The 55432-nt window shown below is 67.9% G+C and carries 59 protein-coding genes and 3 tRNA genes (2 of these 62 running past the window's edge); 22 read left to right on the top strand and 40 right to left on the bottom strand.

The genetic code is table 11. The features are described 5' to 3' along the window. The 5 genes in view from ACZ3HV_RS30610 to ACZ3HV_RS30590 are tightly spaced (at most 5 nt apart) and all read right to left on the bottom strand, a layout consistent with a single transcriptional unit that may run on beyond the window. Positions 1 to 193, bottom strand: partial view of an alpha-amylase family protein gene (locus ACZ3HV_RS30610; RefSeq protein ID WP_465689210.1) — the 5' end (the start) only. 1850 nt of this gene lie to the left of the window's left edge; 193 of the gene's 2043 nt are visible here — the first part of the coding sequence; its start codon is at positions 191 to 193; its stop codon lies beyond the left edge, outside the window. Next, positions 190 to 1653 (bottom strand): hypothetical protein, encoded by a 1464-nt coding sequence (locus ACZ3HV_RS30605; RefSeq protein ID WP_465689208.1) that lies wholly within the window; start codon positions 1651 to 1653, stop codon positions 190 to 192. The genes ACZ3HV_RS30610 and ACZ3HV_RS30605 overlap by 4 nt, the downstream gene beginning before the upstream one ends. Continuing rightward, positions 1650 to 2465, bottom strand: a complete 816-nt coding sequence (locus ACZ3HV_RS30600; protein WP_465689206.1) for a carbohydrate ABC transporter permease — start codon at positions 2463 to 2465, stop codon at positions 1650 to 1652. Before ACZ3HV_RS30600 ends, ACZ3HV_RS30605 begins: the two co-directional genes overlap by 4 nt. After that, positions 2462 to 3409 (bottom strand): carbohydrate ABC transporter permease, encoded by a 948-nt coding sequence (locus tag ACZ3HV_RS30595; protein WP_465689204.1) that lies wholly within the window; start codon positions 3407 to 3409, stop codon positions 2462 to 2464. The genes ACZ3HV_RS30600 and ACZ3HV_RS30595 overlap by 4 nt, the downstream gene beginning before the upstream one ends. 5 nt (positions 3410 to 3414) lie before the next feature. Beyond that, positions 3415 to 4731 carry an ABC transporter substrate-binding protein gene (locus ACZ3HV_RS30590; protein ID WP_465689202.1) on the bottom strand — a complete coding sequence of 439 codons (1317 nt, stop codon included), beginning with the start codon at positions 4729 to 4731 and terminating at the stop codon, positions 3415 to 3417. A 134-nt stretch (positions 4732 to 4865) separates the two neighbouring features. Between ACZ3HV_RS30590 and ACZ3HV_RS30585 the strand changes: the two genes are divergently transcribed. Further along, on the top strand, positions 4866 to 5870 hold the full coding sequence (locus ACZ3HV_RS30585) for a LacI family DNA-binding transcriptional regulator (RefSeq protein ID WP_465689200.1): 1005 nt from the start codon (positions 4866 to 4868) through the stop codon (positions 5868 to 5870). A gap of 39 nt (positions 5871 to 5909) precedes the next feature. On the opposite strand, the gene ACZ3HV_RS30580 is transcribed toward ACZ3HV_RS30585, so the two are convergent. Continuing rightward, positions 5910 to 6767, bottom strand: a complete 858-nt coding sequence (locus ACZ3HV_RS30580) for an LLM class F420-dependent oxidoreductase (RefSeq protein ID WP_465689198.1) — start codon at positions 6765 to 6767, stop codon at positions 5910 to 5912. After that, complete coding sequence (locus tag ACZ3HV_RS30575; RefSeq protein ID WP_465689196.1) at positions 6764 to 7327, bottom strand: TetR/AcrR family transcriptional regulator; 564 nt, start codon at positions 7325 to 7327, stop codon at positions 6764 to 6766. Before ACZ3HV_RS30575 ends, ACZ3HV_RS30580 begins: the two co-directional genes overlap by 4 nt. A gap of 166 nt (positions 7328 to 7493) precedes the next feature. Here ACZ3HV_RS30575 and ACZ3HV_RS30570 point away from each other — a divergent pair, with 166 nt between their 5' ends. Then, positions 7494 to 8567, top strand: a complete 1074-nt coding sequence (locus ACZ3HV_RS30570; protein ID WP_465689194.1) for a glycosyltransferase family 2 protein — start codon at positions 7494 to 7496, stop codon at positions 8565 to 8567. After that, positions 8485 to 9708, top strand: coding sequence for a hypothetical protein (locus ACZ3HV_RS30565; RefSeq protein ID WP_465689192.1), 1224 nt, complete (start codon positions 8485 to 8487; stop codon positions 9706 to 9708). The genes ACZ3HV_RS30570 and ACZ3HV_RS30565 overlap by 83 nt, the downstream gene beginning before the upstream one ends. Here the strand turns inward: ACZ3HV_RS30565 and ACZ3HV_RS30560 are convergent. Next, positions 9705 to 10274, bottom strand: coding sequence for a TIGR03086 family metal-binding protein (locus ACZ3HV_RS30560; RefSeq protein WP_465689190.1), 570 nt, complete (start codon positions 10272 to 10274; stop codon positions 9705 to 9707). The genes ACZ3HV_RS30565 and ACZ3HV_RS30560 overlap by 4 nt on opposite strands. 149 nt (positions 10275 to 10423) lie before the next feature. Between ACZ3HV_RS30560 and ACZ3HV_RS30555 the strand changes: the two genes are divergently transcribed. Further along, the gene (locus ACZ3HV_RS30555) at positions 10424 to 11377 is read left to right on the top strand and encodes an aldo/keto reductase (RefSeq protein ID WP_465689188.1); all 954 of its coding nucleotides are present in this window, start codon (positions 10424 to 10426) and stop codon (positions 11375 to 11377) included. Then, positions 11374 to 11718: a YciI family protein gene (locus tag ACZ3HV_RS30550; protein ID WP_465689186.1), complete on the top strand. Its 345-nt coding sequence runs from the start codon at positions 11374 to 11376 to the stop codon at positions 11716 to 11718. The genes ACZ3HV_RS30555 and ACZ3HV_RS30550 overlap by 4 nt, the downstream gene beginning before the upstream one ends. Here ACZ3HV_RS30550 and ACZ3HV_RS30545 read toward each other — a convergent pair. The 9 genes from ACZ3HV_RS30545 to ACZ3HV_RS30505 form a co-directional block, all read right to left on the bottom strand. Continuing rightward, positions 11715 to 12146 carry a GNAT family N-acetyltransferase gene (locus tag ACZ3HV_RS30545; RefSeq protein WP_465689184.1) on the bottom strand — a complete coding sequence of 144 codons (432 nt, stop codon included), beginning with the start codon at positions 12144 to 12146 and terminating at the stop codon, positions 11715 to 11717. The two genes, ACZ3HV_RS30550 and ACZ3HV_RS30545, sit on opposite strands and share 4 nt — an antisense overlap. A 41-nt stretch (positions 12147 to 12187) precedes the next feature. Then, positions 12188 to 12475: an antibiotic biosynthesis monooxygenase family protein gene (locus ACZ3HV_RS30540; RefSeq protein WP_465689182.1), complete on the bottom strand. Its 288-nt coding sequence runs from the start codon at positions 12473 to 12475 to the stop codon at positions 12188 to 12190. Between the two features lie 10 nt (positions 12476 to 12485). Further along, a complete protein-coding gene (locus ACZ3HV_RS30535) occupies positions 12486 to 13634 on the bottom strand; it encodes a VWA domain-containing protein (RefSeq protein WP_465689180.1) in 1149 nt (382 codons plus the stop codon). Position 13635: 1 nt separating this feature from the next. Beyond that, on the bottom strand, positions 13636 to 15813 hold the full coding sequence (locus ACZ3HV_RS30530) for a DUF5682 family protein (RefSeq protein ID WP_465689178.1): 2178 nt from the start codon (positions 15811 to 15813) through the stop codon (positions 13636 to 13638). Further along, positions 15810 to 16892 carry an ATP-binding protein gene (locus tag ACZ3HV_RS30525; protein ID WP_360374739.1) on the bottom strand — a complete coding sequence of 361 codons (1083 nt, stop codon included), beginning with the start codon at positions 16890 to 16892 and terminating at the stop codon, positions 15810 to 15812. The genes ACZ3HV_RS30530 and ACZ3HV_RS30525 overlap by 4 nt, the downstream gene beginning before the upstream one ends. Beyond that, complete coding sequence (locus ACZ3HV_RS30520) at positions 16889 to 18307, bottom strand: DUF5691 domain-containing protein (protein ID WP_465689176.1); 1419 nt, start codon at positions 18305 to 18307, stop codon at positions 16889 to 16891. The genes ACZ3HV_RS30525 and ACZ3HV_RS30520 overlap by 4 nt, the downstream gene beginning before the upstream one ends. Continuing rightward, positions 18304 to 19602 (bottom strand): SWIM zinc finger family protein, encoded by a 1299-nt coding sequence (locus ACZ3HV_RS30515; RefSeq protein ID WP_465689174.1) that lies wholly within the window; start codon positions 19600 to 19602, stop codon positions 18304 to 18306. The genes ACZ3HV_RS30520 and ACZ3HV_RS30515 overlap by 4 nt, the downstream gene beginning before the upstream one ends. 256 nt (positions 19603 to 19858) lie before the next feature. Beyond that, entirely contained in the window at positions 19859 to 22006 is a 2148-nt protein-coding gene (locus ACZ3HV_RS30510; RefSeq protein ID WP_465689172.1) for an MDR family MFS transporter, read from the bottom strand. A gap of 277 nt (positions 22007 to 22283) precedes the next feature. Further along, the gene (locus ACZ3HV_RS30505) at positions 22284 to 23135 is read right to left on the bottom strand and encodes a LysR family transcriptional regulator (protein WP_465689170.1); all 852 of its coding nucleotides are present in this window, start codon (positions 23133 to 23135) and stop codon (positions 22284 to 22286) included. A gap of 88 nt (positions 23136 to 23223) precedes the next feature. Between ACZ3HV_RS30505 and ACZ3HV_RS30500 the strand changes: the two genes are divergently transcribed. Continuing rightward, positions 23224 to 24132 carry a TIGR03564 family F420-dependent LLM class oxidoreductase gene (locus ACZ3HV_RS30500; RefSeq protein ID WP_465689168.1) on the top strand — a complete coding sequence of 303 codons (909 nt, stop codon included), beginning with the start codon at positions 23224 to 23226 and terminating at the stop codon, positions 24130 to 24132. Here ACZ3HV_RS30500 and ACZ3HV_RS30495 read toward each other — a convergent pair. The 4 genes from ACZ3HV_RS30495 to ACZ3HV_RS30480 all read right to left on the bottom strand — a co-directional run bounded on the left by ACZ3HV_RS30495 (position 24114) and on the right by ACZ3HV_RS30480 (position 27620). Further along, positions 24114 to 24878: an amidohydrolase family protein gene (locus tag ACZ3HV_RS30495; protein ID WP_465689166.1), complete on the bottom strand. Its 765-nt coding sequence runs from the start codon at positions 24876 to 24878 to the stop codon at positions 24114 to 24116. The two genes, ACZ3HV_RS30500 and ACZ3HV_RS30495, sit on opposite strands and share 19 nt — an antisense overlap. Beyond that, positions 24875 to 25768, bottom strand: a complete 894-nt coding sequence (locus ACZ3HV_RS30490; RefSeq protein ID WP_465689164.1) for an SDR family oxidoreductase — start codon at positions 25766 to 25768, stop codon at positions 24875 to 24877. Before ACZ3HV_RS30490 ends, ACZ3HV_RS30495 begins: the two co-directional genes overlap by 4 nt. Positions 25769 to 25815: 47 nt before the next feature. Next, on the bottom strand, positions 25816 to 26562 hold the full coding sequence (locus tag ACZ3HV_RS30485) for an SDR family oxidoreductase (RefSeq protein WP_465689162.1): 747 nt from the start codon (positions 26560 to 26562) through the stop codon (positions 25816 to 25818). 125 nt (positions 26563 to 26687) lie between these two features. Further along, a complete protein-coding gene (locus tag ACZ3HV_RS30480) occupies positions 26688 to 27620 on the bottom strand; it encodes a LysR family transcriptional regulator (protein ID WP_465689160.1) in 933 nt (310 codons plus the stop codon). 91 nt (positions 27621 to 27711) lie between these two features. Between ACZ3HV_RS30480 and ACZ3HV_RS30475 the strand changes: the two genes are divergently transcribed. Continuing rightward, positions 27712 to 28782, top strand: coding sequence for a serine hydrolase domain-containing protein (locus ACZ3HV_RS30475; protein WP_465689158.1), 1071 nt, complete (start codon positions 27712 to 27714; stop codon positions 28780 to 28782). 31 nt (positions 28783 to 28813) lie between these two features. Here the strand turns inward: ACZ3HV_RS30475 and ACZ3HV_RS30470 are convergent, their stop codons facing one another. After that, positions 28814 to 28990 (bottom strand): hypothetical protein, encoded by a 177-nt coding sequence (locus tag ACZ3HV_RS30470; RefSeq protein ID WP_465689156.1) that lies wholly within the window; start codon positions 28988 to 28990, stop codon positions 28814 to 28816. 310 nt (positions 28991 to 29300) lie between these two features. Here ACZ3HV_RS30470 and ACZ3HV_RS30465 point away from each other — a divergent pair, with 310 nt between their 5' ends. Then, on the top strand, positions 29301 to 30116 hold the full coding sequence (locus ACZ3HV_RS30465) for a SigB/SigF/SigG family RNA polymerase sigma factor (RefSeq protein ID WP_465689154.1): 816 nt from the start codon (positions 29301 to 29303) through the stop codon (positions 30114 to 30116). Positions 30117 to 30139: 23 nt separating this feature from the next. Further along, a complete protein-coding gene (locus tag ACZ3HV_RS30460; RefSeq protein WP_465689152.1) occupies positions 30140 to 30610 on the top strand; it encodes a DNA polymerase ligase N-terminal domain-containing protein in 471 nt (156 codons plus the stop codon). Between the two features lies 1 nt (position 30611). Here the strand turns inward: ACZ3HV_RS30460 and ACZ3HV_RS30455 are convergent, their stop codons facing one another. The 5 genes from ACZ3HV_RS30455 to ACZ3HV_RS30435 form a co-directional block, all read right to left on the bottom strand. Continuing rightward, positions 30612 to 31256, bottom strand: coding sequence for a nitroreductase family protein (locus ACZ3HV_RS30455; RefSeq protein ID WP_465689150.1), 645 nt, complete (start codon positions 31254 to 31256; stop codon positions 30612 to 30614). Positions 31257 to 31269: 13 nt separating this feature from the next. Next, positions 31270 to 32229 (bottom strand): penicillin-insensitive murein endopeptidase, encoded by a 960-nt coding sequence (locus ACZ3HV_RS30450; RefSeq protein WP_465689148.1) that lies wholly within the window; start codon positions 32227 to 32229, stop codon positions 31270 to 31272. Between the two features lie 83 nt (positions 32230 to 32312). Continuing rightward, positions 32313 to 32930 (bottom strand): L-threonylcarbamoyladenylate synthase, encoded by a 618-nt coding sequence (locus ACZ3HV_RS30445; RefSeq protein ID WP_465689146.1) that lies wholly within the window; start codon positions 32928 to 32930, stop codon positions 32313 to 32315. Between the two features lie 11 nt (positions 32931 to 32941). Further along, positions 32942 to 33550 (bottom strand): class F sortase, encoded by a 609-nt coding sequence (locus ACZ3HV_RS30440; RefSeq protein ID WP_465689144.1) that lies wholly within the window; start codon positions 33548 to 33550, stop codon positions 32942 to 32944. Positions 33551 to 33621: 71 nt separating this feature from the next. Next, positions 33622 to 34446, bottom strand: a complete 825-nt coding sequence (locus ACZ3HV_RS30435) for a DUF4397 domain-containing protein (protein WP_465689142.1) — start codon at positions 34444 to 34446, stop codon at positions 33622 to 33624. Positions 34447 to 34726: 280 nt separating this feature from the next. Between ACZ3HV_RS30435 and ACZ3HV_RS30430 the strand changes: the two genes are divergently transcribed. After that, positions 34727 to 35458: a hypothetical protein gene (locus ACZ3HV_RS30430; RefSeq protein ID WP_465689140.1), complete on the top strand. Its 732-nt coding sequence runs from the start codon at positions 34727 to 34729 to the stop codon at positions 35456 to 35458. A gap of 28 nt (positions 35459 to 35486) precedes the next feature. Then, positions 35487 to 36980: an MFS transporter gene (locus ACZ3HV_RS30425; protein WP_465689138.1), complete on the top strand. Its 1494-nt coding sequence runs from the start codon at positions 35487 to 35489 to the stop codon at positions 36978 to 36980. An 18-nt stretch (positions 36981 to 36998) separates the two neighbouring features. Here ACZ3HV_RS30425 and ACZ3HV_RS30420 read toward each other — a convergent pair whose 3' ends face one another. After that, positions 36999 to 37712, bottom strand: coding sequence for a DNA alkylation repair protein (locus ACZ3HV_RS30420; protein WP_465689136.1), 714 nt, complete (start codon positions 37710 to 37712; stop codon positions 36999 to 37001). A gap of 11 nt (positions 37713 to 37723) precedes the next feature. Continuing rightward, the gene (locus ACZ3HV_RS30415; RefSeq protein WP_465689134.1) at positions 37724 to 38467 is read right to left on the bottom strand and encodes an SDR family oxidoreductase; all 744 of its coding nucleotides are present in this window, start codon (positions 38465 to 38467) and stop codon (positions 37724 to 37726) included. 211 nt (positions 38468 to 38678) lie between these two features. Between ACZ3HV_RS30415 and ACZ3HV_RS30410 the strand changes: the two genes are divergently transcribed. Beyond that, on the top strand, positions 38679 to 39059 hold the full coding sequence (locus ACZ3HV_RS30410) for an STAS domain-containing protein (protein ID WP_465689132.1): 381 nt from the start codon (positions 38679 to 38681) through the stop codon (positions 39057 to 39059). Between the two features lie 152 nt (positions 39060 to 39211). After that, positions 39212 to 39940, top strand: coding sequence for a polyprenol monophosphomannose synthase (locus tag ACZ3HV_RS30405; RefSeq protein WP_465689130.1), 729 nt, complete (start codon positions 39212 to 39214; stop codon positions 39938 to 39940). Here ACZ3HV_RS30405 and ACZ3HV_RS30400 read toward each other — a convergent pair. The 4 genes from ACZ3HV_RS30400 to ACZ3HV_RS30385 form a co-directional block, all read right to left on the bottom strand. Then, positions 39937 to 40647: a hypothetical protein gene (locus ACZ3HV_RS30400; protein WP_465689128.1), complete on the bottom strand. Its 711-nt coding sequence runs from the start codon at positions 40645 to 40647 to the stop codon at positions 39937 to 39939. The genes ACZ3HV_RS30405 and ACZ3HV_RS30400 overlap by 4 nt on opposite strands. Beyond that, positions 40647 to 41615, bottom strand: a complete 969-nt coding sequence (locus tag ACZ3HV_RS30395) for a hypothetical protein (protein ID WP_465689126.1) — start codon at positions 41613 to 41615, stop codon at positions 40647 to 40649. The genes ACZ3HV_RS30400 and ACZ3HV_RS30395 overlap by 1 nt, the downstream gene beginning before the upstream one ends. A gap of 114 nt (positions 41616 to 41729) precedes the next feature. Continuing rightward, the gene (locus tag ACZ3HV_RS30390) at positions 41730 to 42080 is read right to left on the bottom strand and encodes a metallopeptidase family protein (protein WP_465689124.1); all 351 of its coding nucleotides are present in this window, start codon (positions 42078 to 42080) and stop codon (positions 41730 to 41732) included. Positions 42081 to 42097: 17 nt separating this feature from the next. Beyond that, a complete protein-coding gene (locus tag ACZ3HV_RS30385; protein ID WP_465689122.1) occupies positions 42098 to 43048 on the bottom strand; it encodes a hypothetical protein in 951 nt (316 codons plus the stop codon). Positions 43049 to 43176: 128 nt separating this feature from the next. On the opposite strand from ACZ3HV_RS30385, the gene ACZ3HV_RS30380 reads away from it, so the two are divergent. The 6 genes from ACZ3HV_RS30380 (at position 43177) to ACZ3HV_RS30355 (ending at position 46154) form a co-directional block, all read left to right on the top strand. Continuing rightward, on the top strand, positions 43177 to 44349 hold the full coding sequence (locus tag ACZ3HV_RS30380; RefSeq protein ID WP_465689121.1) for a hypothetical protein: 1173 nt from the start codon (positions 43177 to 43179) through the stop codon (positions 44347 to 44349). Positions 44350 to 44473: 124 nt separating this feature from the next. Continuing rightward, positions 44474 to 44546, top strand: a tRNA-Glu gene (locus ACZ3HV_RS30375). 59 nt (positions 44547 to 44605) lie between these two features. Next, positions 44606 to 44682, top strand: a tRNA-Asp gene (locus ACZ3HV_RS30370). Between the two features lie 46 nt (positions 44683 to 44728). Continuing rightward, a tRNA-Phe gene (locus ACZ3HV_RS30365) sits at positions 44729 to 44801 on the top strand. 152 nt (positions 44802 to 44953) lie between these two features. Further along, on the top strand, positions 44954 to 45649 hold the full coding sequence (locus tag ACZ3HV_RS30360; protein ID WP_465689120.1) for a DUF433 domain-containing protein: 696 nt from the start codon (positions 44954 to 44956) through the stop codon (positions 45647 to 45649). A gap of 1 nt (position 45650) precedes the next feature. Then, positions 45651 to 46154 (top strand): hypothetical protein, encoded by a 504-nt coding sequence (locus ACZ3HV_RS30355; protein WP_465689118.1) that lies wholly within the window; start codon positions 45651 to 45653, stop codon positions 46152 to 46154. Positions 46155 to 46676: 522 nt separating this feature from the next. On the opposite strand, the gene ACZ3HV_RS30350 is transcribed toward ACZ3HV_RS30355, so the two are convergent. Next, positions 46677 to 46964 carry a hypothetical protein gene (locus ACZ3HV_RS30350; RefSeq protein ID WP_465689116.1) on the bottom strand — a complete coding sequence of 96 codons (288 nt, stop codon included), beginning with the start codon at positions 46962 to 46964 and terminating at the stop codon, positions 46677 to 46679. After that, positions 46948 to 47433: a hypothetical protein gene (locus ACZ3HV_RS30345; protein ID WP_465689114.1), complete on the bottom strand. Its 486-nt coding sequence runs from the start codon at positions 47431 to 47433 to the stop codon at positions 46948 to 46950. Before ACZ3HV_RS30345 ends, ACZ3HV_RS30350 begins: the two co-directional genes overlap by 17 nt. 566 nt (positions 47434 to 47999) lie before the next feature. Here ACZ3HV_RS30345 and ACZ3HV_RS30340 point away from each other — a divergent pair. Next, the gene (locus ACZ3HV_RS30340) at positions 48000 to 49373 is read left to right on the top strand and encodes an alpha/beta hydrolase (RefSeq protein WP_465689112.1); all 1374 of its coding nucleotides are present in this window, start codon (positions 48000 to 48002) and stop codon (positions 49371 to 49373) included. 86 nt (positions 49374 to 49459) lie between these two features. Here ACZ3HV_RS30340 and ACZ3HV_RS30335 read toward each other — a convergent pair whose 3' ends face one another. The 3 genes from ACZ3HV_RS30335 to ACZ3HV_RS30325 are packed head-to-tail and all read right to left on the bottom strand — an operon-like array spanning position 49460 to position 51353. Beyond that, positions 49460 to 50467 (bottom strand): restriction endonuclease, encoded by a 1008-nt coding sequence (locus tag ACZ3HV_RS30335; protein ID WP_465689110.1) that lies wholly within the window; start codon positions 50465 to 50467, stop codon positions 49460 to 49462. After that, positions 50464 to 51150 (bottom strand): GNAT family N-acetyltransferase, encoded by a 687-nt coding sequence (locus ACZ3HV_RS30330; RefSeq protein WP_465689108.1) that lies wholly within the window; start codon positions 51148 to 51150, stop codon positions 50464 to 50466. The genes ACZ3HV_RS30335 and ACZ3HV_RS30330 overlap by 4 nt, the downstream gene beginning before the upstream one ends. Then, positions 51147 to 51353: a UTRA domain-containing protein gene (locus ACZ3HV_RS30325; protein WP_465689291.1), complete on the bottom strand. Its 207-nt coding sequence runs from the start codon at positions 51351 to 51353 to the stop codon at positions 51147 to 51149. The genes ACZ3HV_RS30330 and ACZ3HV_RS30325 overlap by 4 nt, the downstream gene beginning before the upstream one ends. Before the next feature lie 549 nt (positions 51354 to 51902). On the opposite strand from ACZ3HV_RS30325, the gene ACZ3HV_RS30320 reads away from it, so the two are divergent. Next, positions 51903 to 52622, top strand: coding sequence for a hypothetical protein (locus ACZ3HV_RS30320; RefSeq protein WP_465689106.1), 720 nt, complete (start codon positions 51903 to 51905; stop codon positions 52620 to 52622). Between the two features lie 63 nt (positions 52623 to 52685). Here ACZ3HV_RS30320 and ACZ3HV_RS30315 read toward each other — a convergent pair whose 3' ends face one another. Beyond that, positions 52686 to 53345: a class I SAM-dependent methyltransferase gene (locus ACZ3HV_RS30315; protein WP_465689104.1), complete on the bottom strand. Its 660-nt coding sequence runs from the start codon at positions 53343 to 53345 to the stop codon at positions 52686 to 52688. 196 nt (positions 53346 to 53541) lie between these two features. On the opposite strand from ACZ3HV_RS30315, the gene ACZ3HV_RS30310 reads away from it, so the two are divergent. Further along, positions 53542 to 54273 (top strand): MerR family transcriptional regulator, encoded by a 732-nt coding sequence (locus ACZ3HV_RS30310; RefSeq protein ID WP_465689102.1) that lies wholly within the window; start codon positions 53542 to 53544, stop codon positions 54271 to 54273. Here the strand turns inward: ACZ3HV_RS30310 and ACZ3HV_RS30305 are convergent. Further along, positions 54270 to 55432: the final stretch of a VIT domain-containing protein gene (locus tag ACZ3HV_RS30305; RefSeq protein WP_465689100.1), read on the bottom strand. The gene runs 1225 nt beyond the window's last position; 1163 of the gene's 2388 nt are visible here — the last part of the coding sequence; its start codon lies beyond the right edge, outside the window; its stop codon occupies positions 54270 to 54272. The genes ACZ3HV_RS30310 and ACZ3HV_RS30305 overlap by 4 nt on opposite strands.

Raw genomic sequence — 55432 nt, 5'->3', positions numbered from 1 at the left:
GGAACTCGGCCCGGTGCTGCAGTTCGAACTTGCTCGGGTAGTAGGCGACGATCCCACCGGCGTTGACGATCACCCCCTGGACGTGCGTACGACGCCAGTGCTCGCGCCACCAGTCGGCGTCGTACCGAGCCGGGTCCTTCTCGGTCAGATTGGTCTGCGCCCAGCGCAGGGTGCGTCGGTACCAAGGTTTCACTCGAGGCTCCGGAGAGCGTCGCCCGCGCCGGACAGGTTCTCCAGCAGCATCTCGGAGTACTTGCGACTCAGTACGACGCCCTCCGCGCCACCCGCGAACGCGGCCAGCGTCGCGTCCCGCACGGACTCCCGGCTGCACGCGGTGAGCTCACCCTCGTTGTCGTCCCAGTTGATCTTGGTCCCGAGGTCGCGCGGCGACTCCAGCCCGCGCTGCTTGGCGACGCCGACCGGGATGTCGATGTCGATCCCCGGGTAGATCTTGCTCTGCCCGCTCACACCCGCGACGGCTCGCTCGGTTTCACGGCGGACGTAGTCGGCGCTGAAACCGGTCTGCGGCAGCTTCTCGTAGTCGCCCTCGTCGAGCTGCAGCAGCTTCATCATCAACGGGTAGACGTCTTCCGGATCCGCGTCGGCGAACAGCGCGCCGCAGATGCTCTTCACCCAGGTGAAGAACCGCGGACCGGCGCAGTTGTTGTAGATGACCACCTTGATGAAGTCGGAGAACTTCGCCATCTCGGTGTAGTCCTGGTCAGCCCGGTAGAACGGGCTGAACGAGATGTTGTGGTAGACGTGCCAGCCGACCTGGACCTCGGGCGAGATCGACTTGGCGACCCCGTAGATGTCGCGGTACAGCTGCCGCTGGCTCTCGGTCCACAGCGTCTGCCAGGCCAGCACCTCCGGGAAGTTCAGCAGGATCCGCCAGAAAGCGACGAAGGCGCCGTCGACCGGACGCTCACCGGCGCCGACCCGCTGGTTCCACTCGACCAGCTCGCGGTAGCCCTGCATCGCCCGGGCCACGTCGATGCCGCGATCGCGGCCGATCTGCCGGCAGTGCGGGCAGAAGCAGCCGACCTCGGCCACGTCGACCGTGCCCTGCATCAGCATGTTCAGCGGACCCGGCCGCTCCGAACACCACGCCAGCCCGTCGAGCTCGTAGCTCTGCACGTAGTCCTCGACGAACCCGAGATGCCAGTTGCGGTAGTCCGGATTGTTGAAGCAGGGCCGCCGCCCCGGCCGCGACCACGCGTCCACCTCGAGCACCTTGGCGAAGTTCGGGTACGTGCGGAGCTGGCGAGCGCCACCGCTCTCCTCCATCCACGCGAACGACTTCATCCCGCGCTCGCGGGCCTTCGGGATCACCTCACTCAGCAGGTCCAGCTCCGGATGTTCCGGTGCCCGGCCGACCGCGCCGAGCGCGGTGTTGCCGTAGTACTGCGGGTGCGGCGTCGCGTAGTTGCCGCCGACCCAGCCCAGGTCGTACTCCGATCCGCCGTGATCGGGGATCGGGTGCCCGGGGATCTGCCGCCCGCCGGTCCCCCGGGTCCAGGTCGGCGTGGCCAGGAACAGCGCGTTCACCGCGCCGCGGTCGGCCAGGATGTCCAGTGTCTGGTCGACGCCTTCGTCGACGAACGAAACCGCTCCGATCTGCATGGCAACGAGCCGGTCCGGCACGGAGCTCACCCCTTCATTCCTGTCATCGTGATGCCTTGGATGAAATAGCGCTGCGCAAAGAGGAAGACGGCGATCACCGGTACGACGGACACCGTCGCACCGCACATCAGCAGACTGATCTGGGTGAAGTACTCGCCCTGGAACTGGGCTAGTGCCACCGGCAACGTCTGCAGGTTCTCGGAATTGATGTAGATCAGTGGACCGAACAGGTCGTTCCACGACTCCAGGAAGGTGAACACGCCGATCGCGGCCAGCGCCGGTTTGGTCTGCGGCAGCATGATCCGCCAGTAGATGCCGAACGTGGACGCCCCGTCGATCTTGCCCGCGTCCTCGAGCTCGTTCGGGATGGTCAGGAAGGACTGCCGCATCAGGAACGTCGCGAACACCGGCGTGAGCACCTTCGGCACCCACAGCGGGTACTGCGTGTCCACCCAGCCGATCTGGCGGAACACGATGTACTGCGGGATCAGGTAGGCGATGCCCGGGATGATCGAGGTGGCCAGCAGCACCATGAACGCCGCGTCCCGGCCGGCGAACTTCAACCGCGCGAACGCGTACCCGGCCATCGACGCGACGATCAGGATGCCGACCACGTTGAGCCCGGCCAGTTTCACGCTGTTCCACAGGAACACCGGGATCAGGTCGAACACCTGCCGGTAGTTGTCCCACTGCGCGTCCGACGGCAGGAACTTCGGCGGCACACTCAGCACCTTCGCCTCGGGCCGGAGCGACGCACTGATCATCCACACCAGGGGCGCGAGGAACACGAGCGCGAACAGGGACATCACGACGTACTGCGAGGTCTTGCCGACGAGTCTCATGAGTAGAACACCCACCTCTTCTGCAGCTTCCACTGCAGGTAGGTGACGGTCGCGATCACCGCGAAGAGGATCCACGCCATCGCCGAGGCGTAGCCGATCTTCCCGAAGCCGAACGCGTTCTGGTAGATGTTGAAGATGTAGACGCTGGTGGCGTGGCCCGGCCCGCCCTTGGTCATCACGTAGATCAGGCCGAACACCTGGAACGACGTGATGAACTGTGTGATCAGCAGGAACAGGAAGTGCGGCGTCAGCAACGGCAGCGTGATGAACCGCAGCCGCTGCCAGGCTCCGGCACCGTCGATCTTCGCGGACTCGAAGTACTCGTTGGGCAGGCCTTGCAGACCTGCGAGCAGGATGATCATCGGGTAGCCGATGCCCTGCCAGACGCTGACCATGATCACCGCCGGCATCGCCCAGGTCGAGCTCGACAACCACTGTGGGCCGTGGATGCCGACCTGGCTGAGCAGTCCGTTGACCACGCCGCTGTCCGGCTGGAAGAACCAGAACCAGACGAATCCGATCGCGACGACATTCGTGACGTACGGCGCGAAGTACGCCGTACGGAAGAAGGCGACGCCGCGGATCGGACGGGAGCACAGCAGGGCCAGAACCAGTCCGATGCCGATGGTGAGCGGGATGCTGGCGAGGGTGAAGTAGACGGTGTTCTTGAAGGTCTGCAGGAACAACGGGTCGTTGCTGAACAGATCGGTGAAGTTCTTCAGGCCGACGAACTTCGGTGCGGAGATGCCGTTCCAGTCGGTCAGCGAGGCGGCCATCGAGACCAGGATCGGGAAGAACTGGAACGCCACCACGCCGACCACGATCGGACTGATGAACAGCCAGCCGGTCAGGTTCTGCTTGCGGCGGGCCCGGCGTACCTCAGCGCTGCGGTCGACTGGCGCGACCGCGGTCACCGGGTCCCGCGTCGATGTAGTCGTTGCCATCGACATCAACTACCCTTCAGCGCGTTCTCCACCTGAGGTTTGACCTTCTGGAGCACGTCGCCGACCTGTTTCTCGCAGTTGTAGGCCTGGTCCAGCGCGGGCCGGTACAACTCGCGGGCGCCGAGCGTGTTCTTGGTCTGGTTGGTCGCGGTCAGGTGCTTCGCGGCCTCGCCGAACAACGCGATGTGCTCGGGCATCTTCCCGTTCGGGGCGAGGGTTGCCGCGACCTTGTTGTTGATCGGGGTGAACGCGCCGCCTTGCAGGAGGATCTTGCCGCCCTCCTCGCCGGCCAGGAACTTGAGCAGGCCCCACGCCTGATCGGGATTCTTCGCGGTCTTCGGGATGCAGAAGACGATCACGCTGGACTCGGTCTTCTGCTCCAGGTCGGCCGGCGGCGGCGCAACGTCCCAGGTGAAGTCCTTCACCGTGGTCCGCAGGTACGGCACGGTGCCGAAGGTCGCGAACATCATCGCGATCTTGCCCTGCGCGAACATCTGGTTCTGCACGTTGTCCTGCTGCAGTGCCGACCACGGCGGCTGCACCTTGTCCTTGCAGGTCAGGTCGGTCGCCCACTGCAGCGCCTCGACCTCCTTGGCGTCCGGCAACGTGAACTTCGTGCCGTCGGTGGAGAAGATCCCCGTCTGACTGCCGTGGTTGACCGTGAACGTCTGCTCGTACCCCGTGTCCAGATAGACCAGAGCGCCGTACTGCTTCTTGGCCGGGTCGGTCAGCTTCTTCGCCGTCTCGGCGAAATCGGACCAGGTCCAGCCGGCCGACGACCAGTCCGTCGGCGGCAGCGGTACGCCGGCCTGCTTGAACAGATCGACGTTGTAGAAGATCAGCCGCGGCTGGTACCCGAGGATCCAGGCGGTGTGCGAACCGTCCGGCTGCTTGGGGAACTCGTACGCCTCCTTGGCGAAGGCGCTGGTGTCCAGTTGGTCCTTCTCGATGTACGGCTTCAGGTCGAGCAGCGCACCCTGTTCGGAGAAGCCGCGGACGAAGTCGTCGTTGATCCGCATGATGTCCGGCGGACTGCCGCCCGCGAGCAGCGTGCGCATCTTGGTGTCGTACTCCTGGGTGACCGCCGGCTGCACGGTGACTTTCGCGCCGGAGGACTTCTCGTAGGCCTGGATCGCCTGCTCGAGCGGGGTGCCCTTGACCTGCTCCCAGTTCAGGAAGGTCAGGCTCTTGCCACCGCTCGCGCTGCCGTTGCCGTTACCACCACAGCCGGCCAGCGCACCGCCGGCCGCCAGTCCCGCCGAGAGTGTTCCCAGGCCGGCGAGAAACCTGCGGCGGCTCAGGTTGGAGAGTTGTGTCTGCACCGGAATCTCCCATCCGCGAGGGATGAATACGTATACAATGAATACGTATACAATGCCTGGTTACCGAGGTCAACGGCGAACGGCGACACTCTTCAGTAGGGTTCAGCATCCGGACAACAAGGGGGAGGCGGATCGTGACGCGACCACCGACGAGCAGAGATCTTGCCCGGCTGGCCGGGGTGTCCCAGGCCACGGTTTCACGGGTGCTGACGAACAATCCGAAGGTCAACCCGGACACCAGGGCCCGGGTGCTGCAGGTGCTGAAGGACGCGAACTACACACCGAACGCGTTGGCCCGCGCGATGAAGACCGGGCGAACGGACACCATCGGGGTGTTCATGACCCGGGTCACCAGCCCGTTCCATGCCGAACTGCTGGACGAGATCGGCCGGGTGCTCAGCTCGCTCGGCCAGCACATGATCCTCTGGAACATCGAGCACGACCCCGAGGAGACGATCGCCGGGGTTCTGCAGCAGCGCCTGGTCGACGGATTCCTGCTCACGTCGGCGACGTACGACTCGAAGCTGCACACGATGGCGCTCGCCTCGGGGACACCGACGGTTCTCCTGCACCGCGGCATCGACGGCCTCGACTGCGACCAGGTCGTCGGCGACAACTGGCAGGGCGCGTACGACGCCGGCCAGTACCTGGTCGATGCGGGCCACACCAACATCGGCCTGGTCAACTTGACCCACACCGGGAACACCTCCCGCGACCGCGACCTCGGCTTCCGGGCCGCGCTCGCTGACGCCGGGGTCAAGATCAAACTCGGCAACGTGATGTCGGTCGGCGTATCGCACGCGGACGGCCATGCCGCGGCGACGAAACTGCTCTCGCGCAAGAATCCGCCGACCGCGATCTACACGGTCACCGACCTGCTCGCCTTCGGCATCCTGGACGGCGCCAGAGCACTCGGCCGCAAGGTCCCCGACGACGTCTGGGTCATCGGCTTCGACAACACCGAACTGGCCGCCTGGGAGTCCTTCGACCTCACCTCGGTCGAGCAGCCCGTCCACGCCATCGTCGAAACCGGCATCAACCTCCTCCGCGAACGCATCGCCGACCCAGACCGCCCCACCGAAATCATCACCCTCCCCTGCCCGCTGGTCATCCGAGGCTCAACCGCCCACCACCGCTAGCCCACAACAGCAGGGGGATATCCGCTCGCGAGGATCGAGCTAGGTGAGTCTCGGGAGCACGTCGCGGAGGACGGCGGCGTGGTCTTCGGGTTTGGCGAGGCCCATCTTCATGGTGTTGACGCCGAGGTGGGTCGCGCCGAGTTCGCGCCAGCCGTCGGCGAACGCTCGCCAGTCCTGCTCGGGGACGGCGCCTAGCGTGAGTCGCGCTTCGATGCCGATCGTGTTCGGATCACGGCCGGCTTCTTCTGCTGCTTGCCGGATCATCGCGACCTGTTGGCGCGCAGTCTCGTCGGGTGCCGACTGCGGCATCCAGCCGTCGCCGATCCGTCCGGTCCTGCGCAGTACGGCGTCCGCACCGCCGCCGAACCAGATCGGGATCTGCCGCGCGGGCAACGGATTGAGGCCGGCCTCCTCGATCTCGTGGAACTTGCCTTGGTAGGACATGACCGGCTCGGCCCACAACTTGCGCAGTACGTCGACCTGCTCTTCCAGCAGTGCACCGCGCTGTCTGAACGGCACACCGAGCGCCTGGTACTCGACCTGGTTCCACCCGATGCCGACGCCCAGCCGCAGCCGACCGTCGCTCAGCACATCGATCTCGGCCGCCTGCTTGGCCACCAGCGCTGTCTGCCGCTGCGGCAGCACCAGTACGCCGGTCACCAACTCGAGCTCGGTGGTGATCGCCGCCATGTATCCGAACAGCACGAAAACCTCATGAAACAAGGACTTATCGGTGTAGCCGGTCCAGCCGGGTCGGTTGGCCGGATCCGCGCCGAGCACATGGTCGTAGGCGAGCGCGTGGTTGTACCCCGCCGCCTCCACGGTCGTCGTCCACTCGCGCACCACCCGCGGGTCCGCGCCGATCTCGAGCTGCGGGAACACCGCACCGATCTTCACTTGGTAGCCTCCGGCAACAGGTTGATCAGGCCTTGCACAGCCAACTCGAACGGCTCGACCGAGCCGGCCGCCCGGGCCAGCACATACCCACCCTGCAGCACCGCCGCGATCGTCGCGGCCGTCTGCTCGGCGTCCAGCCGGTCAGGATACTCGCCCTTACGTTTGCCTTCAGCAACAATCTCCGCCAGCCGGCTTCGCAACCACGCGAACGTCTCCGCCACCGGCGCGCGCAACTCCGGATCCCCCATCACATCCGGATCCGCCGTCAACCGCCCGATCCGGCACCCCCTCAAGACGTCCCGCTCCCGCTCCAGGTAGTGCGTAATCCGGTCGGTCGCCGTACCCGGTTCCTCGAACTGCTCCTCAGCCGCCGCCCGCAACTCCAGCCCCGACCGCTCGATGGCCGCCTTCGCCAACTCCGCCTTCCCCGCGAAGTGGTGATACATGCTCCCCTGCCCCGCATCGGCAGCCCGCTGAATCGCCTTCGGCGAGGTCCCCACATACCCCCGCTCCCACAATAACTCCTGCGTACTCCGAATCAACCGCTCCACCGTCTCCACCCACCCACTGTACCCACAGGTACAGCCCTGACGCCTGAAGCTGGGGATCACGCTTGCGCCAGGCCCCGGCCATCCGTCCCGGTGAGCAGACCGGACGGGGACGCGACGGACGAGAACTGCCGCCGCGGAGCGCGTCCTTTGGCCGGGACCGATAGTCTCGGGCGCCATGAGCACCAGCGTCGCCATTGCGGTAATCACGTTCAGGCGACCTGCTCTGTTGCACGCGCTGCTGGCCAGCCTCCAGGCTCAGGAATTGCCGGAGGACTCCGACTTCGCGATCCGGATCGTGGTGGTCGACAACGACGCCGAGGGGTCGGCCGCGCGGGTGCTGGAGGAGTTCGGAGCGGGTACGCCGTACCCGATCGAGTCGGTGGTGGAAGCGGAGCCGGGGATCCCCTTCGCGCGGGAGCGGTCGGTCGAGCTGTGCTGGAACGACGACGCGCTCATCTTCGTGGACGACGACGAGGTCGCGCCGCCCGACTGGCTCACAACCCTCCTGGAGGCCTGGGAGTCGACCGGCGCCGACGTGGTCACCGGGCCGGTCAAGGGCAACCTGCCACCGGGCGCCCCGCCGTGGAACCACTACAGCGACGTCCACGACTCGACCGGCAGGCACACCACCGGCGAGGAACTGCGCAAGGCGTACACGAACAACACCCTGGTCAGCCGGCGGGTCTACCACGCGGTCACGCCGGGCTTCCACCCGGCGTTCCGCTACACCGGCTCCAGCGACCTGCACTTCTTTCTTCGGGTGCACCGGGCCGGGTTCCGGATCGTGTGGTGCGAGGATGCCTGCATCGCCGAGGACGTGCCGGTCGGGCGGACCACGCTGCGCTGGCTGGTACGGCGTGCGTTCCGGTCCGGCAGCGGGGACACCATCAGCCGGTTGCTGATCCGGCCGGGTGCGGTCAGCTATCTGCTGGTGCTGGCCTATGCTTCGGCCCGGGTGATCTCGGCGATCGGGTACGCCCTCGCCGGGCTGCTGCTCGGTCGTAAGACGCACCTGCTGAAGGCAGTCCGCCGGTTCTTCTCCGGCGTCGGCAGTCTCGCGGGCATAGTGGGGATCAACCATGACGAGTACCGGGAACGGCACGGCGCCGAATCAAGGGCCGAATCAAGGGCCGACGGTGGCGAGCCTGTGCCGGGCGATCTGGCAGGTGGAGACGGACCTGAATCTGCTCGACTGGCGGATCCGGAGCGCGCATCCGTGGCCGATCATCCGGATGCGCGTCTTCCATGAGCTGACCCGCCGCAGCGGCATCCATGGCGCACCACATCCGGTACGGCGTTCGCCGTACGACAAAGCCGGTCTCGTCGCCAAGCACGTGAGCGGACTCGTCACCCGGAACCCGTTTCCCGGCCGGTACGACGCTCTCGTCGTACCGCATCCGCGGAAACCGGACGGTGTCGAGATCTACACCGATGAACTCCGCGCCACCCTAGGCCCATCCGCACTCGTCCTCGATTCCGGCATCAACGGCACTCCACTGCCCGGCAGCAAGAACCTGGATTTCTTCACGTCAGCCGCCGGCGCGGTACACCGACGCCAGCTGGACGACCGTGGGATCAGCCACGCGCTGAGGGACCTGACCGGCGTCCAGGTGCCAGTGGGTGCGCTGCTCGCGAGGGAGGTCCCGAAGCACCAGCGACTGCGAGCGCTCTACCGCGCGCTGCTGCGACGCCACCGGATCGAGACTGTGTACGTGGTCGTCGCGTACTTCCACCAGCACATCGTCGGCGCCGCCCGCGATCTCGGGATCCGGGTGGTGGAGCTGCAGCACGGCGCGATCAGCCCGTTCCACCTCGGCTACAGCTACCCGGGCCGCCCGGTCGTCCCGGATCAGCCGGACGAACTGTGGTGCTTCGGCTCGTACTGGACCGACGTCGCCGAGCTGCCCGCCGGTACGTCGACCGCGGTGGCCGGCGCGACCTTCCTCCCCACGCCGGGCCCGAAGGATCCTCGGCGCGTCGTCTTCCTGTCGCAGGGCACGATCGGCGCCGAGCTCCTCCACATCGCCGAGTCGGTCGCCAAGGAGCACCCGGACCTGGAGGTCCTGTTCCGCCTGCACCCCAGCGAGTACGCGTCGGACTACACGATCCCCGCCGGCGTGCGGCTGTCGACCGGCGGCAGCACGCTGGATCTGCTGGCTTCGGCCACCTACCAGGTCGGCGTCTCGACGACGGCCCTGTTCGAGGGAATGGCCCTCGGCTGCCGCACCGCTGTCGCGAACCTACCCGGGCACGAGTACCTCGCACCGGCGATCGAGAAGGGGCACGCGCTGCTGATGTCCCGACCGTCGGAGCTCACGAAGGCCCCGCTCTGCGCGGACCCCGGCACGTACTACGCCCCGAGCAACCTGGCCGGCCTCGTCAACAGTTAAGGCTGACGACCGATCATTCCGAGCAGGCGGTCCTGACGTGAGGCGTCCGCCGGAACCTTGACCTCCGGACCGAACACCTCGATCCCCTCACCGAACGCGCCAGGCGTCCGGAACTTCTCCATCAGCTCCGGCGGGATGGCCGCCGTACTCGCCCAGAGCAGCTCGACGTCGATCGGATCCATCGTCTCGTCCTGACCAGTTGCCCGAGCCAGGTCCCAGCCGTGCAGAACCAGGTCGTCGGAGATCACCTGGTCGATGTTGTTCTCGGTCGTCAGCGGCCCCATCGGCGTGTCGGCCTGGGTCAGCGCGAGTACCGGGTCGTCGAGCACCTGTTCCACCGCCGCGCGGGCCTCCTGGAAGGCGACCAGCGGATCGTCGCTCGGCTCCAGCTTCCGGCTGACCGGCTGGAGCAGATGGGCGTGCATGCCGACCACATGGTCCACCACGTCGCGCGCCGTCCACCGTTCACACGGCGACTGGTTCTCCCACTGCTCCGGCCGCACGGCCGCGACCTTCCGCTCAAACGCCCCGGCCCGTCGACTGTACCGATCCGCGATCTCACCCATTCCCGCATCCTGCCGCCCCCACCCCCGCCAGGGAAGACGCAACCTTGTGCACGGCTCAACCAAGATTCGGCGCCGGGAATGGTCGACCGGTGCTCAAGGTGGGGTTTGCGCGGCGGTGGAATGTCGGCGGCGGATCCTAGGGTCGCGGCATGCGGATGGTGGAGCTCGGGCGGACGGGACTGACGGTGAGCCGGCTGGGGCTGGGGCTCGCTTCGATCGGGGGGATGTTCTCGGCCGTGCCGCAGCGACAGGCCGTCGCGACCATCGACCGGGCCTGGGAGCTCGGCGTCCGGCTGTTCGACACCGCGCCGGTCTACGGCTACGGACTCTCCGAGCAACGCGCCGGGCTCGCGCTCCGCGGACGACCGCGTCACCAATACGTCCTCGGCAGCAAGGTCGGCCGCCTGATCGAGCCCGGCGGGCCGGACATCCAGCCGATCTGGGCCGAGCCGCCGCCCGGTCTCGGTCCCCGCCTCGACTATTCGTACGGCGCAGTGCTCCGCTCGTTCGAGGCGAGCCTGGAGCGGATGGGTATCGACCGGATCGACATCCTGCACATCCACGACCCCGACCTCGACTACTTGACCGCCTCGACCGAAGCCCTCCGGGCGCTGTCCGAGCTCCGCGGTCGTGGCACGATCCGGGCAATCTCGCTCGGTGTGAATCACGCTGATGTGGCGGCCCGGTTCCTCCGCGAGAGCGGCCCGGCCGGACCCGACTGCATCCTGCTCGCCGGTCGGTACACGCTGCTCGACCAGTCCGGCGCGGACGAGCTCCTGCCGCTGTGCGAGAAGCTCGGCGTCGCCGTTCTCGCCGCCGGGGTGTTCCAAGGTGGCGTCCTGGCCGACACGGCCGAGGGCGCTCCGCATGGGTACGCGCGGGTCCCACCCGTCCTGCTCCGGCGGATCGACCGACTCCGTGAGCTCTGCCGGGAGTACGGCGTACCGCTGCTGGCGGCCGCACTCCAGTTCCCGCTCGAGCATCCCGCCGTACCGGCCGTGGTGGTGGGTGCCCGAAGTCCGCGGGAGATCACCGACGTCGCGGCGTGGCTCGACCACGAGATCCCACAAGCGTTCTGGACCGCATTAAGGTCTGCCGTATGAGGTACATGTTGCTTCACAAGACCAACGACAGTCTGGAGGCCGGGAACCCGCCGGATCCGGAGATGCTGGCGCGGGCGGACGCCGTCCTCGAGGAGATGCGCCAGGCCGGCGTGCTGCTGCTCGGCGAGGGGCTGATGCCGAGCTCGCGCGGGGCCCGGGTCACGTTCCCGAGCCCGGGTCAACCGCGCGTGATGGACGGGCCGTTCGCCGAGACGAAGGAGCTCGTCGCGGGCGTGTCGATCATCCGCGTCGACTCCAAGGAGGAGGCCGTTCAGTGGGCCCTCCGCTTCGCCGAGGCCGACCCGAACACCCCGATCGACATTCTCGAGATCGCCGGCTAGAGCGTCAGGTGCAGTAGCGGGTAGGGCTTGTTGGTCGAGTCGGTCTCGCTGCGGGCGACGACCCGGAAGCCGTGGTGCAGGTAGAAGCCGACGGCCTGCGGGTTCTGCTCGTTCACGTCGACCTTCGTCGCGTCGAACGACCGGACGCCGTGCTCCAGCAGCAACGAACCGCCACCTTGCCCGCGGTACGCCGGGTCCAGGAAGAGCATCTCGACGTTGCCTTCGGCCACCCCGATGAAGCCGATCAGCAGCCCGTCGTCGGCGCGCAGCCCGGCGAGCTGCGGGATCTCCCCGAACGACGCCCGGACCAGCGGCCGGAACACGTCCAGATCCGCCTCGGTGACGAAGTCGTGCGTCGCCCGGACGGACGCCTCCCACAGTTCGGCCGCCCGGTCGTACTCCTCCGGCCGGACATCGCTGATCTCCATGTCGCCAACGGTCGCACCGACACTGGGGGCTGTCAGGTGGATTACCCCTCGCCAACGCCTTCCTCGGCGACCACCAACGAGTCGATCGCGGCGAAGAAACGCGCGATGCCCGGCAGGTTCCCGCCCTTGTCCCGGGACGCGGCGAAGTCCTCCGGGCCGGCCCATTCGACGATGTCCAGCCATTCGTCGTCCGGCAGCCGCACGAGCCGGGCGCCGAGGAACCCGGTCCGGTCGGCTGCGAAGTCCGCCAGCATCTCGGCCCGGGCGGCGAGCAGCTCCTCGGTCTTCTCCGGTAGCACCCGGAAGCGAGTCAGCTCGACAGTCGTCATGAGGTTCCTTTCAGGAGAGGTTGGTCGAAGCCCAGGAAGTGATGTCTTCATGGCGGATGGCCGCAGCCATCAGGTCGGGGAAGAGATCGGGCGTGCAGGCAAAGGTGGGTACGCCGAGGTCCGCGAGAGCCGCCGCGTTCTCGGCGTCGTACGACGGGGTGCCCGAGTCGGCCAACGCCAGCAAAGCGATCAGCTGTACGCCGGACTCGACCAAGGACCGGGCTCGCCGCAGCATCTCCTCGCGGACACCGCCCTCGTAGAGATCCGAGATCAGGACCATCACGGTCTCGGCCGGCTTGGTGACGAGCTCCTCGCAGTAGGCGAGCGCACGGTTGATGTCCGTTCCACCGCCGAGCTGCGTCCCGAACAGTACGTCGACCGGGTCCTCCAGCTGATCGGTCAGGTCGACCACTGCGGTGTCGAACACGACCAGACTGGTCCGCAACGTGCGGATCGACCCGAGCACCGCGCCGAACAGCGACGCGTACACCACCGACTCCGCCATCGAGCCGGACTGGTCGATCGCGAGCACCACGTCCCGCTGGACGCTGTGGTTCCGTCGCGCGTACCCGACCAGCCGGTCCGGGACGATCGTGCCGAGCGCCGGCGAGAAGTGCTTGAGGTTGGCCCGGATGGTCCGGTCCCAGTCGATGTCCGAGTGCCGCGGCCGCCCGGTCCGCCCGGCCCGGTCGAGCGCGCCGGTGACGGCCGCCCGGGTGCGCTCGGCCAGGCGCGCCTCCAGTTCGGCGACGACCCGGCCGACCACGTCCCGCGCGGTCTGCTTGGTCTCCTCCGGCATCACCTCGTTGAGCGCGAGCAGCGTGCTGACCAGGTGTACGTCGGGCTCGACCGCCCCCAGCAGCTCCGGCTCCATCAACATCCGGGTGATGCCGAGCCGCTCGACCGCATCCCGCTGCATCACTTGGACGACGGTGCTCGGGAAGTACTGGCGGATGTCGCCGAGCCACCGCGCCACCCGCGGCGCCGACGAGCCGAGCCCGGCCGCTCGCTGCGTTCCGGACTCTCCCGGGACAGCGTCGTACAGCGCGGCCAACGCTGCGTCGACGGACTGGTCCGCCTTGGACAGCGTCGTACCGGTCTCGGGATCGGCTTCGCTCCCGAGCACGAGCCGCCAGCGGCGCATCCGGTCGTCGTTCATCTCACACCCCCAGCAACTGCGCGACAATGGGCAGGACCGACGCGGCCAGCTCGACGTCGAGGTCGTTGTCATCAGCAACGATCACGGCCGCCGGATCACCGAGCGCCCGAGCGCGGGTCCCGATCGACCGGCGCTCCGGCGCGGCGAACGTCCCGAAGGTACGGCGCAGCAGCGGCAGCACCTCGACGAACGCATCGTCCGGGATCGCGTCCAGCCACGCGTCTACCAACGTCAGCAGGCGTTCGTCGTGCACGAGCAGCAATCCACCACCGGCCAGGAAGCCCTCGACATACCCGGCGGCATCCGCGGTGGGCGTACCTGGTGAGAGCGCACGCCCGAGCCGCAGCGCGACCTCGTGATCCGGCAACCGCGAGGTGTCGAGCATCAGCCGGGTCAACCGGCCGCGAATCAACGGCGGCACCGCCGCGCGATCGCTCAACCCCTCCAACGTGTTCAGCCACTCCGACCGCACATCCTCGGCCAGCAAGGCGGTCGCGTCCTGCACGCCGTCGATCAGCTCCTGTACGGCGGCAGCCGCATCCGGATCGAGTCCGTGCACGGTCCGGCCGAGGCCGGCGCAGATCCGCGAGACCATTCGCCCGGCAACCGAGGCAAGTCCCGCGGTATCGGTGCCACGCACATCGCCGTAGCGCGACGAACGGGCGAGCGCCGGCAACGCCGCCATCAGGTGGCCGACGTCAGCATCTGCAGCCGCCCGGGTGTCCACGCCCTGCAGCAATGACGGCAGAGCCTCGGCGAGGTCGGCGAGCAGCGATTTCTCCAGCGCTGCCGTAACATCGGCGAGCGTCGACGACTCGTCGGCCACGCGCAGCATGACCGTGGTCGCGGCGCCGACAACCGTCGTGCCGTGCGCACCCGCGGCGACCAGCTCGACCTCGAGTCCCGGGTCCCAGGTCAGCCGCCACATCTCGCGGAACGTGCCCTGCGCCCGCCGCTCATCGGTGGCCGGCACACCCCAGTGCACACCGAGAATCCGCAAGCGGTGCAGGAGCCTGGACTTCTCCACGTCATTCGGCTTGCGCAGGTCGAGCTCGACCACCCGCTCGGTCGCGTCCCGCCGCATCCGCAGCCGCCGCGCCTGCGCCGCGAGATCGGCTGCGACCGGCGCCTGCGGCGTCTCCCCGGGCACCGATCCGAGCAACTCACCGACCACCGCTTCCCTTGTCACGAGATCGAGCAGTACGTCGTTCCCGCCGCAGAGCACCGCCCGTGTCGCCTCGGTGACCTCGCTCAATCCGGCCAGCGGGCGTTCCCGCAATGCGGCCAGGGTGTCCGCGAGCCGGACCGCCTCGATCACGTGCGCACTGGACACTGGAAGATCTTCGGCACGCAATACTTGCGCGACCTTCGACAGCCAGCGGGTGGTGATCTGGTCGGGTGCGGTGAACAGATGGTGGTACCAACCCGGTGAGGTGATGCCGGCGCCGTACCCGCTCGTCGCGGCCAGCCGGCCGTGCGTCCACGGAACCCAGGTGCAGGCGACCTTCCGCTTCGGCAGGCCCTTCAGGATCCGCTGATCATGTGTTGCCGGAGGCAACGGTAGCTCCAGGGCCGGCACATGCCAGGCACCGCAGATGACCGCGATCCGCTCGAATCCTTCGCGGATCGCCTTCCGCAGCACGGTGCGCATGTAGGCCTCGCGCTGCGCCTCGCGGCCGGTTGCTTCTTCGTCCTGCCGCAGCTCGCGCATCGCGTCGGCGATCACGGTGAACGGCTCGGCTCCCTCGCGCCGCGACTCGATGACGTCGTCCCACCAGCGCTCGGGATCGTCGTACCCACCGGCGTTCGCGAGCGTGGCCAATGGATCGATCGACGCCGCGCGCCGGCCGTCGCGACCGGACGAGGCGAACTGCTGCGCGGCGGGCAGGTCGCAGAACCGCACCGGTACGTCGGCAGCGAGCGCGTACTTGATCGCCTGCCACTCGGGACTGAACACCGCGAACGGCCAGAACGCAGCGCGAGTCGAGTCGTCGACCGCATACGCCAGCAGCGCGACCGGCGGCTCCATCTCCTCGGACGCGGCCAACTCCACGACCTTGTCGGCCTCGGGCGGACCCTCGATCAACACGATGTCAGGCCGCAGTTCGGCCAGGGCGGTGGCCACCGCCCGCGCCGACCCCGGCCCGTGATGCCTGATCCCGAGAAGGTGAACGGTCATCCGGAGATCTCTCGGCAGGCGCGGTAGAACGGTGCCCAGTCATCGCGCTCGCGAACGACGGTCTCCAGGTACTCCGACCAAACGACGCGATCCGCGGACGGGTCCTTGACGACAGCGCCGAGGATGCCGCCGGCCACGTCGGTCGGCCGGAGTACGCCGTCGCCGAAGTGGGCCGCCAGGGCGAGGCCGCCGGTGACGACGCTGATCGCCTCCGCGGTGGAGAGCGTGCCGGACGGCGACTTGACCGCGGTACGGCCGTCCTCGGTCCGGCCGGACCGCAGTTCGCGGAAGATCGTCACGACGCGGCGGATCTCGTCGAGCGCGTCGTCGGGTTGCGGCAGCTCGAGCGCCGTACCGAGCTGGGCGACCCGGCGGGAGACGATCTCCACCTCGTCCTCGGCGGAGTCCGGAAGCGGGAGAACGACGGTGTTGAAGCGGCGCCTGAGTGCGCTCGAGAGTTCGTTGATGCCCTTGTCGCGGTCGTTCGCGGTCGCGATGACGTTGAATCCCTTGCGGGCCTGGACTTCCGTGGCCAGCTCGGAGATCGGCAGCGTCTTCTCGGACAGGATCGTGATCAGCGCGTCCTGGACGTCGGACGGCATCCGGGTCAGCTCCTCGATCCGGGCGATCTTCGCGTCCGTCATCGCCCGCTGCACCGGACTCGGTACGAGCGCCGCCTCACTGGGGCCCTGGGCAATCAACTGGGCGTAGTTCCACCCGTACCGGATCGATTCCTCCGCGGTCCCCGCCGTACCCTGCACGAGCAGGGTCGAGTCACCGCTGATCGCCGCCGCGAGGTGCTCACTCACCCAGGTCTTCGCGGTTCCCGGTACGCCGAGCAGCAACAGGGCCCGGTCCGTCGCAAGGGTCGCCACCGCAACCTCGATCAGCCGCCGCGGACCGACGTACTTCGGTGAGATCTCGACGTCACCCGCTTTGCCGCCCAGCAGATAGGTCACCACCGCGGCCGGCGAAAGCCGCCACGCCGGCGGTCGCGCCCGGTCATCCGCATCCGCCAAGGCGGCGAGTTCCGTCGCGTACTCCTCTTCCGCATGCGGTCGCAGTACTTCAGTGGTCATGACAACTCCTCGTACAGTTCGCGACGGAAGGTCAGGGTTTCTACCAGGCGGCGGCGCCAGGTGTCTTCTTCGCCGGTCGGCTCGCGGGTGATCGGGTGGTTCAGTACGTCGGGTGGCACGGCGCGGGCGGTGATACTCGCCAGCCTGGCCCACGCGCGGTTGGTGCCGACCTTGGCGAGCTGATCGAGGATCATGCTTGCGAGCGAAGGCGGCCACGGCACGGGTAAGCCGCCGACCAACTCGGCCACGTCCACTGTGGTCCGGAGGACGTCGACCGCTCGGGCCCATTCCTCTGGAGGCAGCAGGCGCAGCAGTTCGGCCGGGCTTCGGCTGCCGGTGCCGGCGTTCGTCCGCAACAACTCCCGCGCCCACGCGGTTGCCAGGTCGGAGGAAGCGCCTTCTCGGATCGCTGCCTCGGTCCAGGCTGCTTGTAGAAGCTCGGGAGCGCAGCCCTCCACCGGTGTCTCCAACCAGCTGAGCTCCATTGCGGATAGCGGGGTGTTGGCGACGACTTGGAAGAACCACCAGGCTCGTTTGCCGATGCCCTCTGGGTTCTGGGAGTCGATGCCGTCGCGTTCCATCGACGCGCTCAGGCGTCGGGGCAGGTCGACGGAGAGCACGCCTTGGGTGGCGGTCAGGTGGGAGTGCAGGCGCTCGGTCATGCGTTCGCCGTACTGAGAACCGGGAATGCGGGTGAGCAGGCGAGCGGCGGCTCGGCGGACTTCCTTGGAGCGGTCGTCCAGGGCCGCTTCCAAGAAGTCCTCGTCGGACAAGGACAATCCGTCGGCGAGCAGGGCAAGGAAGTCGGTCCGGGTGGCAGCGGACTCGGTCGGCCAAACCTCGGCGAGAGCTTCCAACGCGGCCTCGGGGTTCTGACCGCGGAGGGCGCGGAGCCAGCTGCGTCGTTCGAGGGCGTTGCCATGCGTCCAGAGTTCCGGATCGTTGCTATCAGCAACCGCTGCGTAGAGGAAGCGCCACTCCGGATTGAGGTCCGCGAGCCAGCGCGCACGCCGGCCGGCGGCGGCGATGACGAGTGGATGGTACTCGGCCCGGTTGCGCGCGTAATCCGCCAACGCCGGCAAATGCTCGGGCGGCACACCCCACCCGCGGGCGTCCGCCGCGCGCAACCACTCGCCGAGCGCGGTCGTCTGGAATCCACCGAGCATCGCGGCCAGCCGGCGCATCGCGACCGGTCGAGGCAGCGGCCGATCCGCACCGGGTGCGGCCGGCAACGGTTCGAGGTCGCGGAGCGGCTTGCGACCGGCACGCTTGTACACGGTCGCGAGCGCGGCGGCGTCCAGCAGACCACCGTCCCCCAAACGTTCCTGCACGGCCTCGGGCAACTCTTCCAAATGCGCCGGCCGCCGATCCGTGCCCAGCAACGCCGAACTGACCAGTCCGTCCCAACCCTTCACAGGATCACCGGCCGATCGTCGTGCCAGCAGGTCATCGGGCGGAATCCGGCCCGGTTCCACTCACCCGCGACGGTGACCGGGTCCCCGGCCGAGACCGCGAGCAGCTTCCACGGATCCACTCCAGGCAGCAGTTCCAGCCCGTCGCCTTCGGAATCCACGAGCGCCCACCCTTCACCGTACGGCGCCGGGCGGGCGTCCCGCAGGACCAGCGGCCAGCGTTCGTTCCACGGGTCGGCGGCGACGGATTCGACGTACGACGCCAACGCCTGGCGCGCGGTGAATCCGGACGGCCGGGGTGCGGGCAACCGAGGCGCGGTCTGGGTGAGAAGGGCTCGCATCGGGAGTGCGCCGGGATAGAAGGACAGCGCGCCCGGGACGTACTCACCCGGTCGAGCCGGGAGCGGGTCGAGCGGTCGCCCCGCGGCGGCGAAACTGAGGATCAGGCCGAGTCGACCTGTTGTTGCCCCACGCAACCAGATGCGGCGGACCGTGAGCCGCTCGTCGGGCTCGATCACGCGCCCGAGCACGAGCCAGTCGTCCTCGACCTTCTCCCCCTCGGCCAGCACCCGCGCGGTCTCGACGGTCCAGCCGATCCGGCTCTGCACTGTGTCCGCGAGCGACGGTGGCAGCTCGGCGAGCCGGTCGTGCGACGAGACGATCAGGTGGATGAGCGACAACTCCTCGAGCAGTTCACCCGGCCACCCGTGACCGCGGCCGACGACGCCGGCCGCTCGGCGTACCGCTCCCGCCACCCCTGGTGCCTGCGCGTCGACCATCCGGGCAGCCAGCCGGCTCAGCTCCGTATACGCCCGCTGGTCGAATCCGCCGAGCCCTTGCCGGACCTGATCGTCCAGCCAGCTCGCCAGCTCAGCCATCCCGGCCGACACCCGATCAGCCCGGCGGGACGCCCGCTGCTGAGCAGCCAACGGGTCCGCAACCTCGCCCGGCTTCCGCTCCGGCCGCTCGGCCCGTGCCGCGCGCTGATCCACCCACGACGTCACCCACTCCGGCTCGTCCCCAGGTCGCACGTCCCCGCCGGCCCACAGCAACAGCAGTCCGAGCGCATGCTTGCACGGGAACTTCCGGCTCGGGCAGGAGCACCTGTACGCCGGTCCGCTCAAGTCGACCGTGGTCTGGTACGGCTGCTTGCCGCTGCCCTGACACAGTCCCCACACCGCCCGCTCGGACGCGCCCGTCTCCGACCACTTCGCCGTACGGGCTTGCCCTTGCCCAGCCTTCGCGGACGCAGGATCAGACGCCAGCCCCAGCACCTGCTCCACGTCCCACGGCCCCACGGCACTCCTCGCTCGACAACCCTCCCCCGGAAGCATGCCATCCACCCCCGACACCCCCACCAACCACACCCAAAACCGCAGACATGAACCCGGGATCGGGGACACGAACGCGGGACCGGGGACAGGTATCCGCGGCCGGAGACAGGAACCGGGGGCCGAGCCCAGGCAGTCGGGACCGGGAACCTGTTATTCCCTGTCTCCAGCCCCGACGAGGTGAGCCAGGTCCCGACTCCTGCCCGTACCTGCGTTGGGGTGGTTAGCCGAAGGGTTGGCGGGTGGGGGTGTTGTCGGGGTGGCCGTTGGGTGCGGTGTGCGGGATGGAGGGTGGTGGGGGCGGGGTGTGGGAGAGGCCGTCGCGGATGGTGCCGAGGAGGCGTTGTTCGACTGCCTCCAGTTCAGCGATGCGTTCTCTGATTTCCAGTTCTTCGGCGCGGGCGACTGCCAGCACTTCGTCCGCCTCGGTTCTCGCGGTTTCGCGGAGGTGATCGGCGGTGCGTTGGCTGGCGCTGAGGACGCTCAGTTCGTAGCGGCGGAGTTCGTCGACGAGCTCGCCGGCTGGGTGCTGGGCGTCGAGGATCGCGGCGGCCGGGTGGGGGACCGCGTCGGGGAGCGTGTCCTCGAGGGCGGCGATCTGCTGGTCGACGCGGGTGAACAGGTCGGCGACGTCGGTGCGCATCCGGCGTACGACGTTCGCCGCGGCCTGGACACGTTCGTTCGCCTCACGTTCGCGTTCGCGGGCGGTCCGCTCGGCCGACGTGATCACGTCGAGGGCGACCACCGCGGCCCGCTCTGCCGGATCGTCGGGAACGGTCTCACGCACCGGTGCTGCTTCGGAGGAGGTCATCCCGACCGTACGCCGCAGTGGAACCTCCCGGATGAACAGCACCGCAAGCAGGCTGACCACCGCCGCACCGGCCGCGATCACGAAGATCATCCCGGTCGCATCGCCGTACGCGTGCCGCACGATCTCGGCCACCGGCGCCGGCAGCGCATTCACGTCCAGCACGCTGCCACTCGACCTGCTGGAAGCCGCGGCCGCCGCCTCCGGCCCGAGAGCCCGGATGTTCTCGGCGATCAGATTCATCACCCGGTTCGCCAGGACCGCGCCGAGCACCGAGACCCCCACCGCACCACCGAGGCTGCGGAAGAACGTGACCGTGGCACTGGACGCGCCGACCTGGCTGACGTCGACGGTGTTCTGTACGGCGAGCACCAGGTTCTGCATCATCGTGCCCATGCCGATGCCCATCGAGAGCATCCCGAGGCCGACGTACCAGTAAGGGCTGGCGTGGTCGATGGTCCCGAGTACGCCCAGGCCCGCGGTGAGGAACAGCCCACCGAGCACGAGGTACCGCTTCCACTTGCCGAACCGGGTGATCAGCTGCCCGGACCCGACCGACCCGAGGAACGACCCGAACATCATCGGGATCGTCAGCAGCCCGGCCTCGGTCGCGCTGTAACCACGAGCTACCTGGAAGTACTGCCCGAGGAACACCGCGCTGCCGAACATCGCCACCCCGACCGACAAGCTGGCCAGGATCGCCAACGCGGTCGTACGTTCGCGGACCACCTTCACCGGTACGAGCGGCTCGCCCGCGTGGGTCTCGACGATGATGGCCAGGATGCCGAGGACCGCCGTACCGCCGAGGTAGGCGCCGGTCTGCCAGGACCACCACGGGAAGTGCTCGCCGGCGAACGACACCCAGATCAGCGGCAGGCTGGCCGCGCCCGCGATCAGGATCGCGCCGACGTAGTCCATCTTCACTTTGCGCTTGATGACCGGCAGGTGCAGGTACCTCTGCAAAACGAGCAACGACAGTACGGCGAGCGGCACGCACACGTAGAAGCACCAGCGCCAACCGAGCCATGACGTGTCCACGATGACGCCACCGACCAGCGGTCCGGACACGGTCGCGACCGCCATCACGGCGCCCATGTAGCCGGAGTACCGCCCGCGGTCGCGCGGCGGGATCGCGGCGCCGACAATCGCCTGGGCGAGGGCCATCAGGCCGCCCATCGCCAAGCCCTGCAGGACTCGCGCGCCGATCAGGAACGGGACGTTGTGCGCGGCTCCGGCGAGCGCCGACCCGGCCACGAACATCAGGATCGCGAGCTGGACCAGCAGCTTCTTGCTCATCAGGTCGGAGAGCTTGCCCCAGACCGGGGTGGACACCGTCATCGCGAGCAGGCTGGCGGTGATCACCCAGGTGTACTGCGTCTGGGTGCCTTCCAGGTCCGCGATGATCGTCGGCAGCGCGTTGCTGACGATGGTCGAGCTCAGGACGGCGGTGAACAGCGCGGCCAGCAGTCCGGCCAGGATCTCCAGGATCTCGCGGTGCGAGAGTCCGGGATCACCCGAAGGGGTAACGGCTGTGGGCGTGTCCAAGGTCCGGGTGGCAGACATCGGGTTCCGTTCGTACGCGGGGTCGCTGCGGCCGAGGCAGCGGGGTGTGCTGCTCCGGGGCGGAAGCGGCCGGCGTGTCCTCACCCAGCCTGTTATTTGGTTGCAAGAGCCAACGATAGACCCGCAGCGTCAGCGACCGCTCACCGGGAGCCATCGAACCCGGCCGGATCCAATGATGAGCGAGCCCTCCTCGGAACAGGCTTCCCCGCGTACAGTCCCGTTCTTGTTGAGAGATCAACACCCGGCCCCCGGCGGTGCTGTCAGGGCCCGCCGGGGGTCATTCGAAGGCCGAGACGAGTACGTCGGCGCACGCGGCCGGCCGGCCCGGGGCGATCACCAGGTTGCCGGGAGCGCTCAGTGGTGGCGCGAACGGCCCCATCCACAGGACCCCTTCGGCCGATCCGCACGACGTGCCGTACACGACGGTCCAGGCCGGCGAACCGGTCGACATCTCGACGATCGCGCTCTCGAGGTCGTCCGCCGCCCGTCCCGGCACCGGCTCGAGTCCGGCGTCGCGGCAGGCAGCGGTGAGGAACTCCCGCAGCCAGGGGTCGGACGGCAGTCGCATCGGCAGGCCGGCCAGGTCGACGAGCTTCACCCCGTCGTCCGACCGGTACGCCGATGGCACCAGGACCGACAGCGGATCCCGCCAAAGCTCGATCACCTGGAGATCGGCGGCGGCCACCTCGCCGCGAACGAACGCGGCATCCAGGTCACCGGACCGAAGGGCATCCAGGTGATCGGCCGCGGCTCCTGAGCTGAGCTTGATCTCGAGGTTCGGAGTACTCGACCGGAGGGTGGCGAGACCGCGCTCGAGCCGGTCCCGCAGACCCGGCGCCGTACCGATCCGGAGAACGCCGGCCCGGCCGGAGGCGAGCTCCGCGGCGACCTCGGTGGCGTGGTCCGCCGCGGCGAGGATCGTTCGCGCCTCGCGCAGCATCCGCTCGCCGTCGCCGGTGAGCCGGACGTGCCGCGACGAGCGGTCGAGGAGCTTGAGGCCGAGCTCCCGTTCGACCCGCGCGACCTGCTGACTGACCGCGGGCTGGACGATGTTCAGCCGTTCGGCGGCCCGGCCGAAGTGGAGTTCCTCGGCGACGGTGACGAAGTACCGCAGCTGCCGTAGCTCCATTGGCCACCCCCAGCGATCACGATTCCTTATCACTGCACAGCGTAGCTGCGTCTTGGTCGCCGATCGCCGCGCTCGTTGACTGGTGCACATGAGAAACGGACTGTGGATCGAGGAAGAAGGCCTCCGGATCGAGGAGGTCGGGGCAGCCGCGCGTACGGCGCAGGACCACGGCGTGGACCGCATCTGGTTCAGCCAACGGACGGGTTGGGACGCACTCACTCTGATCGCCGGGGCCGCGCCGCTGACCTCGACCATCGAGTTCGCCGTCGGCGTCGTACCGATCTATCCGAGACACCCGATGGCCCTGGCAGCGCAGGCGCTCAGCGTGCAGGCCGTATCGGGCAACCGGCTCACGCTAGGGATCGGGACGAGTCATCCGCAGATCATCGAGGGGATGTTCGGCCTGTCGATGGAGCAGCCCGCGAAGTACACACGCGAGTACGTCGAAGCGCTTGGACCACTGCTATCCGGCGAGCCCACCAACTACGCGGGTGAACGGCTGACGGCTCGCGGTCAGGTCGAGATCACCGGCGCGGAGGCGCCCGACTTGATCCTCGCCGCACTAGGCCCGCGAATGCTCACGACGGCCGGCGAACTGACCGCCGGGACGACGACCAGCTGGGTCGGACCCGAACTGATCGAGAGCTACATCCGCCCGACCATCGACCGGGCCGCGACTGACAAAGGTCGGCCGCAACCACAGGTGATCGCGGCCGCCTGCATCGCACTCACCGACGACGCAGATGCGACTCGCGAGTGGATCCGGGAACGCTTCGGTGCCGCCGGTGACATGCCGGCGTACCGGGCGGTGCTCGATCGCGGCGGGAAGGCGGGACCGGAGGACACCGCCGTACTCGGCGACGAGTCGGCAGTGGCGAAGGAGATCCAGCGATTCGCGGACGCCGGGACGACGGAGTTCGTCTTCTGCCCGGTCGGGACGCCGGAGGAGCAGGAGCGGACGATCAGGTTCGCCCTCGACTACGCGGCACAGCAGTAGCCGCTGCCGGAAGCGTACGAGAGGTTCTTCAGCTGACCGGCCACGTTCGACGTCCCGTGAAAGTGGTCGATGCGCTCGCTGAGGAACGGGAACAGGTCGCCTTGCGCGACGACCACGAAACGGATGCCGGGGTAGCGGGTCAAGACACCGGTCAACGCCAGATCGGTGACCGCCCGGGCCGTGTCGAAGGGGAACTCGATCATCGGTCGCGGCCGGTCCAGCGCGACCTGACGCCACTGCGGTGGTGACGTCGGATGCAGCAGGACCATGGCCGACCTCGCATCCAGCTCCCGCCACAGTGGCTCCCACGACGGGTCGCCCGGATACATGCCGCCGGCATTGCTCAGCAGCACGACGCCATCCGCGTGCAAGACGTCGTACGCGTAGTCCACCTCGACCAACGCGCCTTCGACATCCGGCAACGGCAGACTCGCGAAGAATCCGAACCGGCCCGGGTGATCACGGCCCAGCGTCGCGGCGGCCTCGTTGACCTGCCTGGCCAATACCTGGGCCCGGAAGTCGTCACCGAAGTGCACGCCCGGCGACGGCACCGACAGCACGGCCTTCTCGATCCCGGCCCGGTCCATCTCCGCCAAGTGCTTCCGCACAGACCACTTCGGCCAGGCGGGCATCCCGTCTGGCCGAAGGTGTCCCGCCCGCTCCGCCGCCGCGACGTACTCCGGCAGCAGGAAGTGCGCGTGGAGGTCGATCCGCCGCGCCGGAGGCGTGGCCAAACGCACCGTCATCCCGCCACCGGGTGCAGAAGGTCGTCGAGACCGATCCGGCGGAGCAGCTCGGCTCGGACCCGGTCGGCAACTCCGTTCACCACCGCGGCGCCGTCGTCCGACGGGTCGATGTGGACCCGGAACGGCCGGCGGCCCTTCTCGATACCGACCACGGTAACGATCGCCTGGGCGACCTCGGCGACATCGGCCCAGGCCGGCTCGAGCTCGGCCAGCTTCTGGGAGACCTGCTCCATCAGCCCGGCGTACTTCGTCTCGTACGCCGCGACCACGTCCGCGTCGGCCGGCGAGCCGCTGTGGGCGAAATGGTTGGTGCCGTGGGTGAAGGCACCCGGGACGACGATCGTCGTCTCGATCCCGAACCGCGCGACCTCCAGCGCGTAGCTCTGCGCCAGCGCGTCCATCGCCGCCTTCGCCGCGAAGTACGGAGCCAGGTACGGCGGAGTGCCGCCGCGGGTGCTCGAACTGCCGACCCACACCATCAGCCCGTCGCCCTGTTCGCGCAGGTGCGGGAGCGCCGCCCGGTTGAGCCGTTGCGTGCCGACCACGTTGGTGTCGTACAGCGCGGCCAACTGCTCCGGCGTGAAGGCCTCGGCCGGACCCGTGACCATGTGGCCGGCGTTGTGCACGAGTACGTCGAGACGTCCTTGCTCGCTGATCACGGTGGCGACGGCCTGCTGGGTGGAGGCGTCCGTGCTGATGTCCAGCTCGACGGCGCGAAGGTCGACCTTGCGCTCGGTCGAGTACTGCTTGGCGTCCGCGGCGGCGGTTGCGTTGCGGCCCGCGACATCGCGCATCCCGGCGTAGACGATGTGGCCGGCGTCGGCCAGGGCGCGGGCGGTGAGGGCACCGAACCCACTCGACGCACCACTGATCAGAACTGTCTTGCTCATGACGGTTTCCGTTTCTGGGGAGGGGTCGGGCGAAGGGATGGTGCTGGTCAGGCGGCCGAGCCACCGTTGGCGTAGATGACCTGGCCGTTGATCCAGCGGGCCGGGCCGGCCAGGAACGCGATGATCTCGGAGATGTCGGACGGCTCGCCCAGACGCTCGAGCGGCGGCTCGGCGGCGATCCGGTCGATGAGTTCCTGCGGCTTGCCTTCGAAGAACAGCGGGGTCGCGGTCGGGCCGGGGGCCACGGTGTTGACAGTGACGTCGCGGCCACGCAGCTCGCGGGCCAGGATCAAGGTGATCGCTTCGACGCCGCCCTTGGTGGCGGAGTAGGCGGAGTATCCGGGCCTGGCCAGCTTGGTGAGGGAGCTGGAAACGTTGATGAGTGCACCGCCGGAGCGGAGTCGCCGGATCGCCTGCTGGTCGACCACGATCGTGCCGCGGAGGTTGGTCCGGACGACCCGGTCGAAGACCTCCAGGTCGAGGTCGGCGAGCGGCGACAGCGGCATGATCCCAGCGGCGTTCACGACCACGTCGACTCCGCCGAACTCCTGCTCGGTCCGGTCGAACAGCGCGGCCACCGCGGTCTCGTCGGCGACGTCGGCCTGGACCGCGATCGCCCGGCCACCCGCCTGCTCGACCTCCTTGACGGCTTCTTCGGCGTTGCTCTGGTTGCTGGCGTACACGATCGCCACCGCGTAGCCGTCCCGGCCCAGGCGGGCAGCGGCCTCACGGCCGATTCCGCTCGATCCCCCGGTCACGATGGCGACCCGTCCGGCGGTGGTGTTCTCGGTCATCGTCCTGCTCCTCGATCTCGGTGTCTTGCTGACACCAAAGATCTTGCTGCGACCGATGCATCAAGTCCAACGACTCAAGTCGATGGGTAAATCAACCTCATTGATCCAACTGCCCTTCCGGGGGATCACTTCTGTTGATTCACGTCCTCGCCGAGTTCCGTGCCCGGCGGCTGCCGCAAGTGGGTACTGACCAGGCCGAGCAGAGCCCGCAGCGCCGCGGTCGGCTTCCGCTTCTTCAACGTGGCCATGTACAGCGACCACTGGAACGAGTCGTCCTTGATCGGTACGACGCGGATCGCGTCGACGCCGGCCACGGCGTACCCGGGCAGGACGCCGAGGCCGACGCCATGCGCCACGAACTGGACACCGTTCTCGATCCCGAGCGCCTCGACCACCACGTGCCGCGACAGCCCGGCCGCCTCGAACCGCTGGTCGATCAGCGTCCGGGTGCCGAACCCGGGCGGGAAGTCCACGAACGCCTCGTCGGCGAGGTCGGCCAGCGTCACCGTCCGCCGGCGCGCGAGCCGGTGCCCGACCGGGACCGCGAGAACCTGGGGAACCCGGAGCAGTTCCCACGCGGTCAGCTCGCGCGGCACGCTGCCGGCCGCGATCCCGAGGAAACCGACGTCGATGTCTCCGTTCCGCAGCGCGACGATGACACCGGCCGACCCCTCGGCGTCGACCCGCAGTTGCAGCTCGACGTTCGGGTAGCGCCGGCGGAACTCACCAGCCGCGGCCGGGAGGTCGATCAGCCCGAGGCCCGGCAGCAGGCCGACGCGGACGGATCCACGCATCCCGGAGCCGAGCTCGTCGACGACATCACGAGCCCCTTGGACCGCGTCCATCACCGCGAGCGCTTCCGGGAGGAACGCCGTACCGGCTTCTGTCAGCACCACGCGCTGGGCGCTGCGCTCGAACAGCGTGACCTTCAGATCCCGTTCCAGCGCGGCGATCGCGGCGCTCACCGCGCTCTGCACCACGTGCAGCCGCCGGGCCGCCAACGTGAAGCTCCGCTCGTGCGCCACCGCCACGAAGTACTCCAGCTGCCGCAACTCCACCACCGCAGTCTGTCATCGCCATCACGTCAAGAACGCCATTCCCGCTCCGACCATCCTGTGAAAGGGCACCGAGAGAGACAGGATGAGAAATGTGACGAACCTTCAGGATCAGATCCAGCAGCGGCTCGACGAACTCGTGGCGACCGAGCTCGGGCTGCAGGTGGCGGTCTATCAGCAGGGTGAGCTAATCGTCGACGCGACGGCCGGGACCACGTCGGACACCCTTTTCTACAGTGCATCCACCGGCAAAGCGGCCACCGCGACCGTCGCCAACGTGCTGGTCGACCGCGGTGTTCTCGAGTACGACGCCCCGATCGCGAATGTCTGGCCCGAATTCGCGGCGAATGGCAAGGAGAAGGCAACCCTGCGACATGTGCTGACCCACTCGATCGGACTACCGGCCCTCGCACCCGGAACCACGGTCGAGGACACGACCCGGTGGACGACGATCACGTCGTACCTTGCCTCCGCCGAGCCCTGGTGGGAGCCGGGCACCAAGATGACCTACCACGCCGAGACTTTCGGCTATCTGGTCGGCGAGATCGTCCGGCGGGCAACCGGCCGGCGGATCTCCGACGTACTGCGGGACATCGCCGAGCCACTGGGGATCGCGGACGAGGTCTACATCGGTGTACCGCTGGACCAGCAATCCCGCGTCGCCACGCTCGTCGAACCGGACGGGGCCGAGGAGACGTTCGCAATGCTGGCGGGACTGTTCGCGAAGGTCACACCGCCCGAAGTGCTCCCACGGGCAGCGCATTTCAACGGTCACCCGGAGGTGCTCGCCGCCGAGCGTCCGTCCAGCGGCTTCCTGACTGCCCGCGGCATCGCCAAGCTGTACGCCGCTCTGATCGGCGAGGTCGACGGTGTTCGACTGATTCGGCCGGAACGGGTCGCCGACGTCACGGGACCCGTGTTCACCGGGCCGGACGAACTGCTGGGCAACGACGGAACGTGGGCGATGGGTTACGCGATCGGACGGCTCGGCTCGACGGCCGAGGAGAGTCCGACGACGTTCGGCATGCCGGGTATGGGTGGCAGTGTCGCCTGGGCCGATACGCGCTCAGGCGTTGCGTTCGCCTTCACTCGGGCGCTGTTCGACCCGGCGCAGTCGGCGTCGGCGATCGAGATCGGCAACCTGGTTGCGAAATCTCTCTGCTGAATCAGCCTTATCTGTCAGGGGATTCAGCTTCCTAGGATTCGCGCACCGACTGCTGGTCGACCCAGACGAGATGGCCGTGGTGGCTGACGAGAACCTCGTCGGCCCCGGCCGTCCCGGTCCGGCGGCCCAGTTCCTGGCCCGCGATCCAGCGGCCGCCGATGCGGACCTGGACGGCGGTTGGCCGGACCGGAGAAGTGGCTACTGGCATGGCACCTGACTTCTGGACAGGGGCGGAGGGAGTGGAGTGACGTCGTACTGCGCTGGGGTGGTGCTGGAGTTCGGTCATCGTCGCCCTCGCAAGGGAACAAAGCCAACGTCGGGGGGCTGGCTTCCCAACCAAAGGCCACCCTACAACCGCTAAGTGACGCACCGTTAGCGGTAATTCAGATTGCTCGGAAAGGACAGCCGGCCGACGCATAACCGCCCTATCCTGGGGTAGGAATGTCAGAGCATGCTCCTGACCGCGGTCCAGACCATGTGCCGCGCCGTGACATTCCCGTCGCGCGAGGTCAGAACAGATGAACACCGCACCACTCAGCACCACCGCCGATCAGACGGCCGATCCGGCCGACCGGCGAGACGAGGAAACCCGATCCCTGCTCACCCGCCGCGCGGCCAGCGCCGACGCCGACGTCCGCCGGGCCCTCCTGGATCAAGCGATCGAGCTCAACCTCGGCATCGCCCGCAGTATCGCCATGCGCTTCCGTGGCCGTGGCGTGGAAGCGGACGACCTTGACCAGGTTGCCTCCCTGGGCCTGGTCAAGGCCGCCCACAGCTACGACACGGCCACGGACACCCCGTTCCTGGCGTACGCCGTACCGACGATCCGGGGCGAGGTGAAGCGGTACTTCCGCGACTGTTCCTGGACCGTCCGGATCCCGCGGCGGCTTCAGGAGCTCCAGGGGTCGATCGGCGCGGTCCGGGCCGGGCTGTTCCAGGAGCTCCACCGCGAGCCCACGGCGCCGGAGCTGGCCGAGGCGATCGGCAGCGACGTCGAGGACGTGTCGGCCGCGCTCGCCGCGGACGGCTGCTTCGCGGTGATGTCGCTGGACCGTCCGCTCGAGGGGGACGCGGCCGCGAACCTGGGCGAGTCCCTCGCCTCCGACGACACGGCGTACGAGCGGCTGGAGACCGTCGCCATGCTCGAACAGGCGCTGAGCAGCCTGGAGCCGCGCGAGCGTAGGATCCTGGCGTTGCGGTTCATCGAGGAACAGACCCAGGCGGACATCGGCGCCGAGATCGGAGTGAGCCAGATGCAGGTCTCCCGGCTGCTCCGCGACATCCTCGAGGTGCTCCGGGACCGGATCGAGTACCCCGCGGCAGCCGCCGCTTGACGTCGTCCAGGCCCATTTTCGTGGTGCAGCTGCACGATGCCCGGCGGCTGCACTACGACGTCCGGCTCGAGGTGGACGGCGTACTGAAGTCGTGGGCGGTTCCGCGCGGGCCGTCGCTGGACCCGACCGTGAAGCGGCTCGCGGTGTTCACCACGGACCATGATCTGGAGTACGCGTCGTACGAAGGTGTGATCGCGGACAGTCAGTACGGCAGTGGCGCGGTGATCGTCTGGGACGCGGGCGTCTTCACCAACCTGACCCGGGACGATCGCCGGCAGTTGGTGGATCCGGCGGTGGCGATCGAGCGCGGGCATCTGAAGGTGCAGTTGCACGGGGTGAAACTGAACGGTGCTTGGGCCTTCACCCGTACCGGCGAAGACTGGCTGCTGGTCAAGGTTCGCGACGACGCGGCCGACCCGGCACTCGACCTGACCGTCGCCGAACCACGCTCGGTCCTGAGCGGCCTGACCATCGAGGAGATGGCCGCCTCCTGACCTACCAGGTGTCGAGGTGCAGAACCTCGTCGACTGGCTGACGGGGTGCGGACTTGAAGTTCGTGCCGATCGTGTACGCCGTCGGGATCAGCACCGTCTGCCGGACATCTTCGGGCAATCCGAGCAGCTCGCCGACCTCTTGCTCGTAAGTCATGTGCAACGTGGTCCACGCCGTACCGAGTCCGCGGGCCCGGGCGGCGAGCATGTAGCTCCACGCGGACGGCAGGATCGAGCCCCAGAGGCCGGCCTGGTTCCCGGCGGGCAACGAGGTGGCCGTCATGCACGGGATCACCAGCACGGGGACCTGGCCCATCCGCTCACCCAGGTAGGCCACGCTGTCCCCGACCCTGCGCTGCACAGGCCCGCGCACCGGATCGTCGGCGTACAACTTGCCGGCGGCTCCGGAGCCGGCCAGGTACTTCTCGACCGCGAGGCGGTAGTACTCCCCGATCGCCGCCCGCTTCTCCGCATCCGTGATCACCAGCCAGTGCCAGGTCTGCCGGTTACTCCCCGACGGCGCCTGCAACGCGATCTCGATGCACTCCCGGATCAGCTCGAGCGGAACAGGCTTCTCCAGATCGAGCCGCTTCCGCACCGTGCGGGTGGTGGTGAGCAGTTCGTCGGGCGACAGGTCGAGTGTGGTCACAGCCCCAACTATGTCAGCAGGTGTAGAGCGAGTTCGGGTGGACCTTTTCGCAGAAGCGAACGTGGAGGTGGTTGTCGTGGGCGGGCCACTCGGTGGTCAGGCCCTCGTTGATCAGGGTGGGGTCGTTGAAGAAGATGATGCGGACGTGACCCGGCGCCGCCGCCTTGATGGACTGGATGAGCTGGCGGGTGGCCGCGCGGTCGTACGTCGCCGACTGCCAGGTGATCCGGCCCGCGGTGCATTGGCCGTTGTCGGTGCGGATCGGCCAGATGTCGATGTCCATCCCCACGTCGTGACTGCCGTGGCCGGGGATGTCACCACCGTGCTCGAAACCGGCATCGCCGTACGGGACCTGGCCTTGCCCGGTGGAGGCGAAGGATCTCGCGCCCTGTTCGAGCTCGGCGACCGCGGCCGCGGTGGCCCAGTTGGCCGCCGTACCGTTGCCGTCCGGATCCTGGTCGCACAGGTTCGCCGTGAAGTCCGGGTAGTCGTAGTGCCAGGCGAGGTTGCGCCAGGTGATCGGGCCGACGATCCCGTCCGCGCCGATCCCGGCGTGCGACTGGAACGCCGCCACCGCGTCGCGGACCGCCGTACTGAACACTCCATCGACGGCCAGGCTCAGCCGCCGCTTCGCGTTCAACTCGACCTGCAGAGCCTTCACCGCCGCGTTGTTGTCGCCTGACCGGATCGTCGGCGCCAAGGCCGTCCACGTCTGCGGTCCGACGATCCCGTCGACGCCCAGTCCCTTGGCTGTCTGGAACGCCTTGGCCGCCGCGACTGTGGTCGCACCGAACACCCCGTCCGCGGCGACCGACTGCCCGTTGTACTGCAGCAGAAATTGGATCGCCTGGACGTCGGCTCCACGATTCCCACTGCTCTGGGTCGGGAAGAAGGCGTTGGCATACGCGTACGCCGGGGCCGGCAGGCCAACCAGCAGGACAAGGGCGAGCAGCGCGAACACGAGACGTTTCATGGCTCCTCCGGGGCGGGTGAGGATGCGTTACCGATTGACTTCCATCCGCCACCATCGGGCACGAACTTGCCAACCGCAAGAGCTCACTCGAACGGTCCGGGGTCCCCCGCACCGACGCGGACGATCTCGGGTACGTCGTCGGAGAAGTCGATGACCGTGGTGGGTTCGGTGCCGGTCTCACCCTCGATGACGGCGTCGATCTGGTTGTCGAGCTCTTCCTTGATCTCCCAGGCCTGCGTCATCGGCTCTTCGTGGTCGGGCAGCAGCAAAGTGCTGGAGACGAGTGGTTCGCCGAGTTCGGCGACCAGGGCCTGGGTGACCACATGGTCCGGGATCCGTACGCCGACCGTCTTCTTCTTCGGGTGCAGCAACCGGCGCGGGACTTCCTTGGTGGCCGGCAGGATGAACGTGTAGCTGCCGGGCGTCGCCGCCTTGATCGAACGGAAGACGGCGTTGCTGATGTGCACGAACTGCCCGAGCTGGGCGAAGTCCTGGCACACCAGTGTGAAGTGGTGCCGGTCGTCCAGGTGCCGGATCGTCTTGATCCGGTCGATCCCGTCCCGGTTCCCCAGCTGGCAGCCGAGCGCGAAACACGAGTCGGTCGGGTACGCGATCAGCCCGCCGTCGCGCAGCAGGTCCACTACCTGCCCGATCGACCGCCGCTGCGGATTCTCCGGGTGAACGTCGAAATACCTGGCCATGACGGCCGAGCCTACTTCGCCAGACCGAGTGCGGTCGCGGTGACGACCAGGTTGTCCTCGTAGCCGCCGCGGGAGGCGTCGTACGCGCCGGTGCAGGTGATCAGGACCAGCCGATGGCCACCGGTCTGGGTGAAGGCGCCACTCTTCGTCGCCAGCGCGTCCTTCGGCACCGACGCGATCGAGGCGACCTTGTACGACGCCGTGTGGCCGGAGCCATGGAGTACGACGACCTCCCCCGGCTTCACGCGCCGCAACCGCGCGAAGAAGCCGAGACCTTCGGTCTTGGTGTCCACATGACCGGCCAGGACCACCGAGCCGAACGGATCACCGGCCTCGGCGCCGCCGTCCCACCAGCCGACCCGTTTGGCCTCGGCGGGCACCTCGAGCTGACCGTTGACAGTCGTTGCCCGAAGCACCGGAGCCGTCGCGCCTCCGGGCAGCACGACCTGCTGCGGGATGAAGCGGATCCGCTGGCTCGGGGCCGGCGTCCCCACCCGGCCGGGTGGTGCGGAGATCGGATCGGACGGCAGCGGGATCGTGGGAGTGATCTCGCCGGTGAAACCCGGGACGGACGACGGCGCCGGCGTTGAAGTGCCGTCGCCCGTACCGGTGCCGGACACCGCACTGTCGGCCCTCGCGGTGCAACCCGCCAGGACCAGACAGCACAGCACCGAGCTGATCAGCCACCGTTTCAGCGACGGACCCTCTTTCCAGCGACCTTCCGGACCGTCACCACGGCCGCGAGCATCCCGGCCAGGAACACCACGACCCAGAGGCCGGACTCGTTGGACTCGGCAGAGTTTCGCGCCTGGTCAAGCTCTGCCGCCTGCCCTCCGGTTCCGGTGTTCACCAGTTTGGGCTTGTCCGATCCCGTCGCCGGGACCTTGATCGTTCCGAGTGCCACCGTCATCGTCTCCAGGCTCGGTGCCCCGATCGCGAATACGCGGGTCAGATATCCGGCCTTCACCGGCAGATCCAACGGACCGAGAACAACGGGTGAAGTCGCCCCCGCGGGAACGATGTCGACCTTGTAGGTCCCGGCCGGAACGACGGCGTCGAGCGATTCACCATTCGCCACATTGGCGAACAGCACCTCGCCGTTGACCCGGATGTCTGCCGGTCCCACCGCCGCGTCGTGCGCGACCCGGAGCCCGGCCTTGTCCTTGGGCACCGCGTTCAGGTTGTTCGCGTACGTCGTGATCAACGGGTTCCCGGTCGGCGAGACCGGCTGGTGGATGACGACGTCGAGGCTGGCACCGGAGCCGGCCGTCACCTCGCGCTGGATGACCACCTTTCCGCCTTGCCTGGCAGTGATCGTCCGCTTGCCGGCGGCAACCCCGAACGGCCCGATCAGCTTCGCGCCTGCGACCCCGGTGGCCACCTGGCGCCCGTCGATGCTGATGTCCAGGGTGCGTCCGGGCAGGCCCTGGACGAAGTACAGGTTGGCACCGGCCGCGGCCTGGGCAGGTGCCGCCAGAACTGCCGGCGCCCCCGCGACCGTCACCGCCAGCAGCACCGGAATCACCCTTCGAATTACCGGACCCCGAATTCTCGAAAATACCCCACTTGATACCGCCCGGAATTGTCCGGACACGCTCCGTTTCCCCATTCTGCGCCCCCTCCGAAGCTCACGGAAAAACACGGCAGTAATTGCCGAACCCCACTAATTCGGGCGTATCGTATGCCCAAGTCCGTTCCGGCCACCAGAGGAAACGGCCAGGACCGTTTGGGGGCGGTTACTCATGTCGGATCCCGGTGCTCCGGAACGTGAGCTCCTCCCGAGCGCCTCATCGGGGGTGGAGGATCTCAGCGCCGGCCGCAGGGCAGTGCGGGTGCTGGCGGCGGTCGCGCTGACGCTGGGGCTCAGCGCGGCCGCCGCCTGCTCGGACGGGAACGCCACCCCGGTCGCGCCCAGCCCCGGGATCGACAGCGGGGGTTCTGGACCGGTCAACGCGACGCCGACGCCGACCGTGTCGGTCAGCCCCGGTCCCGGTGTGACCAAGCCCGGCATCAGGCTGGTCGCCGTACCGCGCCCGGACGGGTCGTTCGACGTCACCGAGGACCTGATGTTGCTCGAGGCCACGAACATCCTGCAGTTGCAGTTGCCGTCGTCGGGTGAGCACTTGCCCGGGATGATGGCCAAGACCACTCCCCGAGCGACGAACCTGAAGCTGGTCGCCCAGGACCAGTCCATCCCGCTCGAGCAGACCACCCTCAGCAGCGCGGCCGACGTACCACTGACGACCGCGGCCACCAGGATCCGGCTGACCTATCGACTGGCCGGCTCATCGGTCCGCGCCACACCGTCGACGGCGGATCGGGCCGGCGCGGCGATCCGGCCACTCACCTCGACGGCCGACGGGACGCTGCCGACCGATTTCACCGTCACCAGTGGGCTGCTCAACGCGGTCTGTCCGCTGATGACCGACACCCGGTGCGCGGTCGGCGACCCGCCCAAGCTCGGCATCCTGCCCAACATCCCGGCCAGTCAGGCCCTCGTCGTACTCCAGCTGAATCTGCCCCACTGAGCCTGATACCGGCCGTAGTCTGACCCCCATGAGCGAGCAGATCGCGTTGGGGACCAGCCGGGGCCGGTGGGTGCTGGCCGCGACGGCGCTGGGATCGGGCATGGCGTTCCTGGACGGCACGGTGGTGAACGTCGCGCTGCCGGCGATGGGCGAGGACCTGAACGCCGACATCGAGGGTCTGCAGTGGATCGTGAACGGCTACATGCTGATGCTCGCCTCCCTGGTCCTGCTCGCCGGTTCGCTCGGTGACCGGCTCGGGCGGCGGCGTACGTACGTCATCGGGGTGATCTGGTTCGCGGTCGCGTCGATGCTGTGCGCGGTCGCGCCCACCCTCGAGGTGATGATCGCGGGCCGCATCCTGCAGGGCATCGGCGGTGCGCTGCTCACGCCTGGCAGCCTGGCCATCCTGCAGACGTCGTTCCGGCGGGCCGATCGCGCCAAGGCGGTCGGCACCTGGTCCGGCCTCACCTCGGTGGCCGCGGCGGTCGGCCCGTTCGTGGGCGGCAGCCTGGTCGACCACGGTTCCTGGCGGTTGATCTTCCTGCTCAACGCGCCGGTCGCGGCGGTGACCGTCCTGGTCACGCTCCGGCACGTGCCCGAGACCCGCGACGAGGAGGCAGCCGGCAAGCTCGACATCACCGGCGCGGTGCTGGCGACGGTCGGTCTGGCCGGCTTCACCTTCGGCCTGATCAGCTCCGGCGAGCGCGGGATCGGTGATCCGGTGGTCCTGATCAGCCTGGCGATCGGCGTGGTCGCGTTCGTTGCCTTCGTCGAGGTCGAGCGTCGCAGCGCGCACCCGATGCTGCCGCCCGGCATCTTCGCCAACCGGCGCTTCACCGGCGCCAACCTGGTCACCGTCGCCGTGTACGGCGCCCTCGGCACGTCGACCTTCCTGCTCGTCGTCTACCTGCAGACCGTGCTCGGCTACAGCGCGCTCTGGGCCGGCGCGTCCCTCCTCCCGATGACCCTGCTGATGCTCGCCCTGTCCGGCTACGCCGGTGGTTTGTCCGATCGGATCGGGGCTCGGCTGCCGATGACGGTCGGGCCGGCGCTGATGGCGGTCGGGTTCCTCCTGATGCTGCGCATCGAACCGGGCTCCGGGTACTTCACCACTGTCCTGCCGTCCGTGGTCGTGCTCGGGCTGGGCCTGGTCGCGACGGTGGCCCCGCTGACCGCGACCGTCCTGTCGTCCGTGACGGACAACCACGCCGGGATCGCCTCCGGCGTCAACAACGCGGTCGCCCGGTCGGCGCAACTGATGGCGGTCGCGGCGATCCCGGTGGCGGCCGGGATCACCGGCGACACCTACCGCGATCCGGTTGCCTTTCAGGAGGGGTTCGGCGAAGCGCTGTGGATCTCGGCGATCCTGGCCGCGGCCGGCGGCGCGACCGCGTGGATCACCCTGGCCGAGCCGAAGAAGCGGCCGGGCAAGGCCCCGGTCCGCGTCCACCACCACACCCATTGCGCCCTGGAGGCCCCGCCGTACGCCGACAGCGCTGCGTCGTCGCCGTCCTCGAGCTGACTTGTCGACAAATCTCGCTCAGCGGAGTGCGAGGTAATGCTTGCGGACCACGGGGTCGAGACGCTCGATCGCGTAGCGGAGCATCGTGCGCGGCATCTGGGTCGCGTGCTGGTCGAGGAACGCGAGCAGCTCGGCTTCGGAGACGCGCTTGCCGGCTTCGCGCAGCATCCACCCGGACGCCTTGTGGATGAGGTCCTCGCGATCGCCGAGCACCTCGGCGGCGAGTGCGTACGTGTCCGCGGTCTGCCCGACGCCGATCAGGAACTGCGTCGCGATCAGCGCGATCCGGCGTTCCCACAGTGACGTCGAGCGGACCAGTGTGTAGAGGACGTCCCTGGGCTTGTCGAGCAGATAGCCGCCGACGACCTGCGGGGCACTGCAGTCGACCAGGTCCCAGTTGTTGATGTACGCCGTACTGCGCAGATAGAGCTCGTGGATCGCGGTGAGCTCGGCCGGGTTCGCCGTACGCGGCTTGAGACTGCGGGACGCGCGGTCGGCGAGCAGACAGAGGATGGCCAGCCGGTGCTCGTGGACCGGGCTGGTGAGGGCCTGCTCGAGCTCGGGCAGCGGGAGATCCGCGCGCAGGTAGGGCTTGAGGATGCCGCGGATCGTCGAGAGTTTCACGCCGATCATCCGGTCGCCGTACCCGTAGCCGCCGGCCTGCAGCTGGAAGTACCGCGACAACACCTCCGCCACCGCGGGATCACCCGCGGCGTCGACTTCGGCGAGCAACTCCTGGGTACTCAGATCAGCAGCCCTCCGGTGGCGAGGAGGTTCTGGCCGGTCAGCCAGCGACTGTCCGGGCCGGCCAGGAAGGCGACCACGTCCGCCACCTCGGCGGGCTCACCCATCCGGCCGAGTGCGGTGATCCCGACCAGTGCATCCTTGGCTTCCGGCGGGTTCTCCTGGTGGAACATGTCGGTGTCGGTCGCCCCCGGCGACACCGTGTTCGCGGTGATCCCGCGGGCGCCGTACTCACGAGCGGCGACCTTGACGAACTGCTCGAGCGCTCCCTTGCTGGCGGCGTACAGCGAGATGCCCGGACCGGGTACGGCGGTGTTGAGGGTGGAGATCGCGATGATCCGGCCGCCGTCGCGCAGGGTCCGGCCGGCGCGCTGGATGGCGAAGTACGGCCCTTTGACGTTGGTCGCGAACAAATGGTCGTAGTCGTCCTCGGTGACGTCGGCGATCGGCTTCACCGCCGCCTGGGCCGCGTTGCAGACAAAGATGTCGAGAGACCCGGTCGGCACGGTCGCACGGTCGAACAGGTCGTCGATGGTGGTCAGATCGGCCTGGTCGGCCTGGACCGCGATCGCCTCACCACCGGCCGCCTTCACCTCGGCGACCACGTCCGCTGCCGCGGCCTCGCTGCTGGCATAGCTGAAGGTGACCACAGCGCCGTCCGCCGCCAACCGCCGTACGATCGCCGCGCCGATGCCGCGCGATCCACCGGTGACCAGCGCCGCCTTGCCGTCGAGTGCACCCATGGGAACTTGTCTATCACTGGGTGTGGATCCTGCGTTTGTTTGACTGCTCGCTTGTACTGGCAGCGCTTACATAGCAGGTCACGCTCCGGGGTCATCCGCACCACACCCGTTGTACCGTGCGCGCCTTGGGGCATACGGTGAGTACACGGCAGTTCCATCCGCCAGGACCGACCGACGTTCGTGGCGCAACACCCCCGGGGGAGATACCGGCGTGACCAGCCACCCAGAGCCGGACGGCGAGATGATCAGGACCACTTTCGACTCTGTGACCGAGGAGCTGGAGCCCGGCGTCCTGCTGGTCCGGCTGTCCGGTGAGATCGACATCGCGACCACGGACTTCGCGTCCGAGTCGATCCGTGCGGCGGTCGCCCCGCCGGCCCGGCTGGTGCTGATCGACGTCTCCGCCGTGACGTTCTGCAGCTCCGCCGGCCTCGGCAACCTGGTCGAAGCCCGCAACCTGGCGGGCGAGCACAACATCACCCTCGCCCTGGTCGGCGTCGGCCGCCCGGTCGACCGCCCCCTCGCGGTCACCGGCCTCGGCGGCCAGTTCCAGATCTTCTCGACCATCCAGGAAGCCCTCAGCAGCCTCTGACCCGATATTGTTGCCGACGGCAATCTGTTTGGCCGGCGCGGGCCGATACGCCGGTTCCGGCCGGCGTGCGGCAGACTGCGGTTCGTGAGGTCACCTGTACGACCCTGGACAGGTGATGCGATAGCGTCCGGTGTCTCCGACAAAGGAAAGCCATGGGTGAGCTGAGCAAGATCGTGGTCGTCGTGCCGACCTACAACGAGCGGGAGAACCTGCCTGTGCTGGCCGGGCTGCTGTCCGACCTGAACCTGGCCGGCCTGGAGATGCTTGTCGTCGACGACAACTCCCCCGACGGCACCGGTGACGTCGCCGACGAGCTGGCGAAGGAGTCGCCGGAGCGGGTCGGCGTACTGCACCGGACCGTCAAGGACGGGCTCGGCCGCGCGTACATCGCCGGGATCACCCGTGCTCTGGACGAGGGTGCCGACATCGTCATCCAGATGGACGCGGACCTGTCCCACCCGGCCTCGGTGATCCCGACCATGGTCGAGACGCTGCGTACGACGGATGCCGGCCTGGTGATCGGGTCCCGGTACGTCGAGGGCGGCTCAGCCGCGGCGGAGTGGGGCTGGCACCGGCGGGCGCTGTCCGCATGGGCCAACTTCTACGTGAACGCGCTGCTGCGGCTGCACGTGAAGGACGCCACCGCCGGGTTCAAGGCCTGGAAGGCGGACACGCTGCGCTGGATCGACGTGAGCACGATCGAGAGCAACGGGTACTCGTTCCAGGTCGAGATGAACTACCGGACCGTCAAGCGCGGCCTGCGGATCGCCGAGGTCCCGATCCGGTTCGAGGAGCGCACCGAGGGCGTGTCGAAGATGAGCCTCAAGGTCCAGCTCGAGTCCGCCCTGATGCCCTGGAAGCTGCTCTTCTCGCGTTCCTAGATCGACCCGGCGGCGGAGCTGATCATCTGCTGGACCTCCGCACGCACCGTGTCGAGGTCCTGCACGTAGGCGGCCCAGCAGACGCTCAGGCTCACGTCGTTCACCGCCGGATCGCCGCGCAGCCGTACACACTCGCCGCTCAGTGAGTACGTCGCGTCGTCCATCCGGCGCCGGCCGGTGAAGCTGATCGACGCCGCTTCGACGACGTTGAGGTTGGGGAGCGGCAACGCCCGGACCGGGCCGGCCCGGAATCCGTGGATCCCCTGGGTCTCCGCGAACGACGTTGCATCGGGACGCAGCAACGGGCGTGACGACATCGGGTTCACCGACAAGGAGAAGAACGCGGCGGCGCCGCGGTCCCACGACAACAGACTCATGCCCGAGGCGTAGGCCTGCACCCGGGTCCAGCCGACGGCGATCTCGACGAAGATGCCTTCGTCCAGGGGATTCCCGCGATCGACGTCCGGCTGCCGTCGGGGGTTACGGGACGGCGTCACAGCCGGAACTGTCGGCACAGCCTTCGCCGATGGAGTCGTGGGTGCGGCCGTCGGCGGTGGTGTCGTGGGTGCGGCCGCCAGGGACTCGGTCGGCTCGACCTTTCGCGCCAACTGGCCGGCGGCCGCGAAGACGCCGACGAGCAGCACGGCGAGACCGCCGGCCAGGAGGGCGACTCTGCCGCCACGGACCGGGCTCTGCTGCAGCGACATCAGATCGACCGGGCGATGGATGCCAGCATGCGGTCACCGTCGCGGAAGACCGCTTCCTGGGCGTCCTTGCGGGCCGCGACGCACAGCGTGACAGTCACGTTGTGGATCGATTCGACGCCGGTCATCGTCGTGCACTTGGCGACGAGCGAGAAGACAGCGCCGTTCGCCGCGGTGTAGCGGCCCGAGTAGGACAGCTGGGCCTGGCTGCCGATGTTCGAATTCGCTGGGCTGACAGCCTTGGCGGGTGCTTTCCGAACCCCCTTGAGGTGATCGGCGGTGATCAACGCCTGCGCGACCGACCCAACCGCGACGCGTGCCGGGTAACCGACAGGGCTGACCACCACCATCACAGCGCCCGGGCGGTTCCGCGCACCGAGCGCGACCGAGTACTGCGTCGAGCGGTCCTTGCGCCAACCCGTCGCGGGCTTGACATAGACGTCGTCGTACACCTTGATGCCCTCGTCGATGTCCCGCAGCGTCCGGCGCCGCTCCGGCGACGGAACGGGAGTCGGGGTCGGTTCGGGTGTGTACGACGGGGGCGCGGTGGGTGACGGGATCTGGGTCGGCGACGGGCTGCCAGTCGTCAAGCCGTCGGAGTACGTGGCGGTCGGCATCGGATCGCCGGCTGCGGCCTCATCACCACCGCGAGTCGCGAGGAGAATCCCCGCGCCACCGATCAACGCCAGCACCAGAGCGATGCCACCGGCAAGCAACCACGGAACCTTGCGCTTGGCCGGTTGCTGGTGGTGCCCGTGCTGAGGCGGTTGGTGCGGCTGGCCGTAGTACGGCTGCTGGGATGGAGCGCCGTACTGCGGTGGTGGCGGCGGACCGGCGTACTGGTACTGCTCGGGCGGGGCGCCGTACTGCGGTTGCTGGGGTGGAGTGCCGTACTGCGGTGGTGGCGGTGCGCCGTACGCACGGGTCTGGTCGTTCTCGGGATTCCAGGCGGGCGGCTGGGGATCGCTCACTGCGAAAGCCTCACTTGATCGTTCAAAGCGGAGTGGGCCGGCCCCGATTCCGGCCGCCTGAGGCTACCTCAACGAGGTGACTTCGTCCCGCTTATTGCAGCAAGTGGCAACCGCTCAGCCGTAGCCCAGCTCGTGCAGACGGGCGTCATCGATGCCGAAGTGGTGGGCGATCTCGTGCACCACGGTGATGTTCACCTCGTCGACGACGTCTTCGAAGGTGTCGCAGATCCGCAGCGTCGGGTTGCGGTAGATGGTGATCCGGTCCGGCAGTACGCCGCCGTAGTAGTGCCCGCGTTCGGTCAGCGGGATGCCCTCGTAGATCCCGAGCAGCTCGCGGTCCCCAGCAGGCGGCTCGTCCTCGACGAAGATCGCCACGTTGTCGATCAGCCCCGCGAGTTCCTCGGGTACCTCGTCCAGCGCCTGCGACACGAGCAGCTCGAAGTCGGCCCGGCTCATCTCGATCACGCTGCCAGCGTAGTGACCTAAAGCCAGCCCTGACGGGACGCTTGGACGCCGAGCTGGAACCTGGTCTGCGCCCCGAGCGCCTCCTGCAGCCGGCCGATCCGGCGCGCGATCGTACGCTCGCTGACCCCGAACTCACGGGCGATCGACTCGTCGGTCAGTCCTGCGCTCAGATAGGTCAGCAGCCGCTTCGCATCCAGGCTGGGACCAGCGTTCACGTCGTTCAGCTCGGTCCCGCCGGTGATCGGTACGGCGATCCGCCAGAGCGCCTCGAAGATCCGGGCGAGCCCACCCAGCAGCGGCGAGTCGTGCACCACCATGGCCACGAACTCCGGCCCTCGACGTACCTCTGCCCGTGCCCCGACGAGCGCCCACCGGTCGTCGACGATGGTGATGTTGAGCGGCACGTGCGGGAACACCCGAGCCTGCTCACCGGCCTCGATGCACGCCTGCACCAGGTGCAGCGCGTTGGCGTCCTGGAGGACGTGGGCGCCATAGATCACGTCGTACCGGACACCCCGCTCGAGTGCGTCGAACATGCCGTCCACGATCCGCAGCTCGCGGGCGGCGATGTTGCCCATGGTCATGGCCCGGACCTGCTCCTGGGCGTCGGTCTGGACCGAGTTCAGGACGGCCTGCGCGGCGGCGTACGTCGGCAGGACCTCGAGGTAGTCCGGTTTGCCGGTGGCCGCCTTCCAGAGCTCGGAGAGCAGCTCAGCGCTGTCCCGGGCCAGCGCGGCCTGCTGGGTGTGGCGCTCCGCGAGTGCACCGAGCGCGAGGCGTGGCGGCCGGACCACCACGGCGTCAGCGGTCCGCTCGACCAGGCCGAGGTCAGCCAGCTCGCAGAGCGCTCCATCGAGGTCGTCGTGGCGGGCGGCCAGGTCTGCCGGGGCGGTCTCCGGATTCTGCAGCAGGTCGAGCAACACCGCCTCCGCGCCGGACGAGAGACCCAGGCCCTGGAGCGCTTCCATGCCCCTGTGTATCACCGGGCGACAGGTTCTCGCCATGCCGGTTTCTGACAGCCCGAGCCCTCGTAGTGCCCGCTACACCCGGCAAATACTGATGCCGCCCAATCCCCACGCGTTTCCAGGAGTCCCCGATGAGAAAACGCCTGATCTGGCCCGTGGTCGCCGCTCTAGGCCTCACGCTCGGTCTCGCGACCCCGTCCGGCGCCACCGCGGCCCCTGTCGTGCATCTCGCCGTACCGCAGCAACTGTCCCCAGAGGTCCAGCAGATCGTCGACAACCTGCCGGCGATGCGCGAGCGGGCCGAGGCCGTCAAGGCCAAGCTCGGACTGAAGGACAACCCGGCGCAGGACGCCGTACTGCATGCGATCGACCCGACACAGTACGAATGCTCCGACGCCACTCCGGCGGTGGTGTCCGCGATCCTGCCCGACCCGACGAACTGGACCTTCGAGCAGCGGCTCGCAGTGCTGCACGTCCTGCTGTTCAACATGGCGCTCATGGATGCGGCGTACCTGCCGCAGACCGGGCCGTTCACGTACGGTGCGCGAGGCGAGTTCAGCAACCAGGTCAACCGCACAATCCGCGACCTGAAGACGTTCTGGGACATCCCGTCCGGCGACGTCGAACTGGTACCCGCACACGGCCGCGTCATGCTCGACCCCGAAGTGAACTACCGCGTCTTCACCACTCTCTACGGCTTCGCCCCGGCCGCTTCGCGGGTCTCCGCGGACCTGGTCGCGCACGAGCTGAACAGCCCGGCGCTCGGGTACGGCGACCTGCCGATCTTCACGTTCAATGCGTACGCCGCTCCGGGTGGTGAGGACATCCCCGGCTACGGCAAGTCCCCGCGGCGGATCGCCTTCGGCGACGGCGTGATGGAGGGCTTCGCCCGCGTCGGGCTGGGTGACGTGGCACCGCAGGCCATCCTGGCGCATGAGTTCGGTCACCAGGTCCAGTACTCCGACGACCTGATGCGGCCCGACCTGCCCGCCCCCGAGGCATCCCGCTGGGCAGAGCTGATGGCGGACGCGTTCAGCGCGTACTTCCTCACCCACGCCCGCGGCGCCGCGATGCAGTGGAAGCGGGTGCAGGCGTTCGGCCAGATGTTCTACCAGCTGGGCGACTGTGGCTTCGCCGCGGCCGGCCACCACGGCACACCGAACCAGCGGATGCGGTCCGCTCTCTGGGCCTACAGCGTCGCGGATTCGGCCCGCCCACAGGGCAACATCCTGCCGGCCCTCGACTTCTTCGGGCTGTTCGCTGCTCAGTACCCGCAGCTGGTTGCCCCTGACGCGACCAGCTGATTCCAGGGCGCCGTACGCCTCCCCCCTGGGCGTACGGCGCCCGTCCCGGAACTCGTTTTGGAGCCCGGGCCCAACTCCTCTATGCTTACGGCTGTCCCTGGAGCTTCGGCTCCCGCGGGTCCGAGTCCCCATCGTCTAGTGGCCTAGGACGCTGCCCTTTCAAGGCGGTAACGCGGGTTCGAATCCCGTTGGGGATACGGTCGAAAGACCGGTGTCAGAAGCACCTCGAAGATGCTGTAGGATCATCGAGTCATCTGGCCCAGTGGCGCAGTTGGTTAGCGTGCCGCCCTGTCACGGCGGAGGTCGCGGGTTCGAGTCCCGTCTGGGTCGCCAGGAGAAGGCGGCGGTGTAAAAAACACCGCCGCCGAACTTTCTCCCCGGTCAGGTAGCTCAGCTGGTAGAGCGTCCGCCTGAAAAGCGGAAGGTCGGCGGTTCGAGACCGCCCCTGACCACTCTTCTTGAGCGTGAATCGGGCCATTCCGGCCCGACCGCCAGTCCCCCTGAATCCCCTTGAGCGACCATCCATAGTTGCACGGATGTTGCACGCCGCGTGCCGAGCCTAGTGAGGCGACGACGGACCATGGATACTCAGAGCGTGCCGAACATGTCGACGATTCTTGCTGCGGACGAAGGTTGCTATGAGGCACCGAGGGCTGCCGCGTTGGCTGGCGTACCGCTGTCGACGGTCTACGACTGGTCGCGCAAGGGTGTCGTAACGCCATCGATCTCATCTGTTCGCGAGAAGCTGTGGTCGTATGCCGACTTGATCCAGCTCCGTATGGTCTCTTGGCTCCGTCACTCCAAGGCGGCGGACGATGGGACGAAGGTCCCTCCAACGTCGATGCGTGAGGTGCGCACGACTCTCGAGTTCATGGAGGCACACAGTCTCGATCTGTGGTCCGGCGAGCTGGGGAAGCAAACGGCGACAGGGCTGAGCGTCGATCGCACCGGGAAGCTCTGGATCGAGCTTCCGACAGGGGAGTTCGTCGACGCCTCTGGCACGCAGACTCTTCAGCTCGAAGCCAACTACCTGGATCTGCTCAAGCCTTATCGCATGGCCGGACTACTCGGCCCGAACCTACTTCGCCCGAGAAGCCACCTCCGGATAGTCCCGCTCAAAGTGGCCGGGGAGCCGCACGTCGAGCACTCCCGGATCACAACCAGGAGTATCGCGGCTCTACGGGATCGGGGTTTCGACGTTGACCGGATCGCTGGCATGTACGAGATCGACCGCATCGCTGTAGAGCAGGCAATCGATCTTGAGTCGCAGCTATCGAGCGCGGCTGTGATTGCAGCCTGAGGTGACAGAACGGCTGAGGTTCGCATTGGACCAGAACTTCCCTCTGTTCGTCCTGGACGTCGCCGAGTACTTCTCCAACACAGAGCTGAAACCCGTGTTCAGGATCGATCCGAGGCTGAGCGAGCTGGACGACCGACAGCTGATCATCTACCTGCATCAGACCGGTTGGCACGGGCTAGTCACCAACAACTACAGGATGCTGTCGATACCGCCCGAGATCGCCGCCATCGTGAAAGCCAGGATCGCGGTGTTTGCCGTAGAAGAGGTGGGTCACGATCCCCTCCGGGCCACCGGAGTCGTTCTCCAGCATCTGCCGGGAGTCCTGAAGCGGGTGACACCTGGAAAGTCGCAGGTCTTCCGGGCTGGCAAGCCGCGAGAACTACAGCCGGAAGCGCCGTGGGACTACTTCCAGGAATCGGCCAACCGGAGAAAGGCAGATGCTTCGGAGCTGTACGAGCAGTTCAGGGTGACCGATGAGGAACTGGAGACCCCGGTCCTCGAATGACCATCTCCACACCTGCCCCGTCCCCCTGATAGCTGCCAAACCCAGGCCAGCGCGGCGCGCGTCAGGAGTCGGCTTGCCGATCCCGTAGGGACGCGGAGCGCTCTTGATGCGCGTCGTGGTGGCCGTACGATCGAGCGGCCAGGGGGACGGGGCTACCGGCGATCAGACGCCAGGGCTCGGACTCTGCTGAGTCCTTCTGCGAAAGGGAATCCTCGTGCGTTCTCCGCGCGGGGTGGGCGAGGTTCGGCCGGCAGGCCGCATGGGCTCGCCCACCCCGCGCGGGAGGCGCGCCGAAGGCGCGCCCTTGATTCTTAAGAGGTCAATCCGGCAGATGGTCCGACTCGCCCGGTGTCCTCCGTCGACTGACGCGCGACACTCGTCCGCCAGGTGATCTGCGACGGCGTGAAAGCGCGGATCGCGGCTAGATGAGGACGTTCCCCTGACTGATGGCCGGTTGGATGTTGAAGGACTGACGGAGCGCGCGACCCGCTGCTGAAGAAGGATGCGAGGCGTGGGGGACTATCAGCCATGACTGTCGACGCGGCCGGCCTGCGCGCTATCGCCACAGAGTGCGTGAAACTCGTCAACGCCGAGTTCGACCGGAGCCTCGACTGGCGTCTTGAGAGCCTTGAGACTCTCGACGAGGTGTGCGCGCACCTTCTGAGTGCAGGCCCGCTCAACGCGGATCGACGGGATCTGTGGTGGAAGCTCGTTGACGCGTACGTCGGCGAAGTTGTCCTGGCCGCCTACACCGAGACGGTCAGCGCTCTCCGGACCTGCCTCCCGCAGTCGCTCAGGTCGCACCGCCATGGTGGCCGGCGTGGCCAGATGAGTAGAGCGGCAGGCGGAACAGCATGACGGCGACCATGGCAACGCATGCCAGACCGCACACGCTCGGAACCAGTGCCTGCTGCGACACGATGCCGATCCAGTACCCGGCAATCAGCAGCACGCCGGCTGCCACGGACGACCCGGCCATCTCCAAGGTGGGCCGCCACTCCATGCGCCGGAACCGCATCCAGGCAACCATCGCACCCGCCAGGATCACGGAGCAGATGAGCGCTGACAGTGCGGGAGCTTCCTGTGTCAGGTCGGTGAACCCGAGCAGCGCCGCGACGCCGAAGAACACGGCAATGAAGACCCCTCCTCCGAGGCACATGACCGCGCACATTTCCAGGAAGTGGAAGCCAAAATGGCTGGTCGACTTCGCGGTCCGTGAGATCGGCCCGTCGCGGGCCGGAGCCTTCTTCGGGGATCTCGGTGTGTGTAGTGATCGCATGGGAACCTCCCTCGGTTGGCCCCTGGCCGCCGGGAGTCTCCCCCAGTAGCGAACGGGGCAGGACGTCTTTTCTGCCATTATCCGCTCCGCTCTCGGGCGTACGAAGGGTCCAACGTCTCCTGCGGTCAGGGCTATGGACCCCCTCCGGGCCGCCGACCGTTTCCGGTACCGGGCAGTGTCCGAATCTGCTGCCGCTCTACGGCTCGGAACGGCATGCGCGGCGCGTCGAAGAGGGGACGTTCGGCCCTGTTACCGGTCAACGGCCGGGGGAACGTTTGGGGGGTCGGTGTCAGCCCGGCCACGCTCACCCAGTTGGAGTTTGCGCCGTAGAGCAGAGCAACGACGAGACCATCCCGGGTGCCGAACGCCCACACCGGGGTCGCATAGTCGCGCCCGGTCACGCGGCCCCGTCTGCCGCAGTTCGCATGCGTTCGAGCAAGGTTGGGCATGGCCGATCAGGGTCGGATGGCAATGCGGGGCATCCGGCCGGGCTCTTTCGTCACCGCGCTGTCGAGCGCATGCTCGATGGCGGGTGCGTGTACACCTGGAAGGCGAGGTGGCCCGTCATGAGGTTGCGACGCAAGACTGCGTCCACGAGCGACGACCAGGCCGCGCCCGCCGGCCCGGGGCCACGGCGCCCGCACGTTGGCGGAGTCGTGGCCGCATCGCTGGCCGCGGGCTTCGTTGCGGCGGTGATCCTCCCGTTCCTCCCAGTCGGCACGGTGGATGTGGATTTCTCCACCGCGATGGTGCTGTTCGGCTTTGCCCTCGGGTGGGCGCTCCTGGCAGTTCTGTCTACTCGGTTCACCGACCAACCACAACGCTGGGCTGTCGCGCCGGCGATCTTCATGGCGCTGTCCGGGGCGCTAGTGCTCTTGGCCCCGGACGCGATGGTGGATGCGCTGGGGTGGGTCTGGCCGCCGGCTCTGGTGGTCCTGGTGGTCTGGGTCTGGATCCGCGCCAGGCGCGCGCTGCACAGCCGGACCAGGGTGTGGCTGCTGAACCCAGTGTTGATCATCCTGGTGCTCTTCGCCCTCTTCGGAGCGTACGAGACGATCCGCCAATCGACCGAACCCGCGGTCGCCATGCGCGGTCAGCTCGTCGACGTGGGACCGTACCGACTCCACCTGGAGTGCACTGGCTCACGCGGTCCGACCGTGATTCTTGAACCCGGTGGCGGCGGCTCCGCGGCGTCGATGGGGTTGATCGCACCCGCTGTGGCCAGCGACAGCAGAGTGTGCGTGTACGACCGGGCGGGGCGTGGCTGGAGTGATCCAGCCGCGAGTCCGCCCGATGGTGCGCAGATCGCGACCGATCTCCACAATCTGCTGGATCGCGCACACGTTCCGGGGCCGTACGTCCTGGCCGGGCATTCCTTTGGCGGCCTTTACGTGAGGACGTACGCCGCGAAATATCCCGAGGAGGTCGCCGCCCTCGTCCTGGTCGACTCCACCGCCGCCAAGAGCACCCCCGTGTCCCCGCAGAAGGCGAGTTCTTACAGCGTCTTGAAGCACCTGTCCTCGCTGGTCGCAACGACCTCTCGGCTGGGGGTCGGGCACCTTATCGCCGACACCGGCTTCTCGGATCTACCGCCCAGATACCGCGACGATGCGCGTGCAACTGCCGCCACCGGGAAGGAAATGAGTGGCTTCCTCGACGAGTTCGGCGTCGCGAACCGGTCCGAAGGCGCGGCCGGGGAACTCCGCAGCCTCGATGCGAAGCCACTGATCGTCCTGACCGCCGAACTCGACAACGCCAAGGGATGGATCGCTGCTCAGAACGAGATGGCCACGCTGTCGACCAACAGCCTTCATCGCGTCGAGTCGGGGTCGACCCACGGTTCCTTCGTGGAAGACCCAGCTCACGCCGCCGCGGTCACCCGCGCGATCCACGACGTGGTCGTTTCAGTGCGGACCGGGGAACCGCTGAAGGGTCCCTGACGCGGGATTCGCCGTCCGCACATCGGCTGATCCGTGCGTTGGCCTGGGCCCCTCAGGTGGTCGCCAGACTTCTAGCCTGTCGCGAATCAGGTGGCGGACATGTGTCGCGTATCTGTTGGCGGATCACAGTCCGACTCGCCCGGAGATGATGGCTCGGGCGGCAGTGGGCCGATGTAGCCGAGCGACAGGTCTGTGACCCCGCCGTCGACGATGTACAGCGGCGTTGTACAGACCACGATCGTTCCCCGCGCGGTGATCGCGAGCTGATCGGGATCCTCGATGGAGTCCCAGTCATCCTCTCGTTGAAGCGGAACAGCGCTGTCAGGCAGGAAGGATGCGTAGAACGCTTGGTCGTCCAGGTAGTCGACCAGCCCTCGACACTCTTCGGGCTGGAACTTGCCTAGCCACGTCCTCGCCTGCACCTCGTAAACGATCTCGTAGTTGAAGACGGGTCGGAGCGCTGGCTTGCCGGATGCGTCCAGGACCATGGCCTCAACGGTCTGATCGGAACGAATGTGGTGCTGGGCGCCTGGCTGTTGAGGCAAGGTGCCGTCATTCCACCGTTGTTCGAACGTTGCCAGTGGATTCACCAGAGTCTTCCCACCGTCCACCGTGACCTGGGCGCCACGTGGATCAACTGCACTGACTTGATCGCCGGCTTCAAAGAAGAACTCACCGACAACCTGGGCAACAGGGGTGAGCTCAGTCCACACGATCGGGACCTGCAGTTCGAGCGACCAGTTTGCCGACTGCGCGTCGTGGACGTTGAAGAGGGAGATACCGCAGCTACGGGCGTACTCATAGATCGTCTTCGAGAAACCACCACTGCACACCAGGGCTCCGTACTGCGCTTCGACGTCTCGCATCACGCCACTGAGTGCATCAATACGGTCGACGGTCGCCGGTCGCGTGTAGTCCTTGGCGTCCCATGATCCCAGGAAGGCCGGGTCCTGCCCGCGGATCGAGACATCGATCTGACGGCTCCGACCGGAGAGTTTGCCAACGATGTGGTCGTCCCAAGTAACCACCGCAGTGGGTTCCAGTTCGCCGACGATCACTGCTACGAGCTTCTCGAACTCAACTGACTTCTTCATGGTTCCTCCCGGTGCGGGCACCACGCGCTGGTCGCGGTCCACTGACCGGCGCGTATCGGAGTCAGAGTGCCTCGTTGAGAACCGGCCAGAGCGGGCTCGGTGGGCTCGAACCGACTCTGACGCGTCGGCAAGGCCTGGGGCTTCTCGGCCAGGACGGGTGCGGTGTCCCGGCCCCGCCAGTCGGTCGCCGGACGCTGGAACAACGCGCCGGACGGGTAGTCGGCTAGGTCGAGGGTGCGGACGTGCTTGAAGCCGCGGTTCTCGTAGTAGCGGTGAAGGCCGATGTTGTCGGTCCAGACGTCGATGCGGACCCAGCGGTTGCCGAGCTGGCCTGCGCGGTCGCATGCCCAGTCGATCACGTCGTCGCCGAGACCGGCGTACTTGCGGCGGACGATGAGGCGGTGGAGGTACATCGAGGGCTCGGCCTGCTCGTCTGGCGTCCAGAGCTGCGGGTCAGAGAACGAGTCGAGAGCCACTGTGGCGGCGGTGTCTCCGTCGTCGGTGCGGCCCATCCAGGTCTCGCCGGCGCGGATGCTGACCAGGATGCGCTCGGACTGCGCCTCGGGGTTCGGCCACGCGACCGCCCATTGATGGATGCCTCGTTTGGCGAGCCACTCGCTGGCCTCGGTCCGCATAGCCAGAATGACCGGCAGGTCCTCGATCGTGGCCTGTTCAACGATCACGACGCACCGCTGTTCTCGCCGGTGTACGCGGTGAGATCCCCGATCTCGTAGACAACTCGGTTGCGGTCCCCCGCGAAGATCGTCACCATGAGGCGCAGCGGTCGCTTGTCGCTGTACGTCGTACGCACGTACACCAGCACCGGAGTCCCCATGTTCAGACCGAGCTTCCGGGCCTCGTCCGGGCGGGGCATGCGGGTCGTCAGCTCGTCGACGTAGGTCCACTTTTTGCCAAGCGCCAGGTGACGGACCTTGCCGCTCCACCCGTGATTGCACTCGCGGGCCTCTTGGCCACCTCGGCCGGAACTCGCGCTCGCTCACGCGCATGAGATCCATTCGCCAACTTCTCGCGACGGGTGCAGCGGCAGGCCCAGCAACACCAGCCGCCAGCGACAACGGCAGTACGACGGAAGCACTGCGTTGGCAACGTACTGCTGACACCCACGACGGCACGCCGCGTCGAACCGAAAAGCGATGGGTCGGCGGTTCGAGACCACCCCTGACCACAATCTTGAGCATGGATCTCGGTCTGAGATCCACCGAACCTCCTGCAATGACCGCAACGGCTACCCGGCGACCGACTCCGCGAGCTGGTCAAGCATGCCGAGACGACGGGCATTGAGGGCCGTCGCGGCCCCTTGCTGGCGGCCCGGTACGGACGCATGCTCGGACTTGACACTACTTCGCGCCGCGGGCTGGATCCTGGTGCATGAACCACGTCCGACCCACCCCTGGCTGCGACCGTGGGAGACGGTATGGACGAGTCACGAGCTCTTCAACGCGCAGGATGGGCCGGCGCCGCTTCGATCGTGCTGCTCGTCGTCGCGGTGGCGCTGTGCTACCTGGTCGGCGTCGACGACCCCGGCATGTCGGACGCCGCCATCCTTGACAGGCTCAACGACGACGCGCGGCAGGCCGCCGCCGGCATCGGGCTGCCCGTACTCGCTGCGGGCGTCGCGCTCCTGCTGTGGTTCGCCACCGGTCTGCGACGAGTGCTGGACCGACTGTCCGGCGGCGACCCGCTCGCGCACGCGATAGTGCCAGCCGCGGCGCTGTTCAGCGGGCTGATGATCACCGGTGTCTCACTCGATGTGGCGAGCGCGTTCGCGGCATGGTCGGACGAGTTCACCGCCGACCCGGACACCGTCCGCGCGCTCGGCATGGCGGGGCAGGTCCTCGCGCTCACCGGGCTGATCGGCTGCGGTGTGCTGGTCGCCGTGACGACGCGGATCGCCCAGCAGGCGCGCGCCCTGCCGACGTGGGCCGTCTGGGTGTCGTACGCGGTGGCCGTACTGTGCCTGTCCGGCTTCTGGAGCGGGGGCATGGCGTCCGTGGCCTTCGCGCTGTGGCTCATCGGCGCCGTCATCGGCGTACTGCGCGCGGCGCGGCGAACACCACCGGCGCCGGCGGTCCCGAAGCAAGGCGCACAGGCTCCCGAGGTGGTCCGCGCACCCCCGCCCGCCACCAGCGACTGACACCCCAGCGACCCTCGTCACCACCCCGACCGGCGGCCCGTCATCGGCAGTGGACCGTTGCCGTTAAGCGTTCGTGGCTGTGGGTTTGCGGGCTAGGAGGTAGCCCTGTGTGGTCTTCTCGGTGCCCTCACGCTCGCGTACTGCTGTCATCGTCAGCTCGAAGCCTGTTTCGCGGAGGAGCTCGGCGACCTCGGCCGGTTGTTGCCGGTACACGTCGAGGGAGATAGGTGTGCCGAACAGCTCCGTGTACTGAGTCCGCTCGGCGCCGATCTGGAACGTCAGCATCAACTGCCCGCCTGGCGCGAGTACTCGGTGAAACTCGGCGAAGACCTGCGGTCGCTCCTCCCACGGGATGTGGATGATGGAGTAGTAGGCGAGCAGTCCGCCGAGTGAGGTGTCCGGCAGATCCAACGCCAGCATCGATCCCTCCTCGAACCGCAACTGCGGGTGGGTCCGACGGGCCAGCGCCAACATCCCGGGCGACAGGTCGATCCCGAACGCGTCCAGCCCCAGGCGGGACAGCAGTATCGTCACCCGGCCCGGCCCACATCCGACATCGGCGACAGGTCCGTTGCCACCGGCCCGCACCAGCTCAGCGAAAGCGGCGAACAGCGCCCGATCCAGGGGCCTGTCGTCCAGCCCTTCGGCGACCACGTCGGCGTGCCCGGCGGCCAGTGCGTCGTACGACTCCCGCGTAGCGGCGACAAAAGCTGCATCAACCATGGCCACGGAGACTAGACGGCACCGCCGACACACTGGCCCAGAACCGCGCACCGGGCTGAAACGCCGGCCACCAGGTGAGCACACCACTCCGAAGACCCGCACCCCGGACGAGACGGCTTCTCTCGCTCGGGTCCGCGACTCGAGTGGAGACCGAGTTGCTTGACTCTCGGGTCGGCTGAGACTTGATGATGTTGTGGTGGCGGACGAACTGGTGACTATCGGGTCCTTTTCGATGTTGGCGGGGTTGTCGATTTCGGCGCTTCGGTATTACGACGACATTGGGCTGTTGCGGCCGGCTCAGGTCGACTCGCGGACGGGGTATCGGCGCTACAGCTTTGGCCAGGTCGACAGGGCGCGGCGAGTTCGGCTGCTGCGTGAGGCGGAGCTGTCCACGGAGGACATCGCCAGGATGCTCGACGGTGACGCCTCTGATGCTCGTGCGGTACTCGCGCGGCAGCGGTCGGTGCTGCGCGAACGTACCGGACGGGTTGAGGCGCTGTTGGATCAACTGGCGCAGGACTTGGAAGGGAGTCCGATGCAGATGAAATCGGCTGCTGATTTTGGATTGGCTGCGGTGAACATCGGGGTGGACTCCGATGCCGCGCTGGAGAAGGCATGCGCCTTCTGGGGTGAGCTGCTTGGTGTTCAGTTGGAGGATTGGGGAAGTGGAAGCCGGCAGGTGGTGCTTGGCGAAGGTGATGCCATCAGCTTCCTCAACATCAGGGTGCGCTCGACGGATGAGCCGCAGTACGGTCACAAGTCTGCGTTCGGGCTTGGTGTCGTCGGACTCGACGAAGCCCATCAGCGAGCCGTGACTGCTGGGGCGATCGAGCATTACCCGCCCACTGATGGCGAGAACATGCCCCGGCACTCACGGTTCGCCGATCCAGTGGGAAACAGGGTCGTCTTGTGGGAGAGCGGGCCCTAGCGTTTCCAGAAAGCGTTGCGGGTTGGCGTTTCCGTACCGATGAAGGCTGCGATGACATCGATGGTGCGTTGCCAGAGGGCGTCGAGGTCGGCGTCGGGTAGTGGGGTTGGGCCTTCGCAGGTGGCTAGGGCGGTGACTAGGTCGCGTAGCGGTGCGAGGACCGTGTTGTCGACTGAGGGCGTCAGGTGGTGGAGCAGGGCGTCGAGGCGGGTGGCTAGGTCGGCCAGGATTGCGAGTCGTTGGGTCCTGGTCGGCGTACCCGCTGCCTGAAGGAGGCGGACCTCGTCGGCTAGTTGTGCTCGGGCTTCGGCGAGCAGGTCACGATCGGGATCGGCATGCCGTGACAGTGGCGTCGCGAACGAACTCCTTGCGCGCCGCGCCCGGTAGCCGGCCGACGACGGTGCCCTCGATTGGAGCTGGAAGCCGGCCGCGTCGCTCGCCATGGCGGCGGGCATCGATGGGGCCCTGAAGCCGAGGGACACACCGGTGAACTGGTCGGCGTCCCACCCTGACGGTAGCTCGACGGGCTGAATGACGTGATGGCCCGGGCCGCCTTCTGCGACGACTCTTGAGTCGACTGCTACCAGGGCGGTGAAGCGGCACAGCACCTTGTGCTGCAGGGATACGGCGACAATCCGGCGCTCCAGCTCCTGCGGGTTCTCCGCGCCCGCGGCGTACCGGTCTTCGAGGTCGCGTAGGTGTCCTCGCGCCCACACCGGCGCGAGAACTCCGCTCGCCGCGGAGACGGCGGGCACAGTCAGCTGCCATGGCTCTCCGGCCGCGGTCGTGCCCTGCAGTCGCATCGCTGCGTCGGGCGCCGAGCTGCGGTACCGGCCGCGGATCACTACAGGTACGCCGACGAAAGCGTCCGGCATTCGCGCCGGAGTGGTCGCACCGTCGACCAGTGTCAGCCCGTCGGCGGACAGTGTCAGGTTGGTCAGAAGCGGAGTACCGATCCGGCGGTGGATCCGATCGAGGGCCTCGTCGAGGCGGTCCTCGCTCTCCACCAGCTCGCAGCGGCCGCCGCCGACCGCGGCCAGGCGACCGAGGAAGCCGGCGTTGACGGCCCGGTCGATGCCGACGGTGTGGACCCGTACGCCGACGAGCGCACCAGCGAGCTCCGACAGGATCTGGTCCTCGTTGCCGACCTGCCCGTCGG

This window comes from Kribbella sp. NPDC020701, assembly GCF_055562215.1.
The sequence above is the reverse complement of the archived record's forward strand: the minus strand, read 5'-3'. Positions and strand labels throughout refer to the sequence as shown.

Coding starts and splice junctions, on each gene's coding strand:
- ACZ3HV_RS30600 (WP_465689206.1), bottom strand. CDS start 2,465: ATGAGACTCGTCGGCAAGACCTCGCAGTACGTCGTGATGTCCCTGTTC.
- ACZ3HV_RS30595 (WP_465689204.1), bottom strand. CDS start 3,409: ATGGCAACGACTACATCGACGCGGGACCCGGTGACCGCGGTCGCGCCA.
- ACZ3HV_RS30570 (WP_465689194.1), top strand. CDS start 7,494: ATGAGCACCAGCGTCGCCATTGCGGTAATCACGTTCAGGCGACCTGCT.
- ACZ3HV_RS30560 (WP_465689190.1), bottom strand. CDS start 10,274: ATGGGTGAGATCGCGGATCGGTACAGTCGACGGGCCGGGGCGTTTGAG.
- ACZ3HV_RS30555 (WP_465689188.1), top strand. CDS start 10,424: ATGCGGATGGTGGAGCTCGGGCGGACGGGACTGACGGTGAGCCGGCTG.
- ACZ3HV_RS30550 (WP_465689186.1), top strand. CDS start 11,374: ATGAGGTACATGTTGCTTCACAAGACCAACGACAGTCTGGAGGCCGGG.
- ACZ3HV_RS30545 (WP_465689184.1), bottom strand. CDS start 12,146: ATGGAGATCAGCGATGTCCGGCCGGAGGAGTACGACCGGGCGGCCGAA.
- ACZ3HV_RS30540 (WP_465689182.1), bottom strand. CDS start 12,475: ATGACGACTGTCGAGCTGACTCGCTTCCGGGTGCTACCGGAGAAGACC.
- ACZ3HV_RS30535 (WP_465689180.1), bottom strand. CDS start 13,634: ATGAACGACGACCGGATGCGCCGCTGGCGGCTCGTGCTCGGGAGCGAA.
- ACZ3HV_RS30530 (WP_465689178.1), bottom strand. CDS start 15,813: ATGACCGTTCACCTTCTCGGGATCAGGCATCACGGGCCGGGGTCGGCG.
- ACZ3HV_RS30525 (WP_360374739.1), bottom strand. CDS start 16,892: ATGACCACTGAAGTACTGCGACCGCATGCGGAAGAGGAGTACGCGACG.
- ACZ3HV_RS30510 (WP_465689172.1), bottom strand. CDS start 22,006: ATGTCTGCCACCCGGACCTTGGACACGCCCACAGCCGTTACCCCTTCG.
- ACZ3HV_RS30505 (WP_465689170.1), bottom strand. CDS start 23,135: ATGGAGCTACGGCAGCTGCGGTACTTCGTCACCGTCGCCGAGGAACTC.
- ACZ3HV_RS30500 (WP_465689168.1), top strand. CDS start 23,224: ATGAGAAACGGACTGTGGATCGAGGAAGAAGGCCTCCGGATCGAGGAG.
- ACZ3HV_RS30495 (WP_465689166.1), bottom strand. CDS start 24,878: ATGACGGTGCGTTTGGCCACGCCTCCGGCGCGGCGGATCGACCTCCAC.
- ACZ3HV_RS30490 (WP_465689164.1), bottom strand. CDS start 25,768: ATGAGCAAGACAGTTCTGATCAGTGGTGCGTCGAGTGGGTTCGGTGCC.
- ACZ3HV_RS30485 (WP_465689162.1), bottom strand. CDS start 26,562: ATGACCGAGAACACCACCGCCGGACGGGTCGCCATCGTGACCGGGGGA.
- ACZ3HV_RS30470 (WP_465689156.1), bottom strand. CDS start 28,990: ATGCCAGTAGCCACTTCTCCGGTCCGGCCAACCGCCGTCCAGGTCCGC.
- ACZ3HV_RS30465 (WP_465689154.1), top strand. CDS start 29,301: ATGAACACCGCACCACTCAGCACCACCGCCGATCAGACGGCCGATCCG.
- ACZ3HV_RS30450 (WP_465689148.1), bottom strand. CDS start 32,229: ATGAAACGTCTCGTGTTCGCGCTGCTCGCCCTTGTCCTGCTGGTTGGC.
- ACZ3HV_RS30445 (WP_465689146.1), bottom strand. CDS start 32,930: ATGGCCAGGTATTTCGACGTTCACCCGGAGAATCCGCAGCGGCGGTCG.
- ACZ3HV_RS30425 (WP_465689138.1), top strand. CDS start 35,487: ATGAGCGAGCAGATCGCGTTGGGGACCAGCCGGGGCCGGTGGGTGCTG.
- ACZ3HV_RS30415 (WP_465689134.1), bottom strand. CDS start 38,467: ATGGGTGCACTCGACGGCAAGGCGGCGCTGGTCACCGGTGGATCGCGC.
- ACZ3HV_RS30405 (WP_465689130.1), top strand. CDS start 39,212: ATGGGTGAGCTGAGCAAGATCGTGGTCGTCGTGCCGACCTACAACGAG.
- ACZ3HV_RS30400 (WP_465689128.1), bottom strand. CDS start 40,647: ATGTCGCTGCAGCAGAGCCCGGTCCGTGGCGGCAGAGTCGCCCTCCTG.
- ACZ3HV_RS30385 (WP_465689122.1), bottom strand. CDS start 43,048: ATGGAAGCGCTCCAGGGCCTGGGTCTCTCGTCCGGCGCGGAGGCGGTG.
- ACZ3HV_RS30380 (WP_465689121.1), top strand. CDS start 43,177: ATGAGAAAACGCCTGATCTGGCCCGTGGTCGCCGCTCTAGGCCTCACG.
- ACZ3HV_RS30360 (WP_465689120.1), top strand. CDS start 44,954: ATGTCGACGATTCTTGCTGCGGACGAAGGTTGCTATGAGGCACCGAGG.
- ACZ3HV_RS30350 (WP_465689116.1), bottom strand. CDS start 46,964: ATGGCGGTGCGACCTGAGCGACTGCGGGAGGCAGGTCCGGAGAGCGCT.
- ACZ3HV_RS30345 (WP_465689114.1), bottom strand. CDS start 47,433: ATGCGATCACTACACACACCGAGATCCCCGAAGAAGGCTCCGGCCCGC.
- ACZ3HV_RS30340 (WP_465689112.1), top strand. CDS start 48,000: ATGAGGTTGCGACGCAAGACTGCGTCCACGAGCGACGACCAGGCCGCG.
- ACZ3HV_RS30335 (WP_465689110.1), bottom strand. CDS start 50,467: ATGAAGAAGTCAGTTGAGTTCGAGAAGCTCGTAGCAGTGATCGTCGGC.
- ACZ3HV_RS30320 (WP_465689106.1), top strand. CDS start 51,903: ATGGACGAGTCACGAGCTCTTCAACGCGCAGGATGGGCCGGCGCCGCT.
- ACZ3HV_RS30315 (WP_465689104.1), bottom strand. CDS start 53,345: ATGGTTGATGCAGCTTTTGTCGCCGCTACGCGGGAGTCGTACGACGCA.